The following is a 57,132-nucleotide window of genomic DNA, read 5'->3' on the forward strand; positions in this document are numbered from 1 at the left end:
ATCGATGCTGGCCTCCTATCCAGCCAGCATCTTGAATCACAAAATCAAACCAACTGGAATCCCTAACGATTCGGTCAAACTCGGAAACGCTCTAGGCGGGCACGTTGACCGCGGCGATGAAGCTGAGCAGGCAGGCGTCTGGATAGTCGTCTCAGAAGGATCCGAGCGCGATCACCGCCACCAGCGCGATGACGGGACCGACGATGCCAACCATGACGATGTCGAGATAGCTCTCCCTATGCGTCGTGCCGCACACCGCAAGCAACGTCACCACCGCTCCATTGTGCGGCAGGCTGTCGAGCGTGCCGGAGCCGATCACCGCTATGCGGTGCATCAGTGCTGGATCGAGCCCGGTCTCGGCGGCGAGCTTCATGTAAGTCGGGCCGAGCGCATCGAGCGCGATGGTGAGGCCGCCCGAGGCCGAGCCAGTGAGCGCGGCAAGGATGTTGGTCGCGATGGCCAGCGAGACCAAAGGCCCGCCCTCGATTCCCAGCACCCAATCGCGCACGATCTCGAAAGCCGGAACCGCTGCAACCACTGCGCCGAAGCCGACCAGGCTGGCGACGCTGAAGATCGGCAGCACCGAAGCGTTGGCGCCGGCGTCCATGGTGGTACGCAGGGTCGGCAGGCGGCCGAAATTGAGCACGACCACCGTGAGGATCGCGGCAGCGAGCGCAACAGCTACCGACCAGACACCGGCGACCACCGAGAGCGAGGTCGATCCCCAGCGATCCTCTGCAAGATACGACACGTCCAGGCGCGGTAGAACCGCGAACGACATGATGAAATTGACGACCACCACCACGATGAGCGGCAGCGCCGCGAACAGGATCGGCGGGCCCTTGTCGGCGTGTTCGCCGTGCCCAATTTCGGCCGGGTCGAAAGCTTGCGCCGTGGTTGCCCGCTCGCGCACGACCGGGTCGTCCGCCGCAGCCTCGACTGAAGTCACCCCTTCCTTGCCGAACCCTTCCCCGGCATGACGGGCGGAGGCCTCGACGCGCTGCAGCCACCATAGGCCGAAGCCCAGCATGATGATCGAGGCGATGATACCAAGGCCCGGCGCCGCAAACGGCGTGGTGCCGAAGAACGGCATGGGGATGGCGTTTTGTATCGAAGGGGTTCCGGGGAGCGCCGACATGGTGAAGGTAGATGTGCCGAGCGCAATTGCCGCCGGCATCAGCCTGCGTGGAATGCTTGCGGCGCGGAACAGCGCCAGCCCCATCGGCGCAATAACGAAGAAGGCGACGAAAAGGCTGACGCCGCCATAGGTGACGAATGCGCCGGCCAGCACCACTGCCAGCATGGCACGGCTCGGGCCGAGCTTCTCGGTCATGAACTGCGCGATGGAGGCGACCGACCCGCTGTCCTCCATCAGCTTGCCGAACAGCGCGCCAAGCAGGAACAGCGGGAAGAACTGTCCGACGAAGCGAGCCGCGCTGCCCATAAAGGTCTGGGTCCAGTGCGCCAGCAGGGGCTCTCCGGCGAAGGCTGCTGCGATGAGGGCGGCCGCAGGCGCCAGCAGGAGCACGCTCCAGCCGCGGAAGGCCAGCGCGATGAGAAGTCCGAGGCCGAGCAGGATGCCGACAAGTCCCATGCGTCAGACGCCCTCGAGCAACATGTCGAGATCGAGCGAGGAAGTCTTGCCGAGGTCGTCGGCGTGCGCGGCAAGGAAAGCGTCGGCCGATTTGCGCCCTTCGTCGCGCAGCATCGTGAGGAAGGCCCATTCGGCGTTGAGCTTGGAAGAATAACCGAGATCGACCATCACATCGCTCGACACGCGATGCATGCGCATGCCGGCCCATTGCGCGCCTTCGCTGTTGCCGGCGTCCGCCACCTGCCGCAGCAGGGCGATCATGCGCAACTCCTTCAGCAGCACTGAATTGAACGACACCTCGTTCAGCCGGTTGAGGATGTCGCGCGCCGAACGCGGCGGGGTGGGGCGCTCGATCGGGTTGATCTGCACCAGTATGGTGTCGCGCGACGTGCATTCGCGCACCAGCGGGGTGATGGTCGGGTTGCCCGAATAGCCGCCGTCCCAATATTCCTCGCCATCGATCTCGATCGCCTGGAACATCGTCGGCAGGCACGCGGAGGCAAGCAACACGTCGGCGGTGATCTCGGAGTTGCGAAACACGCGTCCGCGCCCGGTGCGCACATTGGTGGCGGTAATGAACAGCTTCATGGGAATCGTGGACAGCCGCTCGAAATCTATGAGTTCGATCAATATGTCGCGCAGCGGGTTATTGCCGCCGGGGTTGAGGTCGTAGGGCGAGAACAGACGTGCCGTGATGTCCATCATGACGAACATCGGCGAATGGTCGAGCGTCCAGCGCCCCATCATCGCGTCGAGAGGGCCGCGCTGGAACGGGCTGAAGCGTGCGGCGTCTGAGACCTTCCTCCAGAAGCGCTCCAGCGCAACGCGGGCGCCTTCCGCGCCGCCTTCGGCAAAGCCATCGGCCAGCACGGCAGCGTTCATTGCCCCGGCCGACGTGCCGGAGATGCCGTCGACCTTCAGCCACGCTTCTTCCAGCAGACGGTCAAGTACCCCCCAGGTAAAGGCGCCGTGCGACCCACCGCCCTGCAAGGCAAGGTCGATCATCAGGGGGCCGCGGGGGGAGGGAGAGGTTGCGTCGCCAGATCCTGCTTTAGGCTTGCTGACTGAGGCCGGCATTGCAGTTCGCCTTTGAATGGCTCGAGAAAAACCCGCGAGCGGTTCGCATGAAACTGGCTGTCGAAGCACTAGACGTGCAACGCTGCGCGCACCATATCCCGCCGCCTCAAATCGATCGTTGGTGCTATGCTGCACTGCAAACATGAGGCTGTCGAGGCATAATCTGGCATGGCCAAGCAGTAAAAATTGCACGCCGCCTGTCATAGTGGCGGCGTCACGCGAAGCGCCGCGAGCTGTGACTCGACTGGCGGAGTCCCGCGATGGCGAATGCGTCGCATGCCTGGTCGATGCTGGCACGGTTCATGGCCACGGACCGCGGCTTCGCAAAGTCGAACATAATTATGAACTAAGTCCATATAAAATTCATATTTGTTGACATCTGGATTCACGTCGGCTTATTTGTGCCCCAGCGTCAGCTGCGGAGAAGGTGCGACGGGAAATCGCGTCCTCGTCCGCGACAAGGGAGAGCAGGATGATCAACGTTGTCTGGAAGCCACATCTGCTGGGCTTTGCGGTGGCCGTCCTGGTTGTATGTCTCGGTCCCGCCATGGCCGAGACGACAAAGGAACGTGTCCTGCGCGAGGGCAAGATCGTTATCGGCATCCACAATCGATCACCTTGGGGCTATCGCGACGAGGCGACGGGCGAGCCCACCGGATGGCACCCCGATCTTCTGAAAGCTGCGTTCGCGGAACTGGGCGTCAAGGAGCTCGAAATACAGGTGACGGAATTCGGCGCCCTTGTTCCGGGCCTGCTTGCTGGCCGCTTCGATGCCGTGGCGTCGGGTCTGGCCGTCACGCCCGAACGCTGCCGGCAAGTCTCTTTCGGCGCTCCCGACCTCAAGGTGCCGGATGCCGCCATCGTGTTGTCAGGCAATCCCAAGAAAATTCACGCCTATGCCGATATCGCCAAAAAGTCCGACATCGTCATGGGAGCTGGCCGCGGCAGCGTGGTGGCCAAGAACGCAACGGCTGCTGGCGTGCCACAGGACCGAATGCTTCTGTTCCCGGATATCGAGTCGAATATCTCGGCACTTCGAGCGGGCCGGATTGATGTTGCAGTGCTCTCTTCGCCGACCGTCATCGGTCTGCTTGCCGGCGCCGGCGCTGCCGGCCTCGAACGCGCCGCGCCGTTCACCGTTCAGGAGGGGCAGGCAAACTTCGCCGCAATCGCGTTTCGCCACGAGGACGAGGACCTGCGGGCGCTCTATGACGAGCGGCTGGCCCAGCTCAAGGTGGGCGGCACGCTGGCGGAGATCATGCGCAAATATGGCTTCGGCGAACCCGAAACCGTTCCCGACACGGTAACCGCAGAGAAGCTCTGCGGTGAAAATCGCTAGTCCGGCCACGCCCCATGAGCCTCCTCGACATCTGGCTTGGCATTCTGCAGGGCCTTGGGACCACGGCAAAGGTGACGGGCTACGGTCTGATATTTGCCGTTCCCTTTGCGCTGATCTTCGGCGTTGCCCAATATCTGACGACCGGCGTCACGCGGTTTTTTATCACCGCTGTCATCGAGTTCTGGCGAAGCTCCGCCGTCATCATCCTGCTTTTCGTCTTCTACTATGCGCTGCCCATCGTCGGCGTCACGCTCTCAGCTATGACCGTCAGCGCCATGGTGCTAGGGCTGAACGCAGGCGGCTATGCGAGCCAAGCCGTGCGGGCCGGACTGCAGGCGCTCGAACGCGGCCAAAAAGAGGCGGGCATGGCGCTGGGACTTTCTCGCCCCGCCATCCTCGTCCTGATCGAGCTCCCCCAGGCGCTGGTTGCGATGAGCCCGACCTTCATCAACCAGATCATGCAGTTGGTAAAGGCGACGGCGCTGGTTTCGCTGGTCACGCTGACAGACATGACGTTCCGCGCCAAGGAGATCGCGCAGACCGAGTACAAGCCCGTCATGATCTACACATCGCTGCTGCTCGCGTTCTTCGTGGTTTGTTATCCGATCGCACTTCTTGGCAGGTGGGTGGAGGCGAGGGTCAAACCCGGAAGGGGATCGCCGCATGGGGTTTGATCCGGAATTTGCGCTTTCGACAGTACCGACGATCCTCGGCGCAATCGGCACGACCTTGCTTGTTGCGATCTCAAGCGGCCTCGGCGCCTCAGCCCTTGGGTTCTGCTTCGAGATGGTGCGGCGCGGCGGCGGCACGGCCGGGCTGATCACGCGCTTTCTGATCGACTTCATTCGCTCCACGCCGGTGCTGGCATGGCTTTACTTCCTTTATTTCGTGCTGCCGTTCTACGGCATCCGGCTCGGCGCGATGAGCGTCGGGGTCATCGGCCTCAGCCTCTATTTCAGCGGCTATCTGGCGGAGGTGTTCAAGGCCGGGATCGACGCCATACCGAAAGGCCAGCAGGAGGCGGCCAAGGCGCTGTCGCTCGGCCGCCTCGACACGATCGTCTTTGTCATCGCGCCCCAGATGCTGCGCAACATCGCAGCACCCATGGGCAACTACTTTGTGTCGATTCTGAAGGCGACACCTTATCTCGCCGTGCTCGCGGTTCCCGAAATGCTTGGACGTGCCTTCGACGTCGCATCGGAAACCTATCGTTATGCCGAACCGTTGACGGTGGCCGGTATTCTGTTCCTGGCGCTGGCACTTGTCATCTCCCGGGCCGTCAAACGCCTCGAACTGCGCCTGTTCAAAGACAGCAGCCACTAGACAGCCATCGCGCCAGGAGCCCCAGCAATCGATGCAAGACCTCCCCAAAACCGCCGTTCAGATCCGCACGCTCAACAAGTGGTATGGCGCTTTCCACGTTCTCAAGAACATCGATCTCCATGTCCAGCGTGGCTCCCGTGTTGTCGTGTGCGGTCCATCGGGATCGGGCAAATCGACCCTCATCCGGTGCATCAATGGACTGGAAGCCTATCAAGACGGCGCAATCCTGCTCGGCGGAACGATGTTGGGCAGCCAGGCAAAAGCCACAGCTCTTGCCCGCCGCCAAACCGGAATGGTGTTCCAGGGCTTCAATCTGTTTCCGCACCTCACCGTTCTATCCAACTGCACTCTGGCGTTGCGAAGGGTGCTGGGCAAGAGCCGCAAGGAAGCCGAGGACCTTGCGCTTCACCATCTGCGCAAGGTCAAGATTCCGGAACAGGCGCACAAATATCCCGCCCAGCTGTCAGGCGGACAGCAACAGCGCGTGGCGATCGCGCGAGCGATGTGCCTCAGTCCGCGTGTCATGCTGTTTGACGAACCCACGTCCGCGCTGGACCCCGAAATGATCAAGGAGGTGCTCGACGTAATGATCGGACTGGCGCAGGACGGCATGACAATGCTGTGTGTCACCCACGAGATGGGTTTTGCTCGCGAGGTCGCCGATCAGGTCGTGTTCATGGACGAGGGCCGCATCATCGAACAGGCGTCGCCCAAGGCCTTCTTCGGCGGCGCCGTTCATCCGCGCGCCCGCATGTTCCTGGAAACCATCCTGCACTGAGGCATCACCGCGATGGTAAGCGCGACACGGATCTGGACCCCGGTCGATTTCGACGCCGACGGCAAGCAGTGCGAGTGGCTGAGACTGCCTTTTTCTTCCGACCTGTCCGCCTACGGTTTCGTTCCAATCCCGGTTGTCTGCATCAAGAACGGCGAAGGCCCCACCGCACTCCTGATCGCCGGCAATCATGGCGATGAATATGAAGGCCAGGTCGCGTTGGGCAAGTTGGCGCGCCAGACCGAAGTTCACGAGGTCCAGGGGCGCCTCATCATCCTACCCGCGCTGAACTTCCCGGCCGTGGAAGCCGGTCGACGGGTCTCGCCGCTGGACGGAGGCAATCTCAACCGGATGTTTCCCGGCGACGCAGCAGGTTCACCGACGCAGATGATCGCGCATTATGTCAGCGACGTTCTCTTGCCCATGGCAGATCTGGTGATCGACCTCCATTCCGGTGGCCGCTCCTTGCACTACCTGCCCTGCGCTTTGGTGCGACCTGGCAAAACCGATGCGGAGACCGCCGAACTGATCGATCTCATCAATGCGTTCGGCGCGCCGATCACGTCGATCAGCGACGGCTCGGGCGGCGGCGGTGCAACGACCTTGTCCTCGGTCGCCCACAAGCTGGGCGTTGCAATCCTGACCACCGAACTTGGTGGTGGCGCCACCTTGTCGCGCGAGGGCCAGCGTCTGGCCGAGCAAGGCCTCGCCCGCGTGTTGAGGCACTATGGCCTCCTGCCACGCACCGTGCCGGTGGCGGGGTCCCGCACCCGGCTGATGAAGGTCGATGGCGTGGACGCGTTCACCTACGCCACCCACAAGGGGATCTTCGAACCCGCAGCAGAACTCGGCGAGATGGTGGCGCCCGGTCAACTGGCCGGCGTCATCCATCCGATAGACTGGCCGTTGCGGCCTGCCGAACCCATTCATTTTCGGCAGTCGGGCATGGTCGCCTGCCGGCGGGCGCCGTCGCTCACCCTGCCAGGGGACTGCCTTTTCAAACTCATGGTCGATGCCGGCGCCGACAGCCCGTTTCGCGTGCACCGTGCAGCGGCCACGCATTCATAAGAAATCGAGGGGAGGGCGCCACGCAGCTAACCGCCGCCGCTGTCTTGCGGTTCGGCAATCTTGTCGATCGCACAGATCATCACGCGCTCGCGGCCGATCCGCCCCTGGAAGATGGTGCCGGTGGGCTGAAAGCCGCAGCGCAGATAAAGTACGCTCGCGTCCGGATTGTCGGCATTGACGGTGAGCATCACATGGGAAATCGTCGGGCGCTCGGCCTTGATCCACTGACCGGCCAAACGCAAGGCACAAGCGCCAAACCCGCGGCGCTGAAAGGGCTTGCTCACGCGCAAGCTGTGCAGCGTGATCGTTTCGTCCAGTGCCCAGACCGGGCGTGCCGGGCCTTCGCGTAGCACCAAGAACCCGACCACAGCCTGATCGGCGACAAGGCAGAAAGGATGCAGGGCGGCCGGGTGGGCGCTGGCGTCCAGAGCGTGGAAGATGTCGTCGAGGCTGCCACCTGCGAAGCGTTGCTGTTCGGCGTCGAGCTCTATGGCGTCGACGACCTGCCGTTCCGAAAATGTGAGGGGTCTCAAGTAAACAGCCATCGCGGCAGTGTCCGCGGCCGCCGTGAAATGACAAATGGAGCGGTCGTCCGTCAACCTAAATGCCCGATCTTCATACGCCTATCCCGGAATTTCGGGATGAACGCTCGGGTCGCTGGTACAGCGTGACGACACCCGCCGGGGAGGGCGGAGCGGCTGCGCCGGGCGCAAGGTACCATGCCGCTCTCTGGCAGCAGCGCACTCGGTCGAGGCGGGTGTGGCCATGGTGATGGAAGGCATCGGCGTGTCGATCATGCCGGCTGTGATCGCAATCTGCTCGCCTCCGGGTGGGCGGCGGTCATGCGGCCGCTATCGCCGCCGCTGTGGGATGACTACGCCATCACAACGCTGCGCGAGGCGCAGCTTCGCGGCGCACGCTGGTGTTCATCGACCTGCTGCAGGAAAGATTGGATGGAAACGGCGTCCTCACCAAAAGATTTTGAACATCGCCAACACCGAACGTGTGCTGCAGATGTCATCACGTCCTCACCAATGGGGCGCAAATGAATAGCCCGCCGATCGGACTGTGCGAATGACATCCCTTCCGAGGGCCTTTTTCAACGTCTTCCTGAGCTTCGCGATGTGCACGTCGACGCTGCGCAGGTCCGCATCGGTGGCATGCTCGGGCCAGGCGGCCTCGATCAAGTCCTCGCGGGAAAAAACGATGCCGGGGCGTGCCATCAGGTGCCGCAGCAATTTGAACTCGATGGGGGGCATGGCGATCCAGACATCCTGGAAGAAGACGCGATAGCCGCGCCGCTCCAACCGGAAATCGCCGAACACAAGGTCGCCTGCAGTCGTTTCGATGGACGCGTCCCTGGCGCTGACCTTGGCATTCAGCCAGGAAAGGAGTTTTTCCGGCGCAAATGGCCGCGAGAAAGTTTCGTCGACGCCGGCCTTGATGAGATCGACATGCAGCAAGCCGGCGCTGGGCGCGATGAGTGCCGCAACTGGGATGTTGCGTGTGGTAGGGTCCGACTTAAGGCGTTGGCACGTCAGAGCCGTCGAGGCATCGTCGGGCTGACAATCCATGACGACCGCAGCGGGCCTCTGCTCGGCGGCGATTGGCAATGTCTCCTGCTCGTTGTGGACCAGCCGGGTTTCGAAGCCAGCAACCGCCAGGATATGGCCAAAGATCAGGAAAAAATCGGGATCCTGCGAGTAGATCAGGATTGTCGGACTCATGCGTTGGTCAACTTGCAGCGCTCCCATCCGAGACTGACTAACGCGGCAGCGGCAGCGGTGGCAATATGCTGTGTCCGTTCAAGGTCGACGCAGGACCCGGCCGCCTGTCACCTAGGTTCAGCCGGCGTCGCGCTCATCCGCAAGGACGGACCCACGAATTCCATAGGCGCGACGCGTGCTTTCGAGGGCTTGCCAGTTGGCATCGATCAACAACGCGACAATGTCGCCGTCGGGATGGGCAAGCACGTCGCCAAGCTCGGTGAGCGTCCAGCCGAGCGAGCGCAACCGTTCCGGCCAGAAGGCTTCGCACACAACGCTGATCTGCCGGATCTGCAGCCTAAGCGCCACCTCGAGCAGGCCGCACAAAATGAAGCCCGCGACCGGGGAGGGTTTGCCGCGGCGCCGCATGGCGGGAACGACAAAAAACCGCGTCCATTCGAAGATATCGGCAGCACTCGGCAGCTTGCCGCGCACCAGCGCCGGGAACACCTCGCTCATGAGGTGGGGCTCCGACGTTGGGACGAGGCGCGAGCCGCCAACAATCCTGGCGCTATCGTCCAATGCGAGGAGATAGATGGCGTGCTGGGTGTCGTAGGCATCGATCTCGATATCGATGGGCCGGGCGAGCGCTTTCCACTTGCGCTGCTTCACATAAATGTCGTGCCGGATGCGAAAATGGCGTTCCAAGAGTCTCTTGTAGCGCATCCTGTTCGACCAGGTGACGATATGCACACGAACCATGCGCACAGTTCGTAGAACGGTGGTTTTTGAGGCACTATCCCTGTAAATCGGGATTGCTAAATCTGGATTTCCTGGCGTCTCAACGCCTTGACGATAGCGTGCGCCACGTTGATCGCATCAAGCTTGTCACGAATGTTGCGTTGGTGGCTTTCCACCGTGTTTCTGGTGATCCCGAGGATGCATGCGATGTCATCCGCCACCTTGCCGCCCGCACTCCACTGGAGAATCTCGCGCTCGCGCGGCGTCAACAGCGGGCCTTGCTCGACCCTGTCCTTCTCTTCCAATCCGCCGAGGATCCTGAATGTGTGCACACAAAGCGTTTCGATCAGGCAGAACGATGCGGGTGGGACCTCAATGCGGTCGCTCGCGGCGGTGACGACGGCCGGGCCGCACAGCGGCGTGTGGATAGGAACGCAAATGCCGTCTTTCATGCCGAATTCGGCTGCCTCCTCCATCACCCGCCTTCCGCGCGCCGTCATGCGACGTTCAGGCAGTTGGCGCCACAGGAACGGGCGGGCCATATGTCGGGACCACGCAGCGCACGGATCGTGCAAGAAGTGGCCCTGTTTAAGGTAGCGCAGATACCATTCACGGGGCCAGGCGTCGCACAGGATTTCCCGATGCCACTGCTTGTCGTGCGGCACCGGCAATCCGGTAATCAAAAAATGGCGAAATCCGTAGCGTTCCAGAGCCGATTGGAACGCTTGCAAAGCTGCCTCCGAAGAGCGCGCCGCATCAACCTTCGAGATCGCCGCAGCAAGCTCCAAGAAAGTTTCGTCTTCCATGTGCATGCTTCGACGTGCTCACGACGTCCCCTTCAACCACAAAGCGAAACCTTAAGATGCCCGCGCGGCGAACATCAATATATCCAGGGTCGAATGTTTACCAAACGAGTCGGCTAATATTTTGAAGGACTGCATTTTGGGCAACGGGCAAGCCGAAAGAAGCTGTTCCTCCGCCGTTGCTTCCTGTCCACGACATCGCGAGTTCTATTGGTCAGATTGATCTTGTGCGCGGCTTTTCCCGACCTGGCCACGTTTCGCGTCACCTGAGGGGTCGGTGATCAGCTCATACGGCTCGACCTCCAAAGCTTTCGCCAGGATTTCCAGTGTGTCCAAGGTCGCGTTGCGCCGTCCAGCTTCCACGCTGCTGATATAGGCCCGCGTCCGCTGAGCAAGAAAAGACAGCTGCTCCTGCGACAGCTTCCTTTCCCTGCGCAGCCGCTGCACGTTAAGGCCGAACACGCCGCGAAGCTTCATCCAACGATGGATGCGACGATGTTCACTATAGGACGACACACTATAGTGAACATTTTGCATTGACAGGGTTGCCGTCCAATGTTTGAAACAACCTGCGGGTGAACAGTTTCTTCAACACAGGACGAGCCGTGGGAAGCCGGTCTTGTTACGCCCTCATGCTCAAGGCATCTCGCCAAAAGCCGATGGTGACGCCGTGGTTGGACAAATGGCGCAGGATCACCCGGCGCCCCTTGGAACGCAAAGGCGATTGGAGACGCCATGACGAAAATTGAAGGTTTCTCCTGCATCCGCTGTGGCGCGACCTATCCCGGTGACATCGACATCGATTCAAGGGGATGCCCGGCCTGTCAGGCGGCAGCGCCCGCCAATCTCCAGCCGATCTATGCCCGAAAGCCGTACGTCTCACCGGACAGCGCGGTCGGTGGGGCGGCGGGGAAATCGCTGTGGCGTTTTGCCAGCATGCTGCCTTGCTCGGCTGAAGAGGCCGTCTCGCTTGGTGAGGGCCAAACACCGCTTATTGCGGCGGCACGGATGGGACGCTTGCTCGGAACCCCGAAGCTTTCGATCAAGGATGAAGGCCGCAATCCAACCTGGTCACACAAGGATCGCTTTTCCACCGTCGCGGTCTCGGTTGCCCGTGCCCGCGGCGCACGCGTGGTGGCAACAGCGTCATCTGGCAATGCAGGGGCCTCGCTTGCCGCTTATGCAGCCCGTGCCGGCCTCGACTGCGTGGTGGCGACATTCGCCGGCTCCGCGGGGCCAATGCTGTCGCAGATCAGAAAATATGGCGCCACGGTGCTGCCCCTCGTCAACAAGCGCGACAGGTGGACATTGCTTCAGCAGGCGGTATCTCGCTTCGGCTGGTTCGTCACCTCGCCCTATCATGCGCCGGTGGTGGGCAGTCATCCTTTGGGGATCGAAGGCTACAAGACCATCGCCTACGAGATCGTCGAACAGTCAGATGGTCGCGCGCCGAACTGGTGTGTCGTGCCGGTCTGCTATGGCGACGCGCTTGCCGGGCTGTGGTCGGGCTTCAAGGACCTGTACGATGCCGGCGTAATTGATCGCTTGCCCAGGCTTGTCGCGGCGGAGGTGCACGGATCGCTGGCGGATGCTCTGGCCCATGGTCTGGACCACCTCGAAGAGCGCGACATCCAGTTTGATACGCTCGCCGTGTCGATCGGGACACCGCGCAGCGCCTACCAGGCCTTGAAGGCATTGCGCGAATCGTCCGGCCATGCCGTTCCGGTCACCAATGACGGGCTGGTGGAGATGCAGCAGCGTCTGGCGCGCAGCGAAGGGATCTTTGCCGAGCTTGCCTCGGTGACGCCCTGCGTCGCGATCGAAAACCTGCGCAAACGCAACGTCATTTCGCCCGATGATCATGTCGTGGCAATTGTCACAGCCAGCGGGTTGAAGGATCTGGACCGCTCGGTCGACCCTGATCAGCACAGCGAGGTTTTTCAGACAACCGACGATGCATGGCGCTGGCTGAATGGACAAAAGCAGGTGCAGCAGCGCGCCAGTTGACGGACGCTACGCTTGATTGGCGAATTCTCACCGCAGCGATTGTGTCGCCAAGACGTCATCCAGGCTTCGTCGTTGCCACGAAAATCGCGTCCATTCGGATTCGGTAGCAGGCATGATCCTGGAAAGCGTCGTCGGGACGGACGGTTGCTCGCAGGGCCAGCCAGGAAGAGCTGCAAGCCATTGATCGTTGTAGACCGTGTCGGCGTGACGGTGCCCTTCGTCCGGCATGATCACCGCCACCTGCGCGTCGGGATAGGTCTTTGCAACCCATTGCGCAACGAGCGCCGCCGCGCCGCTGGTCGGACCTTGAAACAGGCCATGCAGCCGCAAAAGTTGGTGCGCCGCCATATAGGCGGGATAGGCGCCGACCCAATGGATTTCGTCGATGAGGTCGTGGCGGACATTTGCCGGCAGGACGCTGTTGCCCAGGCCGCGCAACATCCGTTTTCCTGCCGGCTGCCCGAACAGAATGCTGCGGTGCGTGTCGACGGCGACGATCTTGAGGTCCGGAAACAGCGTGCGAAGAAACGTGCCCGTGCCGCAAAGGGAACCGCCCGTGCCGATGCACCCGACAAGGCAATCGACCTTTCCCATTGCCCGGACCAGGAACTCGGCCAGGCGCGCGTAGGCAAGCCAGTTTCTCGGACTGTCATATTGTCGGGTCCAGAAGCATTCGGGATCGCTCATCAGAATCGTCTGCAGACAGTCGAGACGACCGGGCTGATTGCCGTCGCCGCGCGGGTCGTCGATGGCAATAACCGTGGCGCCTATGCGCTCGAGCCTGGCCTTGTATGTCGCGTCAATCAGACTTGAGGCAGTAACGAGCGTGAGGAGATAGCCGCGCGCCGCCGCAAGAAGCGCCAAAGCCATTCCGAATGTGCCCGAGGTCGTCTCCACGATATGGGCGCCGGCCTTGAGTTCCCCACATGCCTCGGCGCGATCCAGGATGTAGCGCGCCGGCATCAGTTTCATCAGCGGGAAGGCTGCAGCCACCAGATTGTGCGACAGACGTGCAAGGCGAGGGGTCTCGAGCGCCCTGAAGTAGTCGACATGCCCGCTCATCGCCCTGCCTCTTCATTGACGCGGTGGATTTCGACATCCTTGAAACCGATGTCGCTTGCCGCCTCGGCTATCGCCGTGGCTTTCTGATGCGCGCCCTTCTCCGAAAGGTCCAGGATGATGCCGATGAGCGAACCGCTGTGGGCGACTTGCACGCCGCAGGCGCCATTGCGGTTCGCGATATCGAGAGCGATATTGAAATGTTGCTTGGGCAGGTGGTGTTGGCTGATCTGCGCGCTTATCGTGGCGGCACGCCCGAGAAGGTAAGGGTCCTGGAGGCGAACTGCCCGGGATGCCAGCCCCCGCAAGACACGGAACAGCTGGATTTCTTCGCTGCTGTAGCGTGCTGGCGTCAGGCGCAACGTATCGATCGGCTGCCCGCCATTGGCTTTGAAACCGACCACGAGCAGGGCTGGAAGGGCTCCGCCGAGTTCTTCAACGACGATGCCCTCACGTTGCGCAAACAGGACCGCCTGATCCTCGTAGGCAATCGCATCGCTTGCGCCTTCGGCCGCGACGGCAATACGGCTGACGCTCGATGCTCGAAGCTTGACATCATAGGCGGCAGCTGTGGCGCGGATTGACGCGACGACGTCAGCGGTCGATGATCCGTAGCCATGGCCGACCGGAATGGCACTGGCGATCGAAAGCGCGCCACCGGCGCCAGGAAAACCCAGATGCGCAAGCGTCAACCGCGCTGCTTCGGCAGCTTTGGTTCTGTGCTGGGGTCGAACACGCACAGCAGCGGCATTCGTCCTTGTGAAGGTCGCTTCCGATTGGAGGCGGGCGAGCGGAAGCGTCACCAATGCGCGATGCAGGCGGCCGTTATCGTCCTCAAAGACACCCTGAACAAGCTCGCCGTGATGGGCAATGGCCCGCCCCGTCCCAATGCGGGTTGCCGGCCCGCCGGTCGGCGGCGGTTCGGGTCTTTGCGCAACGTCGCCGGCACCGGTCACCTTCGTCCCCGTCACGACACCTTGTCGTTGGAAGGAACCGTGACTCGGGTCGGCCCGGCGCGTCACTCACGGAAGATCGGGATTGACGCGTTTAAAGGGGAAAGCGCGAGCGCCGCGCCGGTCGCGCGATCATCAACATCGCAGGGCAAGAACAGGTCGCGAAGGGCGTCGATGCGGCCCTAGGTACCATATCCCAAAAGTCCGATGGGCTTGCCCGGCGACGCCGATTGAGCTGCAGCAATGATACCGTCCGTATCGATGCCATAGTGGCGGTAGAGGTCGGCGATGGTGCCGGTCTGACCGAAATGTTCGACGCCGAGCGCACGCGTGCGATGGCCATACACCGATCCAATCCAGGCAAGTGTGGCGGGATGTCCGTCGAGCACCGTGATGATCGTGCAACTGGCTGGCAGACCCTTCAACAGCCGCTCGACATGACTGTCCGCCCCAGGAACACCATATTGGCGCGCACGCGATGCCGCCGACCAGCCGGCATTGAGGCGATCGGCGGAGGTGACGGCCAACAGGCCGATGTCGCGCCGGTCGCTCGCCATCAGTCCGACGGCGTTGATGGCCTCCGGTGCGAGCGCGCCCGAATAAGCGACAACAATCTCCGCGTTCGGGCCAGGCTTTCGCATCCAATAGCCGCCGTCGACAATGTCGCGCGCCAGCGTATCGTCGACCTGACGTTTGGGCTGGTCGATGGTGCGGGTCGAAAGCCTGAGATAGACGGCGCCCCCGGTCTTGTCGCGCAGCCAGCTTCGTGGATCTGGTTCGGCATCGCCGGACCGCTGGATATACGCGAAGGCCCAGCGAAGGATTATGGCCAGCTCATCGACGTAAGCCGGCTCAAAAGCGGCCAGGCCGTCTTGCGCCATGCCGATCAATGGCGTGGCGATGGACTGATGCGCGCCGCCTTCCGGGGCCAGCGTGACGCCCGATGGCGTCGCGGCCAGGATGAAGCGCGCATCCTGGTAACAGGCATAGTTCAAGGCGTCGAGGCCACGCTCGATGAAGGGGTCGTACAGGGTTCCGACCGGAAGCAGCCGCTCGCCGTGGATCGAATGCGAAAGCCCCAGTGCCGAGAGCATGACGAACAGGTTCATCTCGGCGATGCCGAGCTCGATATGCTGCCCTTGAGGCGAAAAGGTCCAATTGAAGGTGGACGGGATCTTCTCAGCCTTGAAGACGTCGGCCATCGCCTCGCGTGCGAACAGCCCGCGCCGGTTGACCCAGGCGCCAAGGTTGGTCGAGACGGTCACGTCCGGCGACGTCGTCACCACGCGGCTGGCGAATTCGCCATCCGACTTTCCGATCTCGTGCATCAGCAGGCCGAAGCCCTGTTGCGTCGACATGGCTGGCTGGTTCGCGAACGATATGTGTTCGGGAACTGGAACGATGGGCGCCGTGTAGCGCCTGTGACCTTCCTGGATGAAGGGCACCTTTGCCAGGAAGGATCGGATCGCCTGCTCGTCGCTGGCCAGCCCCTCGAACGCGTCCCACTCATGTTCCGCACGCACATTCATGCGCTTGCGCAGCATCTCCACCTGGCTCGGTGTCATCAACCCCGCATGGTTGTCCTTGTGGCCAGCCAACGGCAGGCCGAAACCCTTGATCGTGTAGGCGATGAAACAGGTCGGGCGGTCATGGCGACGCGCCGCCTCGAAGGCCTCGATGATGGAAGGCAGGTCGTGGCCGCCCAGATTGGCCATCAGCCTGGCGAGTTCTTCGTCGCTGCGCTGTTCGATCAGTTGCGAGACCGGCCCCTGGTCGCCCAGATCGTCCATAAGACGCTTGCGCCATGCCGCTCCGCCTTGAAATGTCAGCGCCGAATAAAGCTGGTTCGGGCAGGCATCGATCCACTGGCGCAGCTTGTCGCCGCCCTCTTCCTGGAAGGCGGCACGTTGCAAGGTGCCGTGCTTCAGGATGACGACATCCCAGCCGAAATTGCGAAAAATGGATTCGAAACGCTGCCACAGTCCCTCGCGCACGACCGCGTCGAGGCTCTGGCGGTTGTAGTCGACAATCCACCAGGTGTTGCGAAGGCCATGTTTCCAGCCTTCCAGCAGCGCTTCAAAAATGTTGCCCTCGTCCATCTCGGCGTCGCCGATCAGCGCAACCATCCGGCCTTCTGGCCGATCCGTGCGCCAACCCTTGGCACGCGTGTAGTCCTGCGCCAGCGACGAGAACAACGTCTGCGCCACGCCCAGTCCTACCGAACCGGTCGAGAAGTCGACGTCATCGCCATCCTTGGTCCGCGAGGGATAGGACTGGGCGCCGTGATAACCGCGAAAGTTTTGCAGCTTCTCCAGCGTCTGGTGGCCGAACAGATACTGGATGGCATGAAAGATCGGGCTGGCATGCGGCTTGACGGCGATGCGGTCCTGCGGGCGCAGCACGTGAAAATAAAGCGCCGTCATGAGGGTCGCCAGTGAGGCCGAGGAAGCCTGATGGCCGCCGACCTTGAGGCCGTCGCCGCTGTCGCGCAGATGATTGGCGTGGTGGATCATCCACGTGGCCAGCCACAGCACCTTGCGTTCGAGGTCGGAAAGAATGGTCATGTCTGGTGTCATCTCAAGCATCCCGATTCATGCGACCGTATCTTTCATAAAGACGCATTTGTGCCTAATCTCGGCTACGCTACAGTCACAAATTGGCTAAACAAGCCAAGAATGACGTCAGACAAAAGGGAATCCACCAATTCGCGCGCTCGACGATATTGATCTGAGGATCATCACTGCCTTGCAGAAAAATGCAAAGGCAACCGCAAATGAACTGGCGGAAGCCGTCGGGCTGTCACCATCACCATGCGCGCGCAGGGTGCGGCTGCTTGAAGATGCCGGTGTCATCAAGGGCTACACCATCGTCGTCGATCAGAAGAAACTCGGCCTGCCAATCAGCGCCTTCGCCTCGATCAAATTGGAACGTCAGCGCGAAGACGATCTCGATCGCTTCTCGCAAGCAGTCTCGCGCTGGGCTGAAGTCGTGGACTGCTACCTGATGACCGGCCAGCGGGACTATCTCATGCGGATTGTCGTTCGCGACCTGGAAGCCTATGAACGGTTCATCAAGGACAAGCTGACGCGCCTCGACAACATCGCTTCGATCGAAACCAGCTTTGCGCTCGGCCAGGTGAAGCGCTCCGAGGTGCTGCCAATGCAGGCAGGTCGATAAGCGATCATCGCCGACAGCAGTCATTCTCCGTTGCAGGCTCAAATCCTGTCCGCGACCAACGACCGATATTCCCACAGCAAACTGCGTGAGTTTCGGGGGTTTCACCTCGGCAGCTGAAGGGGCGGGGCCCGCGTGTCAGAAGCTGACAGGACCGGTCAGCGGGGGACCGCAGCTCGAACAGCGGAACATCGTCCTCGGAGATGCGCAGCAACCGGCCCAGCTTATGCGCGCTAAGTGCTCCGCCCTGGATAAAACGGTGCACCTGACGCTCCGAGACCTGCCAGCGTGCTGACAGCTGCTTCACGGTGAAGAAGCCGCCCGTCGCGCCGGGCCGGAGCGCGCGATAGAGACGGCGGCTGGACTGACGCCGCGGTTGACGACTTGCCTGTGGAATTCGGTTTGCGGCTGAGCTTGATCATGAGCGGTTCCCTGGCTTTCACTCCCGAAGGCCAAGCTTTCTCGCTCGGAGAGGAAACCGTTCCGGGTTCTCTCCGTTCAGAGCCAACAAATGTGCTGAGGCCGTTGGATGTGTCTCACATTGCCGAGAATTGACTGTTTCGCCAAGCTCGCAACGCGGTACAGATGCAGAGCCACAACCAGTGTCGGCTGGAAGAATTCAGATCAACGTGCAATGCCGCAAAGCATTGCGCTTATTAGCTAATCGGGGCGACTGGGCGAAAATGCAGGAGTCCGGCGCTGCAAGTATACGCCGGTCTCCCTAGCTCACGCTGCTCGCGGCCGCTGGCATGGCGTACAGATCGCCGCAATGGTCCTGCACGGTACTCACGGTGAAACGTCGACACAATTGTCTGGAACCTCGCCCTGTTAGCCTCGGCGCTGTTCGTGATCTGGGGACGCATGCGCGAGCGTGTCATTGGCGTGCGATAGACAACCGGAACGCCCAGCCGAGCGTCCTGGTGGAAGCGCTTGCGGCATGCCAGGCGTGTTCCGACGATCTTCGCGCGCTGCCGTCGAGGGCAAGCGATCAGCGCTTGTCCGGCTGATTGCTGGTTTTCGAAGGGATGCGGGCGACAACCTTGATCTCGAAATCGAAGCCCGCGAGCCAGTTGACACCCACTGCCGTCCAGTTCGGGTAGGGAGGTCCGCCGATCTCTTCAGCTCGCACAGCGAGCACTGTTTCAATCTGCTCGTCCGCGTTGGTGTGGAAAGTGGTGACGTCGACGACGTCATCGAAGCTGCACCCGCCAGCGGCGAGAACCTCGCGTAGATTGGCGAAGGCCCGCCGAACCTGATCCTCGAACAGAGGCTCGGGCGAGCCGTCCTCACGGCTCCCGACCTGACCCGATACGAAGAGAAGATCGCCGGACCGAGTGGCTGGCGAATAGCGATGGATGTCGTAGAGCGCGTGCCGATTGGCCGGGTAGATGGCGTCACGTGTAAGCATGTGCTTTTCCTTTTTGTTTTGGCAGCTGGGGTGGAGTTGCACCACGGCGCCGTGCAGCCACGGATCGCTTGCGGTCATAGCCGCGCCAGTTTCTCGTCCGTGAAGTCCGCCGAGACCGCGACGTCCTTCTGTCGGTCGAGCTCGTCGACGCGCCCGCCGAGTGCCTTGCGGACGCCGGTGTAAGCCCCGGCGCCGAGCACCAGGCGCTTGGGAAGGGGCCCTTCCCGGTCGGCAAGCACGATCATTGCGTCCGTCATGCGGCTGGGATCGCCCTTGATTACCCAGGAACCGCGGAGCGCCTCGCGGGTCTGATCGGCGGGTGTTCCTTCATAAGCCGCGAGCGGGATGGTGCGCGCGAGATTGCCACCGAGCCCGGTCCGCGTCGGTCCCGGTTCTACCAGAGTGAACTCGATCCCGAAGGGAGCAGCCTCCTGCGCCACGGATTCAACGAAGCCCTCGATGCCCCACTTGGTCGCGTTATAGAGGCTGAAACCTGGATAGGCGATCTGGCCTCCCTCGCTCGACACCTGCAGAATTCGGCCGCCACGCTGGCTGCGCAGATGCGGCAGCACCGCCTGGATGAGCGTGATCGAGCCTATGAGATTGGTATCGACGATCTCCCGGACCTGCACATCGCTGGCCTCTTCCGCCGCGCCGATGAGGCCATAACCGGCATTGCTGACAAGGATGTCGATGCGATCGGTCGCAGCAAAGGCTTGGTCGACCGCGGCGCGCACGGAGCTCTGGTCCTTCAGGTCCATTGCGATGATGCAAAGCTGTTGGGGGAAGCGTTGACGCAGGTCGAGTAGCGCATCTTCGCTGCGGCTGATGCCGATGACACGGTCACCCCTGGTCAGGGCCTTCTGCCACCAGCCGGCCGAAGCCGGACGACACACCCGTTATGAGCCAGGTCTTTTCCATTTCTCATATCTCCGAGTTGACCCAGGTAGGAGATAGGGCAATCGCGCTGCGCGCATTAGCCGTTGAAATCGGCATGACATGATGCAAAATCCCCATCAATGTCCCGCCCGTCGCTCAACGATCTCACCGCCTTCGTGGCCGTTGCCTCGCACCGCAGCTTCCGGCGCGCAGCGGAAGAGATCGGTACGGCACCTTCCACATTAAGCCATGCGATGCGTGCGCTCGAGGAACGCATGGGCGTGCGGCTTCTGAACCGCACCACACGCAGCGTCTCGCCGACGGAAGCCGGCTTCCGGTTGCTCGGCCGCCTTCAGCCGGCGCTCGCCTCGCTGGATGAGGCGCTCGACAGCGTCGTGGGGTTCAGGGGCAATGTCGCAGGAACGGTCCGCATCAACGCACCGCGATTGGTGGCCGGGCTTCTCGTGCGCGAGATTCTTCCGCGGATGGCGGAGCGCTACCCGGACGTAACCGTAGACATCGTCGTCGAGGGGCGGCTCATCGACATCGTGTCCAGCGGGTTCGATGCCGGCGTGCGCCTCCTCGGATCGGTCCCCAAGGACATGATTGCCGTGCCGTTTACACGCCCGTTGATGTTCATCTGTGTCGCCTCGCCCGCCTATCTCGAGCGCGGCGCACCGGGAACCCCTGAGGAATTGCGGCACCACCATTGCATCGGCCACCGCATGCCCAGCGGTAAGCTCTATCGATGGGAGTTCGAACGCGCCGGCCAAGAACTGGTGATAGACGCAAGCGGCCCCATCGTTCTTGATGACGAGGAACTGATGGTCGAAGCCGCGATAGCGGGTATGGGCATCGCTTACGTGGCGGATTGGGCCGCTGAAACGGCCTTGTCCGACGGCCGGCTTCGCAAACTCCTAACGGCATGGATGCCCTCTCCGGAAGGGGTTGCGGTCTACTATCCCGGACATCGAGCCGTGCCTCCTGCGCTGCGGGCTTTTCTCGACGCCGCGAAGGACCTGCGGAAGAAAAAGCCTTAGCCGGACCAACGAAACAGCAGTCCGAAGCAATTGTAGTTCTGCCGATGAACTGCCGGTTTTCTTCAAGCTGTCACGTGCTCAGTATGGAATTCTTAGCCGAGACAACTGTCCTCCGGCGGAAAGCCTCCGATCCGAAAAGCGCCACGCTCGCTTTGGGTCGTGTGCCGAATATCCGCTTCTTGCCGAATGCGGTTCGAAAGCGGATTGGCAGATTTCGGCCCCTGGGCTGTCGGTCAGCAATGCGCGGCATGTCGGTCATCGAAGCCAGCTTCGACGCTTCCTGAAAGCGGACCATCGCCGACGACCGTGCCGGGTATGGTCGCGCCACAAGCAGACGTTCCCCAGGCTCGGTGGTCCGCAAATCTGTCGTAGCGCCGTCGCTCGAGTCTTGGTCAGTCGTGCGAAGTTGTTGAAATTGTAGTGAAATCGACCATTGCCCCCAAGGTTCCCTGCGGAGGCCTGCCCATCCTCTCCAGCTGGTCAAATACGGATGCGACGACGGCAACGACGCCGACGCGAGATAATTTCCGCGCCCTCGTGTTATTTCTAACACACCTTCCGGGAAATGCGTAAGCGACTCACTTCGCGTGCCGTTGTAAGGTTGAACGTCCTCCAAGCATTAGTAAACTTCGTACTGGCTTTGCCCCGGCGATTGAAGCTTTTTCAGAACCGAGGTCGGTAAGGGACTCGATCCATTGCCAGCCTTGAGCGGAGGTCAGGTAATGGACTTCAAAAGCCTTCTTCTCGGCTCGGCTGCGGCGCTGGTCGCGGTCTCTGCTGCACGCGCTGCGGACGCAGTCGTCATTCCTGAACCGGAGCCGGTCGAATATGTTCGTGTCTGCGACGTATACGGCACCGCCTTCTACTACATCCCGGGCACCGAGACCTGCCTGAAGGTCAGCGGCTACGTGCGCTATGACATCGGAGTGGGGGATCTCTTCGGTTTGCAATCGGCTGATAAGCTGGATCTTGTCGAAGACGGCGTCCTCGACATCAACGACACCTATTTCAAGCGCGCTCGTGCGGCTCTGCGTCTCGACGCCCGTACCGAAACCGAACTCGGCACATTGCGCGCCTATACAGAGCTCAAATTCCAGTGGGACACGAACCAGGACTCAGTTGACGTTGTGGATCCAATAGCCGGTGATACCGTGACTGTTCCGTTTGTTTCTGCTGGCAATGAGTTTGCGATGGAGGACGTCTACATCGAACTTGGGGGCTTCCGCATTGGCGCGACCGACTCGCTGTTCACTAGCTTCACCGACTATGCCGGCGCAGTGATCAACGATGACTTTCTGGTGCCATATGGTCCGCTAGACGGCGACATGACTCATCAGATCGCCTACACTTTCACCGCCGACAACGGCTTCACCGCCGCTATCGCCATTGAGGAAGGCAACGGCGACCCTGACGCGGTGTTCGGTAGCGACGCCGATGGGGATGGCGTTGTCGATACTGTCACGACAATTGAAGCCGCTTACACGCTCGACGACTACATCCCGCACGTGGTTGCCGGCGTCGGCTATGCCGGTGGCTGGGGCAGCATCAAGGCGGTCGGTGCCTATGACGCAGTCTGGGAAGAGTGGGCCGCGAAGGTGCGCCTGGACGTGAAAGCGACGCAAACCATCTCCGCCTTCATCATGGCCGGCTACAAATCATCGGAGGACTTTAGCATCACCGACCCCGTCACCGGCATCACGACCACGTTCGACGGCCCTAACTACTACGGCAACTGGGGTGGCGAGTGGGCCATCTGGGGCGGCGGCAGCGTCGAAGTCACCGAAAAGGCGACCTTCAACGTTCAGCTTGCCTATGACGACTTTGAGAACTTCTCGGCTGTCGCCAACGTGGCATACGAGGTTGTTCCCGGCTTCATGATCACGCCCGAAGTTGCCTATGCCGACAACTTCGAGGACAGCGACCTTGACGACTTCGACGGCGAGTTCGGCGGCTACCTGCGCTTCCAGCGCAACTTCTGACCGGTCGATTTCTCCTGGCGTGTGCGTGTCCTGCGCGGCGGCCAAGGTTAGAATGAGTCGGCCCGTCGGGCCGGTCGCGCTGATGATCCCTTTCCGCGCCGCGACGCGTGGGCGTATGCCGCCAAGCATATTTCATGATCGTTCTGAACTCGGGTTTCGTTTCGCTGTTCAGCACCTTGTGCCGGAGGCTTGCCGCAGAAAATAACAAATGTGAGAAATCTTGCTGAAACGGGCGTTCTGAATGCGCAGCACCGGGGACCGAACACGTTTCGAACCCACTACCAAACAGCGGCAGCGGGTCGAGAAGCTGGCCGCTCTGGGCTGGACTCGGGAGGAGATCGCGCTTGAATTCGGGATGTCCAGGCCGACGCTAAGGAAATATTTCGGCGACGAACTTTTCCGTGGCCGTGCGCAATGCCGGCATACCCTCATTTCCTGCATGTGGAAAGCGCCGCGGGGCGGCCGTGTGAGCGCGATACTCTGGCTGGAGGAGCGGACGCGCGAAATCTCCGGCGAAACCGCAACCCTAGCAGCCCGGCAAGGCAGAAAGACCTAGGTGGTGCCATTCCTGGCGGCGTTCCTGGCCTCGCCAACGGCCACGCTGGCGTCGAACAATTTCACCCGTCGGCTGTTGCGCGAACGCCGCTACGCAGGCCTGTCGTTTGCGTTCTCGATGCTGGTGCACCTCGCCGCGATCTTCTCCTGCTGAATGCGCAGTTCTGGCCCAGCCGCGATTTCTTACCCAACACGCCGGGCACGATCGGTTACGTGTTCATCGCGCTACTTGCGGCGACTTCGTTCAGCATCTTCTCTCGTCACCTGAGCGCGGCCGCGTGGAAGCGCCTGCACACCACTGGCATTTGGGTTATCGCCATCATCTTCGCATTGTCGTTCCTGAAACGAGTTCCGACAGTTAGCGCGCTGTACGTCATCCCGCTCTTGATCGTCTGCGTCGCCATTGCCGTTCGCCTGATCGGCAAGCGCGCTCAAGCCAGGAAGCGCACGCGAGCAGAAATCCGCGGCACCAGCGGCCCCAACAAAAGCGGCATGACACCGGCGAATTCCCGCCTTGCAGGTTGAACGTCCGCTATCGTTCTTCCCTGCATCGCAGCGGACCAACCGATTCCGGCCCATTAGCGGACGCTTAATCTTGGATTCCAGCCTTTCGGAAAGTGTCGAGAAATCGTTCGAGAGTTTCCTTGTTTCGGTAAGGCAAGAGCCTTTTAAAACGCCCAGACGAAAGTCGGGGCGCATTTCGTACAACCTTGCAACGTGGTGAGCAGCGCGATCATTCCGACCGCACATCGCATGGCAAGCTCCCAGATAGGCTTCGGTCCAAAACTGTGGATCGTCGATCCGTTCTAAAGCGGCGTCCTTCGGTGTGCAGGCATCGGGCCTCGAGGTTCCAAGCACATTCGACAGCATCGACAACACTAGCAAACTCGGCCAGGAGTCCATCGCCCATCACCTTGAACACGCGCCCGTGATGGCCTGCTATCTCCGGCTCGAAAAGTTCTTTCCGGCCTGTCCGCAGGCGCTCGAAGGTCCCGGCCTCGTCGCGCTCCATAAGAGCTGAATAACCGACGACGTCGGCCGCCAGAATTGCCCGCGAGCTTCCGCTTCATAGAAGGGTCCTCAGGACAGGAGCAACCTACTGGAATGCTACACATGTCGAGAAGCAGCGCAAAGCTAATGCTACCTAACCTAAGACCAGAAACGCAAGCTTCCTAGCCACCACGGTCATTCATCTTGGAAGGCGAGAAGTGGAGCTTCGGGTCAGACCACGTCGATGCTCACATGGAACCTGATATGCGTTTCTGACAATCCGAGCCTCCAAAGCTGCCAGCCCGCTTTCGGCCAAAGGCTGTCTGTCTGAAAAGCGCCAATATCGGCCTTTGAGGGGATCGTTGCCATTACCTGAAAGCAGATGATGTGGATGGCTCCCGCTGCCGGCATCTGAGTGCCAAAGTGTGGAGGCTGTCAAAGCAACCACGAGCCAAGGGAGCCATCCATGATGGAGATTAGCACAATCGGCCTAGATCTGGCCAAAAGCGTTTTTCAGCTTCACGGTGTTGATACCGCGGGCAATGGCGTGTTCCGCAAGGCGCTGCGGCGCAGGCAGATCCTGCCCTTTTTCGCCGAGCTGTCGCCCTGCCTTGTCGGCATCGAAGCATGCGGGACATCGCATTACTGGGCGCGTGAGCTGATCAGACTGGGCCATGAGGTGCGGCTGATGCCGCCTGCCTACGTCAAGCCTTATGTGAAGCGCGGCAAGACCGATGCGGCTGACGCCGAGGCGATCTGCGAAGCGGTGTCGCGGCCAACGATGCGGTTTGTGCCGGTGAAGTCGGCCGAGCAGCAAGCGGCGCTGGCGCTGCACCGGACGCGCGATCTACTGGTCAAGCAGCGTACGCAGTTGGTGAACATGATCCGCGGACTGCTCGCCGAGTTCGGGATCGAGATGGCGCGCGGGTTGCACCACGCGCTTGCGCTTGCCAAGCGGCTTGCTGCCGGCGAGGCACCCGAAGTGCCTCTCTTGGCAGAGCGCATCGTGGCTGGCCTCGCGCGCCAGATTGGCGATCTGCAGGTCCGGCTGACAGCACTCGAGAAAGAGCTTCTCGCCTGGCATCGCTCAAGCGAATTGTCGCAACGGCTCGCGACGATCCCCGGGGTCGGCGTCATCTCGGCCACCGCGCTGGCGGCTTCGGTGATCGAACCCGAGCGCTTCCGCTCGGGCCGGCAGTTTGCCGCGTCGTTGGGCCTGACGCCGCTTGCCAATTGCAGCGGTGGCAAGGAGCGGTTGGGCAAGATCTCGCGCATGGGCGATCGCTATCTGCGCCGGCTGCTGGTGATCGGCATGACCTCGCTCGTGCGGCGGGCAAAGGCCAAGCCAGACTCGGTCGATCCGCGCCTCGCCGCGATGCTCCAGCGCCGGCCCCCACGCGTCGTAACGGTCGCCGCCGCCAACCGAACCGCGCGGGTCGCCTGGGCAATCATGACCAAAGGCGGAACCTATCGGACACCGATAATGGTTGCGGCATAGACCCAAGCAAAGGAGAACCACTTCACGAGTTTGCGAGGACGATGCGATGTGATGGCGAACCGGTCAGACCGGGAACAGGGACACCCCGCCAAATGTCAAAGGCGTCATAGCCTGCTAAGCAGAGTGGGACCCAGTTCGCGGATACCATAGGGGCCAGCGGTCACAATGTCCGACCGCATCAACAGGCCGGACAGAAGACTGCACCCGACCACCCCGCCAGAAATCATCAAATTGCCCTTGCAATGCGGGAGCCATCCACAGAAGACGTTTTTGGCGACCATTCTGAAGGTCGAAGTTGCGCCAAAACGCCATGCTTTGAGGGTCGCTTTTGTGCAGTCGCTCCATACGTCTGCGAAGCGCGGGCCTACACCCACTCGGGAGCGGGCGAGAAAATATACTTATGCAGCCAGGTGCGTGCAGTTAGGTCTAGGTAGAAAAACGCGTCGGTGTGATTCGAAGGATCCTTCGCCACGCCATCGGTTCGATGAGATTTTCCGGTATCACCAAATCGTGGTGAGGCATCCGAAGCTAAGGTGCCGAAAGCTGTGCACGCAAAGCATTTGTGAGCGCTTGGACCAAGGCTCTTCCGCTGTCCATTGCCCGCAACTCGGCGTCTATGGGTAGCCCATCCGCCCAGATGTTGGATGCATCTCGAAACATGGTTTTTTCCAGTTCGTCGAGCCATGGGCCGTCGGTGCAGCCATGGACAACGGCTAATTCCTCCAAGGCCGCGCGGAGACTGGCCTGCAGGGCCATTGCCATGGCCATCAGTTCGGCTGTTTGGCCGGATCGAAGCCGGATGTTGACGGGCGGGCGGATTGCCCTCAGGCGATCAAGAGATTCCTGGCGGGCATCGGGCGACGTTTGCACCGTGCGGGGTGTCGGTTTTCGTGTCACTGTCTTACTCCAGCGTTAACAGACAATTGGCCTGAACAGAGTATACAGAGGTAGTGTCGCCTTCTTGAAACTGGCTATCGGCCGCAGATGACGTGCAAGGCTGCAACCGCGGCGTCGACCTTCCGCTGATCCAAACTCTCGGTCGCTGTCCAATTGTGCTCCGGCTCCTTACCTCGGAGTAAGCGAGAAGACCCTCGCGGATGCTGAGACATTGGTTTTCGGCGTTCGTCGCTGCATGGAGCGGCATGCTGAACGAAAGCAGGCCCAGAAAGATTAGCAAGTTCGACGTTGATCTCAAGCGCAGGATAGTGCGCGAGGGCGCTAACTTTTCGGATAGAACTCGCTTCCGTTCCTTTGTGCAGCCATTGCGTTCACCTCGAAAATGAGGGGCAGTGCTGCCAATTCGATAAAGCGAGATCCGCAAGCGACTTTAAGTCCCCAAACGATTCCGACTTGCATATCGTACCAGCGCTACCGACGATCGGGCATCCACTTTGCGCATTGAGGACCGCCATTACGCGTTTGTTTGTGTGGCCATTTCGCCACGCAGTGCGCGACATGCGCACTTGCCGGCAATTCCCATTGATCAACGTCTTCCTCTGCGACATCCTTCTCATGGGGCGGGCGGTGGCTAGTGGACTCGAAAGGTTTGACGATTGCGCCGACAGTCGTTCGTTTCCGAGCAGGTGGGTCCGCATACGCTGTCGCATCCCCCATGCGACCGGGCTTCCTGGCATCACGCGGTTGCCGTCGTCTTGGCGGGAGGAGCGATCGGAGGCCTCCTCCTGTGCCTTGCCACCGGCAAAGCCCACGCCGATTGCCAACCGAACCCGCCGGCGAGTGGGGACACGGTCATTTGTGCTGGGCCTGCTCCCACGACCGTGCCTGTGAACGCGCCCGCAGCCACCGGCGTGACTGTCAACATCAACCCTGACGCGACAATCACCGGAACCGGCCCGCTGTTTGCCCTAGGGCAGGGAGCGCGGATAACCAACCACGGCAGCATACAGGTAATTTCGACGGGCAGCGGTGCCGTCGGGGTCATCGCCGATGCCAACAGTATTGTCAGCAACTTCGGCACGATCGCTACTAGCGGCTTCAATTCGCTGAGCGCGTTCGGCTTCGCCGACAATGTGGTCCTGCGCAATGAAGCGGGGGCGCAGATTTCCATCTCCGGAGACTCAGCCGCCGGGCTTCTCATCGGCGGCGGTAACAACAGCACGCTGTTTAACGCGGGCCGCATCACGCTGAACACCTTCCAGGGAGGTGGGCTGTTCGCGCAGGAGGGCAGCGGCCACATCCTGGTGAATGCAGCCACCGGCATGATCGAATCCAACCTGGACTTGGCCTTTGGGATGAATGCCCAGGGCGGATTCTCCTCGGGGGCCGGAACCGATTTCCTCCTGCTCAACGAGGGTACTATCATCACCCGGGGCCAAGCCTCGCATGGCATGCTCCTGAACGAGCTTACCAGCTCCTCAGCCATCAATTCGGGTTCAATCACCACGTCCGGCGGCAGTTCGGAAACCGTGAACCGCGCCTTCGGCATGTTCTCGTTCGAAGGTGGTGGGAATACATTGCTTAACACCGCCACCGGCATCATCACTGCGAGCGGGCTCGGCTCCAGCGGTATGGAGATGTTCGGCGGCAGCGGCAATCTTTTGCGCAACGAGGGCACGCTCAACATCAGCGGTGCAGGCGCGCACGGCATCTATGTGCTGTCTGGCACGGCAAACACACTCGACAACCGCGGCACGCTCAACATCACAGGACCGCGTGGAAATGGCCTACGTGCCGACGACGGCGGCAACACACTGCTCAACAGCGGCAGTATCCTCGTTGGCGGAAGCGATGCGTTCGGCGTCTTCATGCAGGGCACTGCCAACACACTGACCAACAGCGGCACCATCAGAGCCACGGGCGTCAATGCCGACGGGGTCGTTTCCAATACAGTGGCAGGCAGTTTTGCAGTCACCATCGAGAACACCGGTTCCATCGTTAGCGATCGTCGCTTCGCCGTGCGCGGCGTCAACGGCCAGGAAACTGTGGTCAATTCAGGCCTGATCGGCAGCGGGGTGGGTACGGCAATCGACCTTCGCGCCGGCAATGATTCAGTGATCCTGCGCACCGGCTCGCAGATCAACGGCCTGGCAGACGGCGGCGCCGGCTCCGACCGCGTCATCCTGGAAGGGACAGGTACCGCCACCAATGAGTTCCGGAACTTCGAGACGCTCAGGATGACCGGCACCGACTGGACATGGCTGGGCAGCGGGGCTTTCCTCGACACCCAGATCGAGAGTGGCGTGCTGCGGGTCAACGGCCTTCTGACCAGTCCGGTGACGGTGCAAGCGGGAACCACATTGGCCGGGACCGGAGTGGTCGCGGGCAACGTATTCAACCAAGGCGTGGTGTCGCCGGGCAACTCCATCGGCACGCTGACGATCAACGGCAACTATGTCGGACAGGGCGGCACGTTGCTGATCGAATCGGTGCTCGGCGACGACAGCTCGCCTTCGGACAAGCTGGTGATCGGCGGCGGCGTCGCCAGCGGCTCCACTCCGATGCAGGTGGTCAATGTCGGCGGCACGGGCGCGCTGACGACCGGCAACGGCATTCCTGTCGTCGAGGCGGTCAACGCTGGCACGACGGCGCTCGATGCCTTCATGCTTGCCGGGCGCGTCGCGGCAGGAGCGTACGAGTATGCCCTGTATCGCGGCGGCCTCGATGTCGGCACCGAAGCGGACTGGTTTCTGCGTTCGACTGCTCCGCCAGTCCCTGAACCGGTTCCGGAGCCCGAGCCAGGCGTGCCCGATCCGCCGCCACCGGGCGAGCCCGTTCCGCCACCCGGTTCGCCGCCTCCGCCGCCCGTGCCGGCGCCGACCGCCTTTCCGCCACTCGGGTCGACGCCATCTGGTCCGACGCCGCCGATGGTGTTTCCGCCGATCGTGCCGACACCTGGCCGCGCCGTTCCGCCGCCCTCACCTGGAGCGACGCGGGTCGTCGCCGACGTGGTGCCGCTCTACCGCATTGAGGTGCCGACCTATGCGGCTATCCCGCCGGTTGCCCATCATCTGGCGCTATCGACGCTCGGCACCTTCCACGAGCGGCGCGGCGAGCAGGTGCTGCTCAACGATGCCGGCTGGCTTCCCACCGTTTGGGGCCGCGTATTTGGCCAGGACGTCGACATGAAATCGGACGGCACGGTAGCGCCGTCCTTCGACGGCACGTTGTTTGGCTTCCAGGCCGGCGCCGACCTGTTCGGCTGGGAATCCACCACCGATCACCATGACCGCGTCGGCCTGTTTATCGGCCATGCCCGCATCGATGGCGACGTGAAAGGTCAGGCGCTCGGCTGGAACGACCTGCAGGTCGGCGACGCCGACGTCAACGGAACCAGCCTAGGTGCCTACTGGACGCATGTTGGCCCGACTGACTGGTATCTCGACGGCGTCCTGATGGGCACCTGGTTCGGCGGCGATTCAACGTCGCTGGCAGGCGTCGGCATCGATGTCGACGGGACCGCTGTAACCGCCTCACTCGAGGGTGGCTACCCCATCGCATTGACGCCGGAATGGACGCTGGAGCCGCAGGCCCAACTCATCTGGCAGCACCTGTCGCTGGATGACCAGGCCGACCGCTTCTCGACTGTTTCGTTCGATTCCGACGACGCAGTGACCGGCCGGCTCGGTTTCCGGCTGCAGGGCAATTTCCAGACGGAGGCTGCAAACTTCCAGCCTTACTTCAAGGCCAATCTCTGGCACAATTTCGACGCTGACCAGCGCATCATCTTCGCCGAAACACCCATCGTCACCGAAATCGGCGGAACCGCGCTCGAACTCGGCGGCGGCGTGGTCGCGAAGCTGTCGGAATCGACCAGCTTGTTCGCAACAGCCGACTACACCACCAATCTCGGCAGCGAAAAGCTGCGGGTCTTCGAGGGTAATCTGGGGATCAGCGTGAAATGGTGACCGCGCGGCCGGATTGAATTCGCTCCGCCAGCCCAACATTCGGCGTTGAGGTGTTGCGGTTCGCAGACGCCGTTCGCCTGATTTAGAAGCCCAGCAGAGCAAACGGATGACTGCATATTGATCCGGCCTGCGCTGCGTGATGGCCGTCTCGGGTCAGATCACCTCGATGCCTCCCATGGAGCCAAAAGGTCCTTTTCTGACAATCCGAGCCTCTAAGCTGCCAGTCCGCTGTCGGCCCAGGATTCACTCGGCGAGAGTTTTTCGCCGCCACGGTGATCTTTTGGGGAGGCCTCCGCTTGCAATGGGGCGTTAATTTTTCGTAGGTAGTTCCCAGTCAAAGGACGAGTGTTAAGGACATGGCCACGCACCGCTTTGATTTCTCCCCCAGGGGCAGGGCGAGGGTGCTTTTGCTGACTTTCCTCGGCACCATCTGCTGTATCGCCGTTGCGTTTACCGTCGACAGCTACTCGATCGAAAATAACTCCTGGCGATGGGGCGATCGTCCGCTCAACAATCTCGTCATACCGCTTATCCTTGCTCCACCGTTTTTCTATTTCCTGTTGAACAAACTACGCGAACTAGCCATCGCCCATCAGGAATTGCTTGTTGTTTCTGCCACGGACAGTCTCACATCGTGTCTAAACAGACGGGCGTTTACCGCGCTGGTTGATAGCTATCTGCAACGGTTTGCGGATCGACAAACCAACGCGGAGAGTGCTCTGCTCGTCATCGATGTTGATCACTTCAAGGCGGTTAATGACCGCTTCGGACATGACCTCGGCGATGAAGCCCTGAAAATCATTGCCAAGACAATTCGTGACGAGGTGAGGGAACGTGACTTTGTCGGGCGTTTGGGCGGCGAGGAATTCTGCGTGTTCCTGCCGGGGTTTGGACTTGCTAGTACGGCAATCGTGGCTGAGCGGATACGCGCCGCTGTGAACAGAGCGGAATTTGCTCCGACCGGCGAGCAATACACCCTTTCCGTAAGTGTCGGTGGTGTTACGTTTAAGCGAACCGTTCTATACAGCGAACTTTATAGACAAGCTGACCGGTGGCTCTATTCAGCCAAGCGAAACGGCCGCAATCGAGTCGAAATTCAGCAAATCGCAGATGCCGACAGGGGATACTCTCCATCCTTTCATTGAGCTGTATTGTCGGCTAGGGGAGGGCTTATGGGGAGCCCTGCCAAGTTCCCGGCTGGCTCTCCAGGAGCGCGTTGCGGACATCGCGCGCTATCAGACAATGTTCATCGGCTTCCCCGTGTGGGGCACGACAGCGCCCTCCATCATCCGGTCGTTCCTGTCACAGCACGACCTTTCGGGCAAAACCCTCGTACCGTTCATCACGCACGGCGGCTATGGAACGGGCAGCAGTCAGGACGTCGTCGCGCAGCACGCTGGCCGCGCGCGTTTGCTTGACGGCTTCGTCAAGCAGTGCGATCAGGAGCGGGAGACTATCGCGGAAGTCACCCAGTGGCTGGGGGGCGTGCAGGTGTCGCGGTAACAGTCTGGCGCACCTTGCAGGCCGGGGCTCTAGGGTCGGCTTGCGACACGCTCCAGCGCGACCCCCGAGCCGCTGCGGCGTCTCGGCCCATGCGGGTAAACGAACGCCTGGGCGAGTGCGCGGTGTTGCCGTTGCCGTCTGAGTCGCCCCAAGCACCTATTGCCCGGCCCCAAGCGGCGAGGCGATCGGTATCGGTAGCTGCAAGATGCGCTCCATCGTCGCCATAGGCCATGACCGGCAGGGAGCGAGCAGTTTGTATCGCCTAAGGGGTCACGAATGCGAGCCGTTATCGCGTCGCGCAGATAGTGGCTGCTGTCGAGCAGTACACCTTTCACTGAGGCATGCATTTCGCCCGACAGAAGATCAAAGGCCAACCGCGCGCCTGCCGCATCGGGCAATGCAGCAATCGCGTCGTGCAATGGATTGACGAAGCGTGTGCTGTCGGCGCCGTTTGCCGCTGCACACTGATTGGGCGTCAGCGCCAAATCACAAAAGACACGTCGTTTCGTACAGCATCAATGTAGACATGCGTTGGATCATAAGAAAGCATGAGAGCGATAAACGGCATGTTCTGCGTGAGCGTGGCGAACGATCCTATAACGCCGCCATCGGCTGAGACTATCGTCCAGTTGTTGAATTTACTGTGGATTTGGCGGGCTGGAGAGGATGAAACTGGGCACTCTCGCTTCTGTTGTGATTGTGCGCCTTGGAGATGGAGCACGGAGCACCGAATGACCGAGCATGCCATTTCAAATAGCGTAGTCGGGCAAACGCTTTTCAGCCGTCAACCGATGCTGTTCACGTCAGAGCTACGCGCAGCCTTCCGCACCTTGCGCCGTCAAGCCTGGCGAACCGACGGCGCGCATGCCCCTCCTATGCGCGCCGCTTCTCCATCAGGTATCATGCCTCGAGAACTGCTAGCTGCATGGCCAATCCAACTGACCGAGATGTGAGCGGCGTGCTCGATCCGAACGGAATACCCGCCCCCTCCATAGCAGCACGGGAGGCCAACAATGGCTTTTATTACGCAACGGCTTCAATTCGCCGGCCATTCCGGCGCGACCTTGGCCGCGCGCCTGGATCTGCCGAACGGACAACTGCGTGCCTACGCTCTATTCGCGCATTGCTTCACGTGCTCCAAGGATTTGGCGGCAGCGCGCTGCATTGCGGCGGAACTCGCTCGCGAGGGTGTCGCAGTCCTGCGCTTCGACTTCACCGGCTTGGGGTCGAGCGAGGGTGAATTCGCCTCGACGAATTTCTCCTCGAATGTCGCCGACCTTCTTTCGGCCGTCGATTATCTGCGCGATCACTACCAGGCACCTTCCTTACTGATTGGCCATTCGCTCGGAGGCGCAGCGGTCCTGGCGGTGGCCAAGGATGTTCCCGAGGTGCGCGCCGTCGCCACGATCGGTGCGCCTGCCGATACCGTCCACGTGTTGAAGAATTTCGGAACGAGCCTGAAGGAGATCGAAGAGAGCGGTCAGGCGGAAGTCGATCTGGCTGGGCGCAGGTTCCTTGTCAAAAGGCAGTTTGTCGATGACGCGCGTGCGCAGCGTATCAGCGATGCAGTAGCGGCTCTGAAGAAGCCGCTGCTCATCCTGCACTCACCCTTGGACCAGACAGTGGGGATCGAAAACGCCACGAAGATCTTCCAGGCCGCGAAGCACCCGAAAAGCTTTGTTTCGCTCGACCGAGCAGACCATCTTCTCACCAAGCACGAAGACGCGAGCTTCGCTGCGCGGGTCATTTCAGGATGGCTTACGCGTTACCTCACCGCCGACGCACCGCAAGGCAGTGCGCCGGTCGAGCATGTCCGCGTCACTGAGACGAGCCAAGGCAGGTTTCAAAACGCGGTGCAAGCCGGCCGGCATCGGCTCTTCGCCGATGAACCCGAAAGCGCGGGCGGGCTTGATACCGGGCCATCGCCCTACGATTTCTTGTCGATTGCGCTTGGCGCATGCACATCGATGACGCTACGCGTCTATGCCGAACATAAGAAGCTGACGCTCGGGCGCATCAGCGTTGACGTTTCGCACGCCAAAATCCACGCCAGAGACTGCGAGGAGTGCACGGAGTCGGAACGTGGAAGTGGCGCCAGGATCGACCGCTTTGAGCGCGTCATTTCGGTCGACGGCGAGGTCTCCCAAGAGCTTCGCGCAAAGGTTGTCGAAATTGCCGCCAAGTGTCCGGTTCACCGAACGCTCGAAACCGTTGCGAAGGTAGCAACCGTCGTGAGACAAAAGTGACCCAATGTTGCGGCAGCTTTGACAGGCTGTATGCCCGGGTTCCTCAATCAATGCTGGTAGTCGCTAAGCCCGGCTGCGACGATACGTGGGATTCGAGCATCTCGCGCCGACCCATCTGGCGCGCGGGGCACATCCAAATTGGAGACCGGCTGACCGTAGTAGCCTCAGCAATTTGCTCCGGATCGCGATCAAAGACCGGCAACATCGATCACCGCCTGAGCAAAAGCCTCAGGCGCCTCCTGGGGCAGGTTGTGACCTATGCCGCCCGAGATGGTGCGGTGCTCGTATTTGCCCGAAAACATTTTGGCATACGCGCTTGGTTCCGGATGCGGCGCGCCGTTGGCGTCGCCTTCGAGAGTGATCGTCGGCACGGTGATGACTGGTGCCTGGGCAAGCCGTTTCTCCAGCTCGTCGTACCGCGCCTCACCTTCTGTCAGTCCAAGCCGCCAGCGATAGTTATGAATCACGATGTCGACGTGATCCGGATTGTCGAATGCCGTCGCATTCCGTTCGAATGTGGCGTCGTCGAAAGCCCACTGTGGCGAAGCGATCTGCCAGATCAGCTTCGCGAAATCGCGCGTGTATTTCTCGTAGCCGGCACGGCCGCGGTCAGTGGCGAAGTAATACTGGTACCACCACTGCAACTCGGCTTTCGGCGGCAACGGCATCATACCGAGCTCTTGGTTGCCGATGAGATAGCCGCTCACCGAGACCATTGCCGTGCAACGTTCCGGCCAAAGCGCGGCGGCAATGTTCGCGGTTCGGGCGCCCCAGTCGCAGCCGGCGATGATGGCCTTCTCGATCCCCAGCGCATCCATCAGGGCGATAACGTCGGCGCCCAGTGCCGATTGTTGGGCGTTGCGCGGAGCCTCGCTCGACAGGAAACGGGTCGTGCCGTGGCCGCGCAGGTAAGGCACGATGACCCGATGTCCCTTCGCCGCAAGGATTGGAGCGACCTCGACGTAGGTGTGGATGTCGTACGGCCAGCCGTGGAGGAGGATGATGGGCCGGCCATCGATCGGGCCTAGCTCGGCGTAGCCGACGCTCAGCACCCCGGCATCGATCTCCTTCAACGAGCCGAACGATGTGTTCGTCCCCGGCTTGATGGTCGCCGCCGCTCCCGCGCCAGATTGCGCGTTAGCCGGCACGATCATCACCAGCGGGACGGCTGCAATCATGGCCGCAGCGCCGAAGAAGTGGCGGCGATCGATCCGCTCGAGATAGGTCCTATTCATATCCGAACCTTTGCTTTTCAGTGATTGCGCAGGCGGTGGCGGGACGGCGACCAGCTGCTCAGGCCGGGACTCCAACCCGCGTGAATTCAGCGGCGTTCGATTTCACGAACTCGTATACGCTCGTCGGCTTCCTTCCGATGAGCTTGAACAGGTCATCCGTCATACGATCATACCGGCCCGCCATGTGCAGTTCGGCCATTACTGCCAAGTGCTTGGCGAGGTGCGCCGGCACCCCCAGCTCACGGAGCTTGTCCAACCATAGCGACAGCGGCACGTCGCGATAGCATATCGTACGGCCGAGGGCCGCGGAGAACGCCGCTGCGACGTGGTCCAGATCCGCGGATTCAAATCCAGTCAGATTGTACACTCGGCCGATGTGGTGGGCAGGATCGTCAAGGATCACGGAAACGGCGCGCGCCACGTCAGCAGCCGAGATCGGCGATGTCTTGCTGCTGCCCAGCGGAAGCGCCAGTTCGTCGTGATCTCGCACGCCAGCAGCGGCAAGACGCAGGAAAAAGCCTTCCAGAAAAACTGTCGGCCGCACCGTGACCACCGGCAGCCCGGACCAGGACAACGCCTGCTCGGCAAGCCAGTGCAGTTTGTGCTGCGGGCTTTCAGTCGTCTCGGAAATGTTCATCTGGGTCACAGTCATCTGCGACATATTCACGAACGCTTCCACGGCGTGGTGACGTGCCACGGCGGCGATGTTGACCGCGGCTTCGAGATAGGCAGTCGAGATTGACATTCCAAAATAGATGCGCGGGCAACCTTCGATCGCCCGGTGCATCGAGGCAAGATCGGTCAGATCGCCTTGCACAACCTCGGCCCCGAGCTGGCGCAAGCCCTTGGCGCGTTCATCCTCGCGTCGAACCAGGGCGCGCACCCTATGGCCCCTGGCGCGCAGCATCGCTGTGAGGTGACGGCCGATGGCACCAACGTCGCCGGCCGCTCCAGTCACCAAGATCGGGTCACCGAATGAGAACTTGCTGATCATATGATTTCCCCTTGTGGGTCGCGGCGGCCAAATTGCGCCGCACATTCAGGGTGCCTCGTTACGCGGCAGCGGAGAGCCGGTAGCGTGCCGGCAAGACGTTGAGGGACAGGTTCGGGATGAGCTTCTGCCGCGCCGCCTCGTAAGCCTGCCAGTCCGCCACGTCAGGAAGCGATGGAATGGTGATGAGCTCGCCTTGTTCGAGGCCAGCCAGCGCCGCGTCGACCAACTCGTCCGACTTCATGACCATCTGATTCGGCAGCTGCTCGACCGAGCCGCCGGCGGCGCCCCAGAAGTTCGTGGCGGTTGCACCTGGCAAGACGGCCTGGATGCGCACATTCTTGTCGGCAAGCTCCTTGTGGAGCGACAGGCTGAGCGCTAGCACGTAGGCTTTCGTCGCGCCGTAGACCCCGTTCAGGATTTCCGGCGTTATTGCGACGATCGAGCTGATGTTGACGATCGTGCCGCCGCCGCGCGCTACGAATGCCGGAACCATGGCGTAGGTCAAGCGGGTGAGCGCAGTCACGTTGAGCTCGATCATCTCCTCCATTTCATCGACGTCGGACTGCAGCAGCGGCGCAAGAGCGCCGACGCCGGCATTGTTGACCAGCATGGTAATGCCGGAGTGAGTGGCGAGCAGCGTCTCGATGCGGGCGAGGTCCACCTTGTTGTTGAGGTCGGCCGCGATTGCATTCACGGCGCGGCCTGTCACGCCGGCGATGCGCTTCGCCACCTCGTCCAGCTTCTTGTGGTTGCGCGCCACAAGGATCAGGTCATAACCGCGGCGTGCCAGCCGATCGGCATAGATCGCGCCGATTCCTGAGGAGGCACCTGTTACCACAGCGATGCCCTTGAAGCTCGTAGACATTTCTTGCTCCTGTTCGGTTGTGCGGCAGAGGCGTGAGTTCACGCGCGGTGGACCGGGATCGAATTCACCGGCCGCCAGCGAACCGCCCGCGCTCGATAGGATCATGCCCTCTGTCTGCCGGATGTGTTCGGACAGGGCACATTGATCGACTGTCAGAGGAGCCAAATCTATTGCACGATGGTATCGGCAATACTTTTGTCTTGGCGGAACGGCTGACACGTATCCACCGCCCAAACCGACACCAAGGCACAATAGACGTTTACGTTGGCCCGGCGCATCCTCACGCGCGCGCAGATACACGTGAAAGGATGGCAATGGAGATCGATCCCGGCCGCGTCCTGGACTCTCTGCCGGCCATGGTGTGGACGGCGCGGCCTGATGGGCATATCGACTTCGCCAATCGACGCTGGTCCGACTACACTGGTCTCAGCGCGGACGAAGCCCACGGCTGGGAGTGGCAGGCTGCGGTAAATCCGCAGGACCTGCCCACTGTACTCGAACGCTGGCGGTCGATTCTGGCGTCCGGCGAGCCCGGCGAGATGGAGGCGCGCGTCCGACGCTTCGACGGGCAGTATCGTTGGTTTCTAGTCCAATGCAACCCGTTGCACGGCGATGCAGGACATATCATCAAGTGGTGCGGTGTGGCGACGGACGTCGAGGACTCTCGGCGGGCTGAAGACACCCTGCGCGCGCGCGACGTAGAGGCTCGCGTGGTTCTGGACAACATCCCGACCCTGGTCTCACTTTTGACGCCGACCGGTACGCCGGAACTGATCAATCGCCAAATCCTGGACTATACGGGAAAGACGGAAGAGGATTTGGAGAGATGGAGCGGGAGCGACCTCGTTCATCCTGATGATCGTCCGCACGCGGTCGAAAGCTTCAAGAAAGGCATCAATTCCGGCGACCCATTCGACATCGTATACCGTATGCGTCGATTCGATGGTGCATATCGTTGGTTCGAGGCTCGGCATCGTCCGTTGAAGGATGCCGACGGGCGTGTTGTCCGGTGGTGCGTCTCGGTCAATGACATCGACGAGCGCAAACGCGCCGAGGAGGCGTTGCGTGAAAGCGAACGTTACGCCAAGTCGATCGTGGACAGCATACCCGGCATGATCGCGGCCTTTACGCCCGATGGTGAGCTGGAATTCGTCAACCGCCAAGTTATCGAGTTCTTTGGCAAAACCTTTGAGGAGCTAAAGCGCTGGGAGACCAGCGACATGACCCACCCTGAGGATTTGTCGCGCGCCGTCGAATACTTCACGCAATCAATCGCGTCGGGTGAACCCTTCGAGGACGAAGTCCGCGCTCGACGTTTCGATGGTGTCTACCGCTGGTTTCAGTCTCGCGGATTTCCGCTCCGGGATGCGAACGGGCGCATCGTGCGCTGGTACAACCTGCTTATCGACATTGACGAGCGCAAACGCGCCGAAGAGGCTCTCACGGCACGCGAGCGAAACCTCAACGAGATCATCAACACGATTCCTGTGCTGGCATGGTCTGCCCGCCCAGATGGTTCCGCCGAATTCTTCAACCAGCACTATCTTCACTATGTGGGCGCCTCGATCGGCCAATCAAAGGATTGGTTACCGGCAACTGCGCTGTCCGAGTACTGGGACCTGACAGCAGCGGTCCATCCAGCCGACGTAGACGGACTTACTGCTGCTTGGGAGGCCATTTTAGCATCCGGGCAATCGGGGGAGGCGGAGGCACGCCTCCGCCGTTTCGACGGCATATATCGATGGTTTCTAGTTCGTGCCAATCCGCTGCGCGACGAAGCTGGGAATATCATCAAATGGTACGGAGTCAGCATCGATATTGACGACCGGAAACGCGCCGAGGAAGCGCTCCGCGAGAGCGAGCGCAATTTCAAACTCATCATCAATACCATTCCCGGACTTGTGTGGTCGGCCCGCCCGGACGGTTCAGCCGAATTCTTCAACCAGCACTATCTCGACTATGTCGGGCTCTCAGCCGATCAGGCGCAGGGCTGGGGCTGGGCGGTGACGGTTCATCCGGACGACCTCGGCGGGCTGACTGCCACTTGGCAGGCTATCATGGCTTCGGGAAAGCCGGGAGAGGCCGAAGCTCGGCTGCGCCACCTTGATGGCGCGTATAGGTGGCTTCTATTCCGTGCCAGCCCATTGCGCGATGCATCCGGAAACATCGTCAAATGGTACGGGGTCAATACCGACATCGATGACCGCAAGCGGGCCGAAGAGGCCCTGCGCGAAAGCGAACGCAATCTCAAGGTCATGATCGACACGATTCCCGCGCTTGTGTGGGCGGCCAGTCCTGAAAGCACGACCGAATTCGTCAGCCACCACTACCTCGATTACCTCGGGCTTCCTCCTGAACGGCCACAAGACTGGCGCTGGGCAAACTATGTACATCCCGACGACCTCGCCGGGCTGACAAGCTGGTGGCGGGCCGGCCTAGCGTCCGGAAAGCCAGGGGAAGCGGAAGCGCGGGTGCGACGGTCTGATGGCGAGTATCGGTGGCTGCTGTTACGGGTCAATCCGCTGCGGGATGAGCACGGCAACATCGTCAAATGGTACGGCGTGGACACGGATATCGACGACCGCAAACGCGCGGAGACGGACCTCGCCCGAGAGAAGCATCTGCTGGAGATGATTGCGTCCGGCAGTCCGCTTCGCGATGTTCTCGGTGCGTTGTGCGAGATGGTCGAAGAGGCTGGCCCGGGCTGCTATTGCGACGTCCACCCGATCGATTGGAGCGGACCAAGCATCGAATATAGCGTGGCGCCCTCGCTTCCTGCCAGTTACACCGATCCCATTGCTGGGCTGTCTCTTAACGGCGACGCATTGCCCTGCGCGATAGCAGTGCGTCAGAAGGTTCAGGTTGTTGCGGAGGATATGGATACGGACCCGCGCTGGCGTCACTCCTCTGTTCGAACCCACGTTCTGGAACACGGACTGAGATCGGTCTGGAGCACGCCAATTTATGCAAAGGATGGACGCGTCCTTGGCACCCTTTGCCTCTATCAGCGTCAGCCTGCGAGCCCGTCGCCGCAGCATCAAAGTCTCATCGCGCATGCGGCGCACCTTGCGAGCATCGCCATCGAACGTTCGCGGACTGAAGCAGCGCTTAGGCGTAGTGAAACGATGCTTGCTGAGGGCCAACAGCTCAGTTCGACCGGCAGTTTCTCTTGGCGTGTAGACACCGACGAGGTCGCCTTTTCGGAAGAACTCTGTCGTATCTTCGAGTTTGACTCGAATGCGGTCGTAACCCTTGAGCAGGTTCTTGCGCGCGTCCACCCCGAAGACGTTCCGCTCCTGTCCGAGCAGATGGCTCGGGTTCGGGCGGGCCACGGCTATCTTGGTTACGAGATCCGGCTGCGAATGCCAGATGACCGGGTGAAATACCTGCGCACATTCGGTCGTGTGGTCCGTCACCAGGATGGCCGGGTCGAATGCCTCGCTGCGGTCCAGGATGTGACAGAGCGTCGAGTCGCGGACGAGGCACTCAACAAGGCCCGTTCCGAACTCGCACATGTTGCCAGGGTCACGAGCCTCGGAGCGTTGACCGCCTCGATCGCGCACGAAGTCAACCAGCCGTTATCGGGTATCATCACCAATGCCAGCACGTGCTTGCGCATGCTGGCCGCCAATCCGCCCAACATTGATGTCGCGCAGGAAACCGCACGTCGCACCATCCGCGACGGGAATCGTGCGGCCGACGTGATCGCGCGCTTACGCGCTCTCTTCAGTAAGAGGACACCCAGGATCGAGCCGATCGACCTGAATGAAGCGGCGCGAGAGGTAATTGCCCTCTTCTGGGGCGACCTGCAGAGAAGCCGAGTGGTTCTGCACACCGAACTCGCCGACGGGCTTCCGCTGGTCGGCGGCGATCGAATCCAACTCCAACAAGTGATCATAAACCTACTCCGCAATGGTGCGGATGCGATGAGCGGCGTCAACAATCGCCCGAGACGGTTGCTGATCAGCACTGACCTAGATGAAGATCATCAGATACGCCTCAGCATACAAGACACCGGCATCGGTTTCGGGCCTGACGGCATAGAGCGACTTTTTGAAGCGTTCTACACAACGAAAAATGACGGCATGGGGATAGGGCTGTCTGTAAGCCGCTCCATAATCGAGCAACATCACGGCCGACTGTGGGCTGTCGCCAATGATGGCTCGGGAGCCACATTCTCCTTTTCCATTCCCGAATACATCAGGGAGGAGAATCCTCTCCACGAGACTGGAATCCTTGGGGAACTGGTCGAGAGCAAATCCGAGAATTCAGCGGGGATTTCATGAATGTTACAGTTCCACTCGTGTCGGTGGTCGATGACGACGAGTCCGTACGCGAGTCGTTACCCGACCTGCTCAGGGCTTTCGGCTTCAGCGCCAAGGCTTTCGCGTCGGCGGAGGAGTTTCTGGCGTCCGATATTGTCGGTAGGACCAGATGCCTGATCCTCGACGTTTCCATGCCGGGCATGACAGGACCCGATCTGCAGCGGGAACTCGAGCGTCGGGGCCTTCCGATTCCGATCGTCTTCATCACTGCGCACCGAGACGACACCGTGCGGCCGCGCTTGCTCGCGCAGGGCGCGGTGGAGTGCCTGTTCAAGCCGTTCAGCGAAGCGGCCCTTCAGGAGGCGATCAACATAGCGCTCAGTGAGCCCTAGGCGTCATGCCACTTTGTGGCCATCACATGGAGATAGGAGCAATGACTACGGATCTGGCGACTGCCCAAGGCGATGAAGCGAGGTCGGCATCCATGTCGGACGAAACACCCGTCGTTTTCGTCGTCGACGATGATGTTTCCGTGCGCGAGTCCCTCGAATTGCTGATCAGTACCGCAGGCTGGCAGCCGAAAACGTTCGAGTCAGCCCAGGAATTCCTCTTGTGTCCGCGAGCGCTGGTTCCGAACTGCCTGATCCTCGACGTCAATCTTCCGGATCTTAGCGGACTCGATCTGCAGCGATTCATCTCCGTCGAGCGCACTGATATGCCGATCATCTTCGTCACGGGCTACGGCGACGTGCCGATGACGGTGAAGGCGATGAAGGCCGGCGCCGTCGAGTTCCTGACGAAGCCCTTCAGTGACGAGGTACTGCTGACCGCCATCGAGCAGGCGCTGGAGCGTAGCAAGAATTTGCTTGCTCTAGACTCTGAAATCCATGCGCTGCGAGATCGCTACGCATTACTCAGCCGTCGGGAGCACGAAGTGATGGCGCTGGTGGTCTCCGGTCTACTGAACAAGCAGGTCGGCTTCGAACTCGGTATAAGCGAGATCACCGTGAAGGCACACCGCGGTCAGGTGATGCGTAAGATGAAGGCTGGCTCTCTGCCGGACCTAGTCAACATGGCGGCAAAGCTCGGCATCGCGCACTAGCTCGGGGTGCGGCGGGTCTAGCTCATCCAATAGCCGGCTTCCGACGGACAGCAGATCTGGAATTTGAGCGCTTCGGCCGACAAAGCGCCGTTCTCAGCTAACCGACTCCAAAGCATCGGCATTATCCTCGCAACAGATTGGTCGCGCAATCCGATGCTAAAGTATCGGAGACACCATCGTACAATAGATTCGTATCGGCTCCTGAATAAAATCTGTGCATGACCTCCGATCATGCAGTCGTGGCTCGATAGAAAGGATTCGCGTCATGAAACTATTCTCAACCCTTCCGCCACTTCTTTCAGCGCTTCGTGAACTTGTTGCGCCCCGATATCGGCCGGAGCTCCACTACATGCGGGGTCCCGGACCGGCCTACGCGCGCAGCGCGGTCATGCTGAATACGAGACGCACGTTGCCGAGACCGCGTGCCGAACGTCAATGACAACGCAGTGCTTCGGCGAAGCGATGGGCACCCCAGAGCGTGCCATTCGCAGCCGTAAATTAACACGCGCGCATCGGCGTTCGCCGATCGCCGGAGAGCGCCGGTGCCAGTGCAGGAGTTTTGACATGAAACCGAAGCACGCAGTCGACTGCAACTTTGACCCGCTCGGCCGCTGCCATACCAAATGCGTCGATGGTAGCAGGCTCGCGCGCAGCAAGGCCTTCGCGGGCATAAAGCTGCTGGCCATGGGTATTGCCTTTTTGGTGGGCGCACATGTGTTCCTGATAACACCGAAGGCGCGAGCGCATGACGCATTGCCAACCGCGGCGCAGCCGCAGGGATGGTCTTATCCCTTCTCCTGTTGCTCCGGCTACGATTGCAGGGAAGTCGCAGACAACGCCATCGGAGAGCGCCCGGAAGGCTACGTCATCGAGGGTACGGGTGAAGTAATTACCTATGCGGACAGCCGGATCAAGAACAGTCCCGATGGCGTGTTTCATTGGTGTTCGGTGGCCGGAGCGAATGACGGGCACACCGTCTGCCTGTTTGTACCGCCGCGAGGGTTCTGATTCTCACAACAGTTCACCCGCACGCCATGTTGCTGTCTCCCGGATCGCGTCCATGATGAAACCTGCAAATGACGGCCCCAACGTGCGGCTGGCACTCAAAAGCGACAGCACCGATGAGGCATCCAGCGTGTTGGCCTGCCTGGCCGAGATTGAGGTTCTGATCAAAGGCACCTGGGCGCCCAACATCCGTTTCGATCTGCACGCGAGCCCGGACCTGCCAATCGTGACATACAGTCGTGCAGATCTGCAAAGTTCCATTATGAACCTGCTGTTCAATGCGCGCGACGCAATGCCGAAGGGCGGCGTGATCTCACTCACCGCTGCTCTTTTTTATGAGGGGCAGGCCGCGCCGAATGTTGAGCTAGGTGTAGCAGACAACGGCGTCGGCATGACCAGGGATACGCTGCTCCGTGCCACCGATCCTTTTTTCACCACAAAGACGACCGGATTAGGCGGCCATGGCTTGCCAATGGTGATGAGCTTCGTCCATGGGGCAGGAGGACGCCTTTACATCGAAAGCCAACAGGGCGTCGGCACGACCGTGACCTTGCGATTGCCCATTTCCGAGTCGGAGGCTTAGCACTGGCCGGCTTCGCTGCAGCTGCCGAAAGCCGATAGCGCTCCAAGTGCCTATCTGTTCGGTATTTGGCCGGGGCATCCGTCCATCAGTATCTCCTCGCGATGAATCTGCCCGGACAGGTCTTCTTGACCATGATGCGGCGGGTGAAGCACCGCGTTGCCCGACTTGACAAGCGTGGCTACTGGCTCCGGGAAGGACTGTACGACCATTGGCTGTTAGCCCATCTAGAGCCAATGGATTGATGTCGCGGACGACTCCGAACCGACCGCTTGAAATCTGAGTAGTCGGGCGACGAGTGACTAGTCTAGTCGTGCGCGATACGGGAATCGAACCCGTACGAGGCCTTTCGCCACACCCGATGGAAACACTCTACTATGAGTGCTTCGGCGTCGGATCCGTCTTCCAATGTTGCGGCAATCGCGCGATCCAAACGCTAACCGAAATCTGCCGTTACACAACCGATGCAAAAGTATCGAGGATACCATCGTCCAATAGATTTGCCTGCTCCTTTGACCAATTCTGTTCATCCAGCGGATATAAGAAGCGGACAGGAAATCGCGTCAGGCACTCGGTCAGATCGACGGTCAGTGGCTTCGCCTTCTCCGTCAGCCCTGCGAACGTTTCCGGAAATGTTCTTCCGGCGACTCAGATGGAGAGAGGACATGATCGAACGACAGCCTCGGACATCCCGATATCGTAGTGTAGTCGAGAACATTGCTGCGCCGTCAGGCACCGATCCGCGAGTACTGCTCGCCTCGATCGTCCACGATTTCAACAATTTCCTCACCCCGATCGTCACGATCCTGGAGGACCTGCAAAGTCAGAAGGTCGGCACGTCGAGACAGTGCAGTCGCATCGACACAGCAATATTCTGCGCGTTTCGCGCCAAGATGCTGGCGAGACAGCTGCTCGATTTTGCTACCCCCCAGAAACTCCGGCCGGCGGCGGTGGATATAAGCCAGCTTCTGGAGTCCCTGGGGCCGGTTCTCAACAGCGTGTTGCCGACCGATATCATTCTCCAGTTCGATGTTGCCGACCATCTTCCACGTGCTGTCATCGACCGACAGCATATGGAGCGGGCATTGCTCAATCTGGTGCTCAACGCCCGCGATGCGATGCCGGACGGCGGGGAGGTCGTCATCGCCGCCGCCATCGGCCGACAGCCTGGTAGCAGTTCCGAGTTGCGCGAACCTATGATCCGCCTGTCGGTGGCCGATACAGGTAGCGGTATGAGCCCCGCGACGCTCCGAAGTGCGGGAATGCCCTACTTCTCGACCAGAAGTGACGGAACAGGCCTCGGCCTGGCGATGCTGAGCCAGCTGATGAAAAGTCAAGGTGGTGGGCTGTCGATCACAAGCACCCCATGCCAAGGAACTGCGATCGACCTGTGGCTGCCGGCGATGCCGCCTTCCATTTCCGGATTGCGTTGACGATCGAACGGAAATCGGGCCATGAAACTGCGAGCTCTCACCTCACGGATGGGACCGGCGTTTTTCGTATTCGTTTGGGCGCGCTGCGCTGGCGTAGTGTCTCGCTCGACCATCTGGCTGCATTTGTTCCGTCGGAGTTGCGTGACGTTGTGGGCGATCGACGAAATCGGAGCGTCAGTGATCGGGGAGGCGATGAGCGGTGGGCGTGTCCAATGCTGAAACAACGAGATACGGCAAGTCGGCCGATACGGTCGCGCGACTTGCTCCAGTAGAGATGTAGGAGCAGCAGAGTGCCTCGCGCGCCCGCCGCTTCTGTGCGGCTCGCCATGCGGCAAGTTCCGCCGGCATTCGACCTCGCCGCTCGCGAAGGGCTGATGAACCCGCAAAATCGAGGTGTCTATCGATTCGTTACAGGACAGCCGCATCATGCGCCAGCGGCGTGCGCGTCTATGCCGCGATTCCAAAACACCGACCGTCCCCAGCGAACGGAGCGGGTGTAGCAGGTAGTGTTCGGTCCATGGCGCCCCGTCTTAAGACCCAGAAGATGCCGTTGAAGAAAACACGACGGTCGTTCACCCGGCAGCACGCCATGCAGCTTGTCTTAGCATCGGCTTGATGACAGCCGGTCGGTAAGTTCATAGCGCATGTTCAAGGCTCGTTGAGGACTTGGATCATAGGTCTACGGCCGATCCGAGAAGCCTTAGGCATCGCACCCGCCCGTGCGCTGCTCACGGTCAGGTGATAGCTCTCAAATCGGCAATCACCTTCGCGGCCAGTTTCTCCGATAGACGCCACAACTCCAGTTCGCTTTCAAATAGATCGGCAACCTGCCCACCATCCAGTTTGTCGTAAATCCCCTCGTGGGCTCCCCTGATCGTGGTCAAGATGGCTTGGACTAGACCGACAAAAGTCACTAGCTCCACACAAACAGGACCAAGAAGGCCGATATTGCCCAAATTCGCGTGGTAGATCGACAGGATTTCCATTCTCCCGTCCTGTTCGCTTAGCCACTCCCGAACGGCGTTTTCGTTTCCCGCCCTCGCGGCGTCGGCCGCCGCTTGGCACCGGCCGGGCATGTCCCGTCTGTTGACGATCCTCTGGAACGCCTCGATTTCAGCAGCCAGCGCTTGAGCCAAAGACTTTCGTCGCACAGCGAGATCCGCCTCGAGAGTCCGGATTTGCGCAAAGTAGCCGATGCCGCCGCCTACCAACGCGCCGATCAGGCCGGAGAGAAGTGGGATTAGGGCCGTCCAGTCGAAGTCGACCAAGCTTACTCCTCCAGGCGGGTGGAGACACCCCAGCTCATATCACGTCGACGCGCTTATGGAGCTGAGCAGGAATCATCCCACGGACTCCGACGTGCATCGCTTAGTTTGTCCCGACGGCAAGCACGATCTTTCCCTTCGGCCGAGGCCGTAGGCCTTCGAGCATCAGATGGGCCTCGCGTGCATCCGCCAGGGGCAGGACCGCACCGACACGAGTCTTGAGCTCTCCACGGTCAATCAGGGTCGCGATCTCCGCCAGATACTGGCTAGTGACCTTGACCAGAAAGAAGGCGGCTTCGACGCCGTGGTTCTGCGCAAGATGCTGATCGGGATGGGACACCGCCGAAACCAACTTGCCGCCTCTGCGGAGAACCTGAAACGAACGCTTTTGTGTTTCGCCACCGACCAGATCGATGACAGCGTCAGCATCATTTACCACTTCCTCAAAGCGCTGGACCTGGAAATCGATCACGGTGTCGGCGCCGAGCTCCCGCACATAGGATATATCTTGTGTTGCAGCAGTCGCGAAGGTTCGTAGACCCGCGCGGCGGGCCAGCTGAACCGCATACGCGCCGACGCTTCCCGCCGCCCCATGAACAAGCACTGTTTGGCCAGCTTCTAGCTGGGCTTGATCAAACAGCGCCTGCCAGGCCGTCACGGCAATGACCGAAACAGAGGCAGCTTCGATGTGCGTCAGCGAGGCTGGCTTCCTAGCGATCATCGCTGGTGAAGCGAGAGCAAATTCGGCATATGCCCCGATAAACCGGGGACTCGCAGCACCAGCAGCGCCATAAACCTGATCTCCCGCACGCAGGTCAGAAACCCCAGATCCCACCGCGACGATTTCACCGGACATATCCGATCCCAAGGTAAGGGGAAGCGGTTGCGGCAAAACGCTCCTTCCGGCCCTGATCCAGCCGTCCCATGGCCCAACCCCGGCGGCTTCAACCTTGACAAGGACCTCACCAGGGCCGGGGTCGGGCCGCGGGATTCGCTCGAATCTCATGACGTCCGGGGGCCCAAACTCATGCACGCGCCAGGCCATCATCGAGGGGGGCGGCTGATTCACGTTGGCTTCACGAACTGTGCTGCTGGGAATCATCGCGTGCTCCTCGCGCAAACGAGCCGGCCATTTTTTCGCAAGGCTTCGCGCCGACTGAAGGGGCGCAACGATTGCTTGCCTCGACCAGCTTGCCAGAGGAGTTCCGCCGAATCGATAGTGCAATGGTCTCGCCAATACTTTGGTATTGGCGAGAAACGTCCACTCTCGGCCATGAATAGTTCGAAGTGCCTGTTGCTCCAGCAATACAAAAGTATCGGCGACACCATCGTGCAATAGATTTGGCGCTGCAGTCAGCCGATCTTGTGCGCCTGACAAGGCGAGATCCCCAAGCGGTGGGCAAGAACCAGCCCGGCTCGCCTCGACAATTTGGAGATGCAGCGCCCGTGGATAACAGGGGCGCTCGCCACCAGGCAGGAGAGGGCGCCATGACGTTCACGATCAAAGTCAATGGTCAGACGCATAACGTGGATGTCGACGACGACACCCCTTTGTTGTGGGTGCTGCGCGACGTGCTCGGTATGACCGGCACGAAATTCGGCTGCGGCCTGGCGCTCTGCGGTGCCTGCACGGTGCATGTCGACGGAGTCGCTACCCGTTCCTGCGTCACGCCCATCGACAGCGTTGGAACCTCCGCGATCACGACGATCGAGGCAATCGGCACGACGTCGGCGGGTGCAAGGATCCAGAAGGCCTGGCTCGATCAGGAGGTCGTCCAGTGCGGCTACTGCCAGTCGGGTCAGATCATGTCTGCTGTGGAACTCCTCGCCAACAACTCCAATCCCTCAGATTCCGACATTGACGATGCAATGTCGGGCAACATCTGCCGCTGCGGGACCTACATCCGCATCCGCGAGGCCATCAAGCACGCAGCGGCGAGCTGAGAGGAGGGTACCATGACGATCGATCATCAGGCCTCCCTGGCTTCCGGTCGAGATGAACGACGATCAGTGAACACTCTCTCCCGGCGCAGCTTTCTCCGGTCCGGCGCCGCCGCGGGCGGAGGCTTGATTCTGAGCCTCAGCCTGCCGTTTGCAACCCACGCGGCCGAAGCGGCCGACGACGTCTTCGCGCCAAACGCCTTCATCCGCATCGGTAGCGACGGCAAGATCGTCCTGATCATGCCTTACGTCGAAATGGGCCAGGGCACCTACACGTCGATACCTATGTTGATCGCCGAAGAACTGGAGGTGGACCTCCAACAGGTCTGGCTGGAACATGCCCCGCCCAACGAAAGGCTCTACGTCAATCCACTCCTTGGTGTTCAGAGGACCGGCAACTCGAACGCAGTTCGCGGCGCATGGCAGCCGCTGCGCCAGGCCGGTGCGGCAGCGAGGATCATGCTCGTGGCCGCAGCGGCGAAACGCTGGAATGTCGATGCGGCGACCTGCCGCGCAGAACGTGGCGAGGTCGTCCACGCGCCGACCGGCAGACGCCTAGGCTATGGCGGGCTTGCCGGCGATGCGGCCCGCATGCCCGTTCCCGAAAACGTCGCTCTCAAGCGACCGCGGGACTTCAAGCTCATTGGCACGCCTGCCAAACGTCTCGACACGCCCACAAAGGTGAACGGAACCGCAGTCTTCGGCATCGATGTTCGGCCGCCAGGCGTGAAGATTGCGACGCTCGCGCAATCGCCGGTGTTCGGCGGCCGGGTCAAGCGCGTCGACGATGTCGCAGCCAAGGCTGTCAATGGTGTCCGCCGGATCGTGCAGCTCGACGATGCCGTCGCCGTCGTGGCGGATCACATGGGCGCGGCGAAGAAGGGGCTCGAGGCACTGGTGATCGAATGGGATGACGGGCCGCATGCCGAGCTCACTACGGAGGCGATCGCCGGCGAACTCGAACAGGCGACGCTCAGGTCCGGAGCTGTCGCGGAGAATGTCGGCAACGTTGAGGGTGCGATAGCGAGCGCCTCTACCAAGGTCGAGGCGACCTATCAGCTTCCGTTCCTCGCACATGCGACGATGGAGCCGATGAACTGCACTGCCCATGTGCGCAAGGAGGGCTGTGAAATCTGGGTCGGCACCCAGGCCCTTGCGTCGGCCCAAAGCGCCGCGGCGGAAGCTTGCGGCCTGCCATTGGACAAGGTCGTCGTGCACAACCACCTGATCGGTGGCGGTTTCGGCCGCAGGCTCGAGGTGGATTGGGTCGTTCGCGCCGTCGAGATTGCCAAGCACGTCGGCGGTCCCGTCAAGGTCGTTTGGACGCGTGAGGAAGACGTCCAGCATGACATGTACCGGCCCATGTTCTTGCACCGGCTGTCCGCCGGCCTCGACCCAAGAGGAATGCCGGTCGCGTGGAACCATCACTATGCCGGCTCGTCAGTGGTCGCGAGAGCGCTGCCGGTCGCGTTCAACAATGGCCTCGATCCGGACACGACCGAAGGCGCCATCGACCTAGTCTACGACCTCCCCAATCTTCACGTCGAGTATGTGCGCGTCGAGCCGCCGGGTATTCCTACCGCGTTCTGGCGCAGTGTGGGGCCGTCGCGCAATGTCTTCGTGACCGAAAGCTTCATGGACGAGCTGGCGGCGACCGCGAACCAGGACCCGGTCGCCTACCGACTCGCGCTGCTCCACAAGACGCCCCGAGCCAAGGCCGTGCTCGAGCTTGCCGCCGAAAAGGCCGGCTGGGGAGAGAAGCTGCCGCCGGGGATGGGCCGGGGCATCTCCATCCAGAACGCGTTTGCGACCTACATGGCCCAAGTCGCCGAAGTCGAGGTGGCGCAGGACGGCGCGGTCCGCGTCCAGCGCGTCGTGTGCGCGGTCGATTGCGGCATCGTCGTCAATCCCGACACAGTCGCGGCACAGATCCAGGGCGGAGTCATGTTCGGCGTCACAGCCGCGCTCTACGGCAACATCACCGTCAAGAACGGTCGTGTCGAGCAGACGAACTTCGACAGCTACCAGATCCTGCGCATGAACGAGGCGCCGAGGGTCGAGGTGCATATCGTGCAGAGCCAGGAGTTGCCGGGCGGAATTGGCGAGGCAGGGACTTCGTGCATCGCCCCCGCTGTTGCCAACGCGATTTTTGCCGCCACGGGCAAGCGCCTGAGAAAACTGCCCATCGACACCGCGGCCTTGAAGCGGCCACTCTAAAAGGAGATAGGATTGTGATCACCCGCGGTTTTCTACGGAGATCCACTGATTCCGGTCAGTTGATCCGGCTTCCTCCCGGTCAACATGTCGTCGCGGACTTCCCGGTGCTGTCGGCCGGGCCGACGCCGCGCATCAAGACCGGGGACTGGTCGTTCGCGCTAAAGGACGGCGTGAGGCCGGTGAAGAGCTGGAGCTGGGCCGAATTCAACGCGCTGCCGCAGACCAAGATGACGCGCGACATCCATTGTGTGACGACATGGTCGAAGTTCGACACCGCCTGGGAAGGCGTACTGGTGGATGACATACTGGCCGACGCCGGCATCGAGCCGCCTACCGGTTTTACACTCGCCCATTCCTATGACGGCTACACGACCAACGTGCCGACCGCCGACCTCGTGGTCGGCAAAGCAATGGTCGCCACGCGTTACGAAGGCAAGCCGATCCCGCCCGACCATGGCGGGCCGGCGCGGCTGCTGGTGCCACATCTCTATTTCTGGAAATCGGCCAAGTGGATCAACGGCTTGCAGTTCACCAAAAAGGACGAACTCGGTTTCTGGGAGCTGCGCGGCTATCACCGTTATGGCGATCCGTGGCGGGAACAGCGCTACACGAACGATTGACACGCCCATGAACTGGCAGAACGCGATCATTACGCGTATCGAGACGCAGTCGCTACGCGTGAAAAGCTTCTTCTTTCGTCTCCCGGAGCCCTTTTTGTTCCGGCCCGGTCAGCACGTTTTGCTTCGGCTGACCGCACCGGACGGCTATCGCGCCCAACGCAGCTACTCGATCGCTTCCGCGCCCAATGCTGGTGAAGAGCTCGAACTCGCGATTGAGAGGTTTGACGACGGCGAGGTTTCACCCTTCATGCATGACATCGCACAGGTGGACGATGAAATTGAGATCGGCGGCCCTGTCGGTGGACATTTCAACTGGACCCCTGAGGATGGCGGCCCAGTGCTGTTCATTGGCGGCGGCTCGGGCGTAGCGCCCTTCATGTCGATGCTGCGCCACCGAGCAGCGATTGTATCGCGAGTCCCTGTGGTTTTGGTGTTCTCGGCGCGGTTGCGCGAGGATCTACTGTTCTTTGACGAACTTTCGAAATTGGCGGCTTCAGGCGACGGCTTCAGCCTGATGGTGGCACTGACACGTGAGGCCGGAGCGCATCCATTCCGGGCTGGTCGCATCGATGCCGAATTCATCGCGGGCATCGTCGGAGCCATGAGGATGCGTGTGCGCCAGGTGATGATCTGCGGCTCACATCCGTTCGTCGAGGCGGCGGCCGAGGGAACGATCACGGCCGGAATAGATCCGGCCATAATCAAGACCGAACGCTACGGAGCGACCGGCTTGCAAGCGGAGGTTCGTGACTTGCCTGCGTAACAGACCGGCGGTGGCAACCTGGTACAACAGCGGCTGCAACAGATGGTAGTTGCGGCGGTCGATGACGATCACGTCGACGTCCGTCTTCTTCCGCCCGATCACCGCGTCGATGCCGCCGAACCCGGCCCCGATAATGACGACGCGCGGCCTCCGCGCGGTTCGGATTGATCGCTTAGCACCTTTCGGTCCGGCGCTCACTCTTCCTCCTGCGTGTGCGCCTCCAGGAACCATAGCAGCTTATCGAGCGAGCGCGAGTAGGCGGTGAAGATGTCCGCGGTGTTGGCGTCGCCCGCCTCGCCGCTTCCGTCGATCGCGGCGCGCGCCAGCTTCGCCGCCTGTGCATAGCGATCGATGAGTGCGGCCAGATGGTCCTTCGTCTTGGAAATGTCGGTCGGGTATGGCTTCAGCGAGGTCGCTTTCGCGATCACTTGCGACGTGCCTTCCGCGATGCCGCCGAGCTGCACCGCGCGCTCCGCGATCGTGTCGACGTGACCGTCGACCTCCGTGTGGAACGCGTCGAGCATCTCGTGGATGGCAATGAACTGCGCACCTTTGACGTTCCAGTGAGCCTGTTTGGTGAGCAAGGCGAGGTCGGTCGCGTCGGCGAGCCGGGCGTTCAGAAGTGCGATCGATGCCCTCCTGGCATTGGAGTCCAGATCGTTCCTGGTGGCGATGGCGTCCATTGTGGTTTCCTCAAACTGGGTTGGCTGGCAACTCGATCACGCGGTGGCTGGCGCTCACCAGGGCAGCGGCTTGCCGGCCTGCTCCGCCACCATGTGCTCGGCATACCAACCCGGCCAGTTTTCGTCCCGCTGGCCGCCGTTCCGCTTCTCGTGCTCGCCGTGAGCGGCCGATGCGCGCCGCATCGCGTTCGCCAGATCAGAGGCGGAGGCGAAACTCGTCGTGTTCGAGTCGATGCGGCCCGGGAAGCGGGTGGTTATCTCCTGCAGCAGCCAGGTGTTGCCGTCCGGATCCTTGAACGTGGCGTAGGTGTGGTAGCTGCGCTGCTCCGGATCAGGACCGGGCACAGGCGGATGCCCGGGACCTGCGACGTGGAAGATTTCGCTCACATCGACGCCGCGGCTCACGAGCTCGGCGCGCGCCGCGTCGATATCGGAGATGACGAGAAAGAGCCCGCTCGCCGAGCCAGGCGCGGCCGGTGTCACCCCCTTGCCGAAGTGAATCGAGGCAGGCGAGCCCGGAGGCGTGAACTGCACGCCCCGGAAGGCATCTCCGACGATGAAGTCGGCGTCGAGCCTCCAGCCCAGACTGCTGTAAAAGCGCTTGGCGCGATCGACGTCCGAGACGGGGATGGCTGTCACCTCGAACTTCAGGTCGACAGGGCGCGCATTCTCGATTGCAGCTTCGCTGCGCGCTTCAATCATGGTGGTCATGTCGGTCTCCTTGGGCTGATGTTGGTGCGTAGGATTGCTCACTTACCCAACACTGCAAGCGGCTTGCCTTTTTCGACGATGTAGGTGGCGAGCTCCGTCGCGTTGCCGCTGCCGACGTTTTTCACCTCGTGATATGTTCCGTTCGGGATGAACAGCACCTCGCCGGCCGCGACGATCACTGGCGGCCTGCCGTCAAGGCGATACTCGAGCGCGCCTTCGAGGACATAGACGAGCTCTTCGCCAGGATGGTTGTGCCTCGCAGCCGTCACTCCCGCCGGGATATCGACGCGCACTTGGACGACCTCGCGCCCCGGGACGCTCAGGTCTTCCTTCATGAGATGGGTGCGCTGGATATCACCCAGACGCGCTTCGTCGGATTCCGCAGCATGCAGAGGCGGGCTGGTCGCGGCGATAAGGGCCGCTAGCGCGATGATCCGTGTCGCTTTCATGTGGTCCTCCAGTCTCTCACGGTGCGGGTCCAGTGATCAGGCGGCGAGCGCCATGGGTGTCGTACGGAAGCTGATCGCCACTCGGTTGTAGGCATTCATCAGGCCGATCGTGATCGTCAGGTCGACCAGCTGCTTCTCGCCAAAGGCCGCCGCCGCAGCCGCGTAGGCGTCGTCCGGCACACCCCGGTCGCCGAGGCGCGTCACGACTTCCGCCCATGCGAGCGCTGCCCTTTCCTCGTCGTCGAAGATTTGGCCGGCCTCTGGCCACACGGAGACGAGCACAAGGTGCTCGACAGGCAATCCCCCCTTGAGGAGGTCGCGGGAGTGCGAGTCGATGCAGTAGGCGCATCCGTTGATCTGCGACACGCGCAGGAAAACGAGATCGACTAGCCGCGACGCGAGCCCTGACTGGCGCACATATGTGTAGACGGCGCCGAGCGCCTTCATCCCGACCGGCGATGCCGCGTTGTAGTTCATCCGCTGAGACATGACTTGTGTATCCTTTCGTGCGGGTTCCTCATCGAGGCTCGGGGATCACCAGTTGCTCGTCGGGCCCATCCACGACGAGCACGGCAAGCAGGCGCGCCGGCTCGGTGTCACTCGCATTTTCGCTCACCCGATGATGGGAGCCGGGGTTCTCGAACCACGCCTCACCGGCGCGGTAGACGCGGGCCGGCTCGTCACCGACCTGGCTCCGGATCGCGCCCGAGACGACATAGGCATAGATGAACGCAGAGCTGGGGTGATGGTGCGCGGCCGAGCTCGCCCCAGGCTCGTAGTCGACGACGTGGGCGACCAGGCGCTTACCTGGCAGATGCGGAATTGGCTTGTCCGCCGCGACGGTGACGGTTTCCCCGGGTGCGGTGTCGTGCGCTTGCGCCATATCCAGCGCCAGGCTGCTCCCGACGAAGAATGCCACTCCGGTGACGGACATCGATAGAGTCGTTTTCATGTGGGGATCCTTTCGTCCTTGCGGTATCAGTCTGCTGGCCGAAGCGACCTGAAGGCAGCGCGCACCTCGGCCGAGAAGAGTTCCGGCTCCTCCCAGGCGGCGAAATGACCTCCCTTATCGACCTCGTTGAAATACGCGAGCTTGGGGTAGACCGCCTCGACCCAGCTGCGCGGGGAGGCCCAGATCTCGCCGGGGAACGTCGTGAAGCCGACAGGCACCGTGACCGCCGGAGGAGCCTCGCCGCTTGCAAGCGCTGCGGCCAGTGCTCGTCCGTCCTCCCAGTACGACCGGGCCGCCGACGCTGCGGTGCCAGTCAGCCAGTACAGCGTGATATTGTCGACGATGGTATCCCGGGTGAGATTGCCCACGGGCTTGCCGTCGACGAATGCGCGGGAGATCTTGTAGTAGCTGTCTGTGTCGTGATCGAGCATCCAGGCCGCCAGCGCGACGGGTGAATCCAGCATGGCGTAGCTGATCGTCTGGGGCCGCGTTGCCATCTCGAGGAAGTAGCCGAAGCCGTCGTCCCTGAACCTTGCGAACGCCTCGGCTGCTGCGCGTTCCTGTTTGGATTCCTTGGGCAGTTTATCGCCGATTGCGAGCACCGCCGTGAGCAGGTTCAAGTGGTAGCCAACTAAACCCTCGACCCCCAGGCGGCCCATCAGGTCAGTGACGAGGGCACCCACGTCGCCGCCTTGGGCGACGTAGCGCGTGTAGCCGAGGCGGTTCATCAGCTCCGCCCACGCGCGTGCGGTGCGGCTGGCGTCCCAACCGAGCTCGGTCGGCTCGCCGGAGAAGCCGTAGCCAGGCAAGGATGGCAGCACGAGGTGGAATGCATCCTCGGCGTTGCCGCCGTGCGCGGTCGGGTCGGTCAGGGGACCGACAGTTTCGAGGAGCTCGACAACCGAGCCGGGCCAGCCATGGGTCATGATCAGCGGCAGCGCGTTCTCATGCCGGGACCTGACATGGATGAAGTGGATGTCCACGCCGTCGATTTCAGTGACGAACTGGGGCAGGGCGTTTAGCCGGGCTTCGAGCCGCCCGAACTCGTAGTCGGTTGCCCAGTAGCGGGCGAGTTCCCGGATCGTCGCGTACTGGACACCCTGCGAACGGTCGGCGACAAGCTCCTTGGTGGGCCAGCGCGTCGACGCGATGCGCCGGCGCAGGTCATCGACTGCGGCTTGCGGGACTTTTACGGTGAAGGGCCGGATCGAGCGATCTGCGGCCGCCGCAGCAGGCTGCTCGGGCAACAGGCCAACAGCGCCTGCGGCTGCTAAGGTGGCTAGAACGTCTCGTCGGGTTGGTGCCGTTCCGTTCATGACATTCTCCTTCGTTTGACGATAGTGACGCGCGGTGAGAGCGCGCTTCAGATTCAGGTGGATTTGCGCAGCTGTCTGAAAGCGGTGCGCAACTCGGCGGCGAGGAGTTCAGGCTGTTCCCAGGCCGCGAAGTGCCCGCCCCGGTCGACTTCGT

The 57,132-nt window shown here is 61.4% G+C and carries 53 protein-coding genes and 4 pseudogenes (1 of these 57 only partly in view); 28 read left to right on the top strand and 29 right to left on the bottom strand.

All coding sequences use genetic code 11. The features are described 5' to 3' along the window. Positions 1–151 precede the first annotated feature (151 nt). Positions 152–1,594 carry a GntP family permease gene (locus F3H98_RS25395; protein ID WP_149763134.1) on the bottom strand — a complete coding sequence of 481 codons (1,443 nt, stop codon included), beginning with the start codon at positions 1,592–1,594 and terminating at the stop codon, positions 152–154. A gap of 3 nt (positions 1,595–1,597) precedes the next feature. Continuing rightward, the gene (locus F3H98_RS25400; protein ID WP_244621888.1) at positions 1,598–2,599 is read right to left on the bottom strand and encodes a patatin-like phospholipase family protein; all 1,002 of its coding nucleotides are present in this window, start codon (positions 2,597–2,599) and stop codon (positions 1,598–1,600) included. A 544-nt stretch (positions 2,600–3,143) separates the two neighbouring features. Between F3H98_RS25400 and ehuB the strand changes: the two genes are divergently transcribed. From ehuB to F3H98_RS25430, 5 genes are read left to right on the top strand one after another with little or no spacing between them, the layout of a single operon-like run. After that, on the top strand, positions 3,144–4,010 hold the full coding sequence (gene ehuB / locus F3H98_RS25410; RefSeq protein ID WP_149763137.1) for an ectoine/hydroxyectoine ABC transporter substrate-binding protein EhuB: 867 nt from the start codon (positions 3,144–3,146) through the stop codon (positions 4,008–4,010). 14 nt (positions 4,011–4,024) lie between these two features. Further along, the gene (locus F3H98_RS25415; protein ID WP_149763138.1) at positions 4,025–4,684 is read left to right on the top strand and encodes an amino acid ABC transporter permease; all 660 of its coding nucleotides are present in this window, start codon (positions 4,025–4,027) and stop codon (positions 4,682–4,684) included. Continuing rightward, on the top strand, positions 4,674–5,333 hold the full coding sequence (locus F3H98_RS25420; RefSeq protein ID WP_149763139.1) for an amino acid ABC transporter permease: 660 nt from the start codon (positions 4,674–4,676) through the stop codon (positions 5,331–5,333). The genes F3H98_RS25415 and F3H98_RS25420 overlap by 11 nt, the downstream gene beginning before the upstream one ends. Positions 5,334–5,364: 31 nt before the next feature. Next, entirely contained in the window at positions 5,365–6,111 is a 747-nt protein-coding gene (locus F3H98_RS25425) for an amino acid ABC transporter ATP-binding protein (protein ID WP_149763140.1), read from the top strand. Positions 6,112–6,123: 12 nt separating this feature from the next. Then, a complete protein-coding gene (locus F3H98_RS25430; protein WP_149763141.1) occupies positions 6,124–7,176 on the top strand; it encodes a succinylglutamate desuccinylase/aspartoacylase family protein in 1,053 nt (350 codons plus the stop codon). A gap of 26 nt (positions 7,177–7,202) precedes the next feature. On the opposite strand, the gene F3H98_RS25435 is transcribed toward F3H98_RS25430, so the two are convergent. The 5 genes from F3H98_RS25435 to F3H98_RS25455 form a co-directional block, all read right to left on the bottom strand. Next, complete coding sequence (locus F3H98_RS25435) at positions 7,203–7,775, bottom strand: GNAT family N-acetyltransferase (protein ID WP_149763142.1); 573 nt, start codon at positions 7,773–7,775, stop codon at positions 7,203–7,205. A gap of 429 nt (positions 7,776–8,204) precedes the next feature. Then, on the bottom strand, positions 8,205–8,903 hold the full coding sequence (locus F3H98_RS25440; protein WP_149763143.1) for a response regulator transcription factor: 699 nt from the start codon (positions 8,901–8,903) through the stop codon (positions 8,205–8,207). 117 nt (positions 8,904–9,020) lie between these two features. Next, positions 9,021–9,644, bottom strand: a complete 624-nt coding sequence (locus tag F3H98_RS25445) for an acyl-homoserine-lactone synthase (protein ID WP_149763144.1) — start codon at positions 9,642–9,644, stop codon at positions 9,021–9,023. A 56-nt stretch (positions 9,645–9,700) separates the two neighbouring features. Further along, positions 9,701–10,429 carry a LuxR family transcriptional regulator gene (locus F3H98_RS25450; RefSeq protein WP_149763145.1) on the bottom strand — a complete coding sequence of 243 codons (729 nt, stop codon included), beginning with the start codon at positions 10,427–10,429 and terminating at the stop codon, positions 9,701–9,703. Positions 10,430–10,633: 204 nt separating this feature from the next. Next, positions 10,634–10,903, bottom strand: coding sequence for a helix-turn-helix domain-containing protein (locus F3H98_RS25455; protein WP_149763146.1), 270 nt, complete (start codon positions 10,901–10,903; stop codon positions 10,634–10,636). A 258-nt stretch (positions 10,904–11,161) separates the two neighbouring features. On the opposite strand from F3H98_RS25455, the gene F3H98_RS25460 reads away from it, so the two are divergent. Further along, positions 11,162–12,433, top strand: coding sequence for a threonine synthase (locus tag F3H98_RS25460; protein ID WP_149763147.1), 1,272 nt, complete (start codon positions 11,162–11,164; stop codon positions 12,431–12,433). 27 nt (positions 12,434–12,460) lie between these two features. Here the strand turns inward: F3H98_RS25460 and F3H98_RS25465 are convergent, their stop codons facing one another. Together F3H98_RS25465 and F3H98_RS25470 are read right to left on the bottom strand one after the other, a co-directional pair. After that, the gene (locus F3H98_RS25465) at positions 12,461–13,495 is read right to left on the bottom strand and encodes a PLP-dependent cysteine synthase family protein (RefSeq protein WP_149763148.1); all 1,035 of its coding nucleotides are present in this window, start codon (positions 13,493–13,495) and stop codon (positions 12,461–12,463) included. Continuing rightward, positions 13,492–14,184, bottom strand: coding sequence for a GHMP family kinase ATP-binding protein (locus F3H98_RS25470; RefSeq protein WP_244621889.1), 693 nt, complete (start codon positions 14,182–14,184; stop codon positions 13,492–13,494). Before F3H98_RS25470 ends, F3H98_RS25465 begins: the two co-directional genes overlap by 4 nt. On the opposite strand from F3H98_RS25470, the gene F3H98_RS31895 reads away from it, so the two are divergent. Beyond that, a complete protein-coding gene (locus F3H98_RS31895; protein WP_244621890.1) occupies positions 14,170–14,631 on the top strand; it encodes a hypothetical protein in 462 nt (153 codons plus the stop codon). The genes F3H98_RS25470 and F3H98_RS31895 overlap by 15 nt on opposite strands. Here the strand turns inward: F3H98_RS31895 and F3H98_RS25475 are convergent. Beyond that, positions 14,628–17,009, bottom strand: a complete 2,382-nt coding sequence (locus F3H98_RS25475) for a transketolase (protein WP_149763191.1) — start codon at positions 17,007–17,009, stop codon at positions 14,628–14,630. The genes F3H98_RS31895 and F3H98_RS25475 overlap by 4 nt on opposite strands. A 139-nt stretch (positions 17,010–17,148) precedes the next feature. Between F3H98_RS25475 and F3H98_RS25480 the strand changes: the two genes are divergently transcribed. After that, positions 17,149–17,622: an Lrp/AsnC family transcriptional regulator gene (locus F3H98_RS25480; protein ID WP_149763149.1), complete on the top strand. Its 474-nt coding sequence runs from the start codon at positions 17,149–17,151 to the stop codon at positions 17,620–17,622. Positions 17,623–18,607: 985 nt separating this feature from the next. Here the strand turns inward: F3H98_RS25480 and F3H98_RS25485 are convergent. Continuing rightward, the gene (locus F3H98_RS25485) at positions 18,608–19,027 is read right to left on the bottom strand and encodes a RidA family protein (protein WP_149763150.1); all 420 of its coding nucleotides are present in this window, start codon (positions 19,025–19,027) and stop codon (positions 18,608–18,610) included. A gap of 74 nt (positions 19,028–19,101) precedes the next feature. Next, complete coding sequence (locus F3H98_RS25490) at positions 19,102–19,923, bottom strand: SDR family oxidoreductase (protein WP_342211635.1); 822 nt, start codon at positions 19,921–19,923, stop codon at positions 19,102–19,104. A gap of 123 nt (positions 19,924–20,046) precedes the next feature. Here F3H98_RS25490 and F3H98_RS25495 point away from each other — a divergent pair, with 123 nt between their 5' ends. From F3H98_RS25495 to F3H98_RS25505, 4 genes are all read left to right on the top strand, one after another. After that, entirely contained in the window at positions 20,047–20,946 is a 900-nt protein-coding gene (locus tag F3H98_RS25495; RefSeq protein ID WP_149763151.1) for a LysR family transcriptional regulator, read from the top strand. Positions 20,947–21,668: 722 nt separating this feature from the next. Continuing rightward, positions 21,669–22,925, top strand: coding sequence for a porin (locus tag F3H98_RS25500; RefSeq protein ID WP_149763152.1), 1,257 nt, complete (start codon positions 21,669–21,671; stop codon positions 22,923–22,925). A 556-nt stretch (positions 22,926–23,481) separates the two neighbouring features. Then, positions 23,482–23,634 carry a hypothetical protein gene (locus tag F3H98_RS31285; RefSeq protein ID WP_188130557.1) on the top strand — a complete coding sequence of 51 codons (153 nt, stop codon included), beginning with the start codon at positions 23,482–23,484 and terminating at the stop codon, positions 23,632–23,634. Positions 23,635–23,693: 59 nt separating this feature from the next. Next, the gene (locus F3H98_RS25505) at positions 23,694–24,005 is read left to right on the top strand and encodes a hypothetical protein (RefSeq protein ID WP_149763153.1); all 312 of its coding nucleotides are present in this window, start codon (positions 23,694–23,696) and stop codon (positions 24,003–24,005) included. A 316-nt stretch (positions 24,006–24,321) separates the two neighbouring features. On the opposite strand, the pseudogene F3H98_RS32595 reads toward F3H98_RS25505, so the two are convergent. Then, positions 24,322–24,550, bottom strand: a pseudogene (locus F3H98_RS32595) (adenylate/guanylate cyclase domain-containing protein); the annotation flags it as partial. A 389-nt stretch (positions 24,551–24,939) separates the two neighbouring features. On the opposite strand from F3H98_RS32595, the gene F3H98_RS25515 reads away from it, so the two are divergent. Continuing rightward, on the top strand, positions 24,940–25,968 hold the full coding sequence (locus F3H98_RS25515) for an IS110 family RNA-guided transposase (protein WP_149763192.1): 1,029 nt from the start codon (positions 24,940–24,942) through the stop codon (positions 25,966–25,968). Positions 25,969–26,496: 528 nt separating this feature from the next. Here F3H98_RS25515 and F3H98_RS25520 read toward each other — a convergent pair. Continuing rightward, positions 26,497–26,865: a hypothetical protein gene (locus tag F3H98_RS25520; protein ID WP_149763154.1), complete on the bottom strand. Its 369-nt coding sequence runs from the start codon at positions 26,863–26,865 to the stop codon at positions 26,497–26,499. Between the two features lie 887 nt (positions 26,866–27,752). Here F3H98_RS25520 and F3H98_RS25525 point away from each other — a divergent pair. The 5 genes from F3H98_RS25525 to F3H98_RS25545 all read left to right on the top strand — a co-directional run bounded on the left by F3H98_RS25525 (position 27,753) and on the right by F3H98_RS25545 (position 34,582). Next, positions 27,753–30,833, top strand: coding sequence for an autotransporter family protein (locus tag F3H98_RS25525; RefSeq protein ID WP_149763155.1), 3,081 nt, complete (start codon positions 27,753–27,755; stop codon positions 30,831–30,833). Between the two features lie 356 nt (positions 30,834–31,189). Then, positions 31,190–31,978, top strand: coding sequence for a GGDEF domain-containing protein (locus F3H98_RS25530; RefSeq protein ID WP_149763156.1), 789 nt, complete (start codon positions 31,190–31,192; stop codon positions 31,976–31,978). Continuing rightward, positions 31,944–32,336, top strand: a complete 393-nt coding sequence (locus F3H98_RS25535; RefSeq protein ID WP_149763157.1) for a flavodoxin — start codon at positions 31,944–31,946, stop codon at positions 32,334–32,336. Before F3H98_RS25530 ends, F3H98_RS25535 begins: the two co-directional genes overlap by 35 nt. 731 nt (positions 32,337–33,067) lie before the next feature. Further along, positions 33,068–33,289 carry a hypothetical protein gene (locus F3H98_RS25540; protein WP_149763158.1) on the top strand — a complete coding sequence of 74 codons (222 nt, stop codon included), beginning with the start codon at positions 33,068–33,070 and terminating at the stop codon, positions 33,287–33,289. A gap of 60 nt (positions 33,290–33,349) precedes the next feature. After that, positions 33,350–34,582: a bifunctional alpha/beta hydrolase/OsmC family protein gene (locus tag F3H98_RS25545; protein WP_149763159.1), complete on the top strand. Its 1,233-nt coding sequence runs from the start codon at positions 33,350–33,352 to the stop codon at positions 34,580–34,582. A 188-nt stretch (positions 34,583–34,770) separates the two neighbouring features. Here F3H98_RS25545 and F3H98_RS25550 read toward each other — a convergent pair whose 3' ends face one another. From F3H98_RS25550 to F3H98_RS25560, 3 genes are all read right to left on the bottom strand, one after another. Further along, the gene (locus F3H98_RS25550) at positions 34,771–35,736 is read right to left on the bottom strand and encodes an alpha/beta fold hydrolase (protein WP_244621899.1); all 966 of its coding nucleotides are present in this window, start codon (positions 35,734–35,736) and stop codon (positions 34,771–34,773) included. Between the two features lie 139 nt (positions 35,737–35,875). Continuing rightward, positions 35,876–36,811, bottom strand: a complete 936-nt coding sequence (locus F3H98_RS25555) for an NmrA family NAD(P)-binding protein (RefSeq protein WP_149763161.1) — start codon at positions 36,809–36,811, stop codon at positions 35,876–35,878. A gap of 58 nt (positions 36,812–36,869) precedes the next feature. Then, on the bottom strand, positions 36,870–37,676 hold the full coding sequence (locus tag F3H98_RS25560; protein WP_149763162.1) for an SDR family NAD(P)-dependent oxidoreductase: 807 nt from the start codon (positions 37,674–37,676) through the stop codon (positions 36,870–36,872). A 314-nt stretch (positions 37,677–37,990) separates the two neighbouring features. Between F3H98_RS25560 and F3H98_RS25565 the strand changes: the two genes are divergently transcribed. From F3H98_RS25565 to F3H98_RS25585, 5 genes are all read left to right on the top strand, one after another. Beyond that, positions 37,991–41,962 (top strand): PAS domain-containing protein, encoded by a 3,972-nt coding sequence (locus F3H98_RS25565; RefSeq protein WP_188130558.1) that lies wholly within the window; start codon positions 37,991–37,993, stop codon positions 41,960–41,962. Continuing rightward, complete coding sequence (locus F3H98_RS25570) at positions 41,959–42,333, top strand: response regulator (protein ID WP_149763164.1); 375 nt, start codon at positions 41,959–41,961, stop codon at positions 42,331–42,333. Before F3H98_RS25565 ends, F3H98_RS25570 begins: the two co-directional genes overlap by 4 nt. A gap of 92 nt (positions 42,334–42,425) precedes the next feature. After that, entirely contained in the window at positions 42,426–43,043 is a 618-nt protein-coding gene (locus F3H98_RS25575) for a response regulator transcription factor (RefSeq protein WP_149763193.1), read from the top strand. A 684-nt stretch (positions 43,044–43,727) separates the two neighbouring features. After that, positions 43,728–44,051: a hypothetical protein gene (locus F3H98_RS25580; RefSeq protein WP_244621900.1), complete on the top strand. Its 324-nt coding sequence runs from the start codon at positions 43,728–43,730 to the stop codon at positions 44,049–44,051. A gap of 52 nt (positions 44,052–44,103) precedes the next feature. After that, positions 44,104–44,631, top strand: coding sequence for a sensor histidine kinase (locus tag F3H98_RS25585; RefSeq protein WP_244621894.1), 528 nt, complete (start codon positions 44,104–44,106; stop codon positions 44,629–44,631). A 311-nt stretch (positions 44,632–44,942) separates the two neighbouring features. Here F3H98_RS25585 and F3H98_RS25590 read toward each other — a convergent pair. Then, positions 44,943–45,054: pseudogene (locus F3H98_RS25590) on the bottom strand. 239 nt (positions 45,055–45,293) lie between these two features. On the opposite strand from F3H98_RS25590, the gene F3H98_RS25595 reads away from it, so the two are divergent. Further along, positions 45,294–46,061, top strand: coding sequence for an ATP-binding protein (locus tag F3H98_RS25595; protein WP_244621895.1), 768 nt, complete (start codon positions 45,294–45,296; stop codon positions 46,059–46,061). A 433-nt stretch (positions 46,062–46,494) separates the two neighbouring features. Here the strand turns inward: F3H98_RS25595 and F3H98_RS31900 are convergent. From F3H98_RS31900 to F3H98_RS25610, 3 genes and pseudogenes are all read right to left on the bottom strand, one after another. Then, positions 46,495–46,669, bottom strand: a pseudogene (locus F3H98_RS31900) (IS5/IS1182 family transposase); the annotation flags it as partial. Between the two features lie 126 nt (positions 46,670–46,795). Continuing rightward, on the bottom strand, positions 46,796–47,329 hold the full coding sequence (locus F3H98_RS25605; RefSeq protein WP_149763168.1) for a hypothetical protein: 534 nt from the start codon (positions 47,327–47,329) through the stop codon (positions 46,796–46,798). 100 nt (positions 47,330–47,429) lie between these two features. Continuing rightward, a complete protein-coding gene (locus F3H98_RS25610) occupies positions 47,430–48,374 on the bottom strand; it encodes an NADP-dependent oxidoreductase (RefSeq protein WP_149763194.1) in 945 nt (314 codons plus the stop codon). Positions 48,375–48,814: 440 nt separating this feature from the next. Here F3H98_RS25610 and F3H98_RS25615 point away from each other — a divergent pair, with 440 nt between their 5' ends. From F3H98_RS25615 to F3H98_RS25630, 4 genes are read left to right on the top strand one after another with little or no spacing between them, the layout of a single operon-like run. Next, on the top strand, positions 48,815–49,270 hold the full coding sequence (locus F3H98_RS25615; protein WP_149763169.1) for a (2Fe-2S)-binding protein: 456 nt from the start codon (positions 48,815–48,817) through the stop codon (positions 49,268–49,270). A 12-nt stretch (positions 49,271–49,282) separates the two neighbouring features. Further along, a complete protein-coding gene (locus tag F3H98_RS25620) occupies positions 49,283–51,484 on the top strand; it encodes a xanthine dehydrogenase family protein molybdopterin-binding subunit (protein WP_149763170.1) in 2,202 nt (733 codons plus the stop codon). A gap of 14 nt (positions 51,485–51,498) precedes the next feature. Next, entirely contained in the window at positions 51,499–52,104 is a 606-nt protein-coding gene (locus tag F3H98_RS25625; protein ID WP_149763171.1) for a sulfite oxidase-like oxidoreductase, read from the top strand. 7 nt (positions 52,105–52,111) lie between these two features. Continuing rightward, a complete protein-coding gene (locus F3H98_RS25630) occupies positions 52,112–52,867 on the top strand; it encodes an FAD-binding oxidoreductase (protein WP_149763172.1) in 756 nt (251 codons plus the stop codon). 51 nt (positions 52,868–52,918) lie between these two features. Here the strand turns inward: F3H98_RS25630 and F3H98_RS31905 are convergent. From F3H98_RS31905 to F3H98_RS25670, 8 genes and pseudogenes are all read right to left on the bottom strand, one after another. Continuing rightward, a pseudogene (locus tag F3H98_RS31905) lies at positions 52,919–53,098 on the bottom strand (hypothetical protein); the annotation flags it as partial. Then, on the bottom strand, positions 53,062–53,550 hold the full coding sequence (dps, locus tag F3H98_RS25640; protein WP_149763174.1) for a DNA starvation/stationary phase protection protein Dps: 489 nt from the start codon (positions 53,548–53,550) through the stop codon (positions 53,062–53,064). The gene dps and the pseudogene F3H98_RS31905, both read right to left, overlap by 37 nt. 54 nt (positions 53,551–53,604) lie before the next feature. Continuing rightward, positions 53,605–54,261: a VOC family protein gene (locus tag F3H98_RS25645; protein WP_425294872.1), complete on the bottom strand. Its 657-nt coding sequence runs from the start codon at positions 54,259–54,261 to the stop codon at positions 53,605–53,607. 38 nt (positions 54,262–54,299) lie between these two features. Beyond that, positions 54,300–54,710, bottom strand: coding sequence for a cupin domain-containing protein (locus F3H98_RS25650; protein WP_149763175.1), 411 nt, complete (start codon positions 54,708–54,710; stop codon positions 54,300–54,302). Between the two features lie 36 nt (positions 54,711–54,746). Further along, on the bottom strand, positions 54,747–55,199 hold the full coding sequence (locus F3H98_RS25655; protein WP_149763176.1) for a carboxymuconolactone decarboxylase family protein: 453 nt from the start codon (positions 55,197–55,199) through the stop codon (positions 54,747–54,749). A 28-nt stretch (positions 55,200–55,227) separates the two neighbouring features. Further along, positions 55,228–55,662 (bottom strand): cupin domain-containing protein, encoded by a 435-nt coding sequence (locus F3H98_RS25660; protein ID WP_210249708.1) that lies wholly within the window; start codon positions 55,660–55,662, stop codon positions 55,228–55,230. 26 nt (positions 55,663–55,688) lie between these two features. Further along, a complete protein-coding gene (locus F3H98_RS25665; protein ID WP_149763177.1) occupies positions 55,689–56,978 on the bottom strand; it encodes an epoxide hydrolase family protein in 1,290 nt (429 codons plus the stop codon). A gap of 53 nt (positions 56,979–57,031) precedes the next feature. Continuing rightward, positions 57,032–57,132: the end of an epoxide hydrolase family protein gene (locus tag F3H98_RS25670; protein WP_149763178.1), read on the bottom strand. 1,177 nt of this gene lie beyond the right edge of the window; the window shows 101 of its 1,278 coding nt (coding positions 1,178–1,278); the start codon falls outside the window, past its right edge; its stop codon occupies positions 57,032–57,034.

Origin of the sequence: Neomesorhizobium albiziae (genome assembly GCF_900114255.1) — a bacterium.
Classification (GTDB): domain Bacteria; phylum Pseudomonadota; class Alphaproteobacteria; order Rhizobiales; family Rhizobiaceae; genus Neomesorhizobium; species Neomesorhizobium albiziae.

Coding starts and splice junctions, on each gene's coding strand:
- F3H98_RS25550 (WP_244621899.1), bottom strand. CDS start 35,736: ATGATCGTGCCGGCTAACGCGCAATCTGGCGCGGGAGCGGCGGCGACC.
- F3H98_RS25570 (WP_149763164.1), top strand. CDS start 41,959: ATGAATGTTACAGTTCCACTCGTGTCGGTGGTCGATGACGACGAGTCC.
- F3H98_RS25420 (WP_149763139.1), top strand. CDS start 4,674: ATGGGGTTTGATCCGGAATTTGCGCTTTCGACAGTACCGACGATCCTC.
- F3H98_RS25485 (WP_149763150.1), bottom strand. CDS start 19,027: ATGCTTACACGTGACGCCATCTACCCGGCCAATCGGCACGCGCTCTAC.
- F3H98_RS25645 (WP_425294872.1), bottom strand. CDS start 54,261: ATGACCACCATGATTGAAGCGCGCAGCGAAGCTGCAATCGAGAATGCG.
- F3H98_RS31895 (WP_244621890.1), top strand. CDS start 14,170: ATGCGCAAGCGTCAACCGCGCTGCTTCGGCAGCTTTGGTTCTGTGCTG.
- F3H98_RS25430 (WP_149763141.1), top strand. CDS start 6,124: ATGGTAAGCGCGACACGGATCTGGACCCCGGTCGATTTCGACGCCGAC.
- F3H98_RS25540 (WP_149763158.1), top strand. CDS start 33,068: ATGACCGAGCATGCCATTTCAAATAGCGTAGTCGGGCAAACGCTTTTC.
- F3H98_RS25565 (WP_188130558.1), top strand. CDS start 37,991: ATGGAGATCGATCCCGGCCGCGTCCTGGACTCTCTGCCGGCCATGGTG.
- F3H98_RS25450 (WP_149763145.1), bottom strand. CDS start 10,429: ATGGAAGACGAAACTTTCTTGGAGCTTGCTGCGGCGATCTCGAAGGTT.
- F3H98_RS25595 (WP_244621895.1), top strand. CDS start 45,294: ATGATCGAACGACAGCCTCGGACATCCCGATATCGTAGTGTAGTCGAG.
- F3H98_RS25560 (WP_149763162.1), bottom strand. CDS start 37,676: ATGTCTACGAGCTTCAAGGGCATCGCTGTGGTAACAGGTGCCTCCTCA.
- F3H98_RS25500 (WP_149763152.1), top strand. CDS start 21,669: ATGGACTTCAAAAGCCTTCTTCTCGGCTCGGCTGCGGCGCTGGTCGCG.
- F3H98_RS25400 (WP_244621888.1), bottom strand. CDS start 2,599: ATGATCGACCTTGCCTTGCAGGGCGGTGGGTCGCACGGCGCCTTTACC.
- ehuB (WP_149763137.1), top strand. CDS start 3,144: ATGATCAACGTTGTCTGGAAGCCACATCTGCTGGGCTTTGCGGTGGCC.
- F3H98_RS25650 (WP_149763175.1), bottom strand. CDS start 54,710: ATGAAAGCGACACGGATCATCGCGCTAGCGGCCCTTATCGCCGCGACC.
- F3H98_RS25475 (WP_149763191.1), bottom strand. CDS start 17,009: ATGACCATTCTTTCCGACCTCGAACGCAAGGTGCTGTGGCTGGCCACG.
- F3H98_RS25465 (WP_149763148.1), bottom strand. CDS start 13,495: ATGAGCGGGCATGTCGACTACTTCAGGGCGCTCGAGACCCCTCGCCTT.
- F3H98_RS25630 (WP_149763172.1), top strand. CDS start 52,112: ATGAACTGGCAGAACGCGATCATTACGCGTATCGAGACGCAGTCGCTA.
- F3H98_RS25655 (WP_149763176.1), bottom strand. CDS start 55,199: ATGTCTCAGCGGATGAACTACAACGCGGCATCGCCGGTCGGGATGAAG.
- F3H98_RS25495 (WP_149763151.1), top strand. CDS start 20,047: ATGTCCCGCCCGTCGCTCAACGATCTCACCGCCTTCGTGGCCGTTGCC.
- F3H98_RS25440 (WP_149763143.1), bottom strand. CDS start 8,903: ATGAGTCCGACAATCCTGATCTACTCGCAGGATCCCGATTTTTTCCTG.
- F3H98_RS25460 (WP_149763147.1), top strand. CDS start 11,162: ATGACGAAAATTGAAGGTTTCTCCTGCATCCGCTGTGGCGCGACCTAT.
- F3H98_RS25665 (WP_149763177.1), bottom strand. CDS start 56,978: ATGAACGGAACGGCACCAACCCGACGAGACGTTCTAGCCACCTTAGCA.
- F3H98_RS25615 (WP_149763169.1), top strand. CDS start 48,815: ATGACGTTCACGATCAAAGTCAATGGTCAGACGCATAACGTGGATGTC.
- F3H98_RS25535 (WP_149763157.1), top strand. CDS start 31,944: ATGCCGACAGGGGATACTCTCCATCCTTTCATTGAGCTGTATTGTCGG.
- F3H98_RS25585 (WP_244621894.1), top strand. CDS start 44,104: ATGATGAAACCTGCAAATGACGGCCCCAACGTGCGGCTGGCACTCAAA.
- F3H98_RS25515 (WP_149763192.1), top strand. CDS start 24,940: ATGGAGATTAGCACAATCGGCCTAGATCTGGCCAAAAGCGTTTTTCAG.
- F3H98_RS25660 (WP_210249708.1), bottom strand. CDS start 55,662: ATGAAAACGACTCTATCGATGTCCGTCACCGGAGTGGCATTCTTCGTC.
- F3H98_RS25455 (WP_149763146.1), bottom strand. CDS start 10,903: ATGAAGCTTCGCGGCGTGTTCGGCCTTAACGTGCAGCGGCTGCGCAGG.
- F3H98_RS25395 (WP_149763134.1), bottom strand. CDS start 1,594: ATGGGACTTGTCGGCATCCTGCTCGGCCTCGGACTTCTCATCGCGCTG.
- F3H98_RS25620 (WP_149763170.1), top strand. CDS start 49,283: ATGACGATCGATCATCAGGCCTCCCTGGCTTCCGGTCGAGATGAACGA.
- F3H98_RS25555 (WP_149763161.1), bottom strand. CDS start 36,811: ATGATCAGCAAGTTCTCATTCGGTGACCCGATCTTGGTGACTGGAGCG.
- dps (WP_149763174.1), bottom strand. CDS start 53,550: ATGGACGCCATCGCCACCAGGAACGATCTGGACTCCAATGCCAGGAGG.
- F3H98_RS25580 (WP_244621900.1), top strand. CDS start 43,728: ATGGGTATTGCCTTTTTGGTGGGCGCACATGTGTTCCTGATAACACCG.
- F3H98_RS25445 (WP_149763144.1), bottom strand. CDS start 9,644: ATGGTTCGTGTGCATATCGTCACCTGGTCGAACAGGATGCGCTACAAG.
- F3H98_RS25545 (WP_149763159.1), top strand. CDS start 33,350: ATGGCTTTTATTACGCAACGGCTTCAATTCGCCGGCCATTCCGGCGCG.
- F3H98_RS25530 (WP_149763156.1), top strand. CDS start 31,190: ATGGCCACGCACCGCTTTGATTTCTCCCCCAGGGGCAGGGCGAGGGTG.
- F3H98_RS25575 (WP_149763193.1), top strand. CDS start 42,426: ATGTCGGACGAAACACCCGTCGTTTTCGTCGTCGACGATGATGTTTCC.
- F3H98_RS25415 (WP_149763138.1), top strand. CDS start 4,025: ATGAGCCTCCTCGACATCTGGCTTGGCATTCTGCAGGGCCTTGGGACC.
- F3H98_RS25425 (WP_149763140.1), top strand. CDS start 5,365: ATGCAAGACCTCCCCAAAACCGCCGTTCAGATCCGCACGCTCAACAAG.
- F3H98_RS25610 (WP_149763194.1), bottom strand. CDS start 48,374: ATGATGGCCTGGCGCGTGCATGAGTTTGGGCCCCCGGACGTCATGAGA.